Annotated in this window: 40 protein-coding genes and 7 pseudogenes; 37 read left to right on the top strand and 10 right to left on the bottom strand. The window is 38.7% G+C overall.

Annotated elements, in window-relative coordinates:
• Nucleotides 1-117: 117 nt before the first annotated feature.
• Nucleotides 118-309, top strand: coding sequence for a gamma-type small acid-soluble spore protein (locus SPD53_RS12300; RefSeq protein WP_156855036.1), 192 nt, complete (start codon nt 118-120; stop codon nt 307-309).
• Between the two features lie 51 nt (nt 310-360).
• On the opposite strand, the gene SPD53_RS12295 is transcribed toward SPD53_RS12300, so the two are convergent.
• The gene (locus SPD53_RS12295; RefSeq protein WP_268239576.1) at nt 361-603 is read right to left on the bottom strand and encodes an alpha/beta-type small acid-soluble spore protein; all 243 of its coding nucleotides are present in this window, start codon (nt 601-603) and stop codon (nt 361-363) included.
• A 470-nt stretch (nt 604-1,073) separates the two neighbouring features.
• On the opposite strand from SPD53_RS12295, the gene SPD53_RS12290 reads away from it, so the two are divergent.
• From SPD53_RS12290 to SPD53_RS12250, 9 genes and pseudogenes are all read left to right on the top strand, one after another.
• Nucleotides 1,074-2,000, top strand: a complete 927-nt coding sequence (locus tag SPD53_RS12290) for an alpha/beta fold hydrolase (RefSeq protein ID WP_156858074.1) — start codon at nt 1,074-1,076, stop codon at nt 1,998-2,000.
• Nucleotides 2,001-2,196: 196 nt separating this feature from the next.
• Nucleotides 2,197-3,300, top strand: a complete 1,104-nt coding sequence (locus SPD53_RS12285) for an NAD(P)/FAD-dependent oxidoreductase (protein ID WP_336252744.1) — start codon at nt 2,197-2,199, stop codon at nt 3,298-3,300.
• Between the two features lie 184 nt (nt 3,301-3,484).
• On the top strand, nt 3,485-4,426 hold the full coding sequence (locus SPD53_RS12280; RefSeq protein WP_336252743.1) for a nucleoside hydrolase: 942 nt from the start codon (nt 3,485-3,487) through the stop codon (nt 4,424-4,426).
• A 10-nt stretch (nt 4,427-4,436) separates the two neighbouring features.
• On the top strand, nt 4,437-5,384 hold the full coding sequence (locus tag SPD53_RS12275; RefSeq protein WP_336252742.1) for a nucleoside hydrolase: 948 nt from the start codon (nt 4,437-4,439) through the stop codon (nt 5,382-5,384).
• Nucleotides 5,385-5,717: 333 nt separating this feature from the next.
• Nucleotides 5,718-6,503, top strand: a complete 786-nt coding sequence (motA, locus tag SPD53_RS12270; RefSeq protein WP_156857918.1) for a flagellar motor stator protein MotA — start codon at nt 5,718-5,720, stop codon at nt 6,501-6,503.
• On the top strand, nt 6,496-7,278 hold the full coding sequence (locus SPD53_RS12265; protein WP_336252741.1) for a flagellar motor protein MotB: 783 nt from the start codon (nt 6,496-6,498) through the stop codon (nt 7,276-7,278). Before motA ends, SPD53_RS12265 begins: the two co-directional genes overlap by 8 nt.
• A gap of 224 nt (nt 7,279-7,502) precedes the next feature.
• Entirely contained in the window at nt 7,503-7,739 is a 237-nt protein-coding gene (locus SPD53_RS12260; RefSeq protein ID WP_156857920.1) for a hypothetical protein, read from the top strand.
• Nucleotides 7,740-8,351: 612 nt separating this feature from the next.
• Nucleotides 8,352-8,591 (top strand): annotated as a pseudogene (locus SPD53_RS12255) (PfkB family carbohydrate kinase); the annotation flags it as partial.
• Between the two features lie 284 nt (nt 8,592-8,875).
• A complete protein-coding gene (locus SPD53_RS12250; protein ID WP_336252740.1) occupies nt 8,876-9,385 on the top strand; it encodes a type 1 glutamine amidotransferase domain-containing protein in 510 nt (169 codons plus the stop codon).
• A gap of 65 nt (nt 9,386-9,450) precedes the next feature.
• Here the strand turns inward: SPD53_RS12250 and SPD53_RS12245 are convergent, their stop codons facing one another.
• Entirely contained in the window at nt 9,451-10,971 is a 1,521-nt protein-coding gene (locus SPD53_RS12245) for an ABC transporter permease/substrate-binding protein (protein ID WP_336252739.1), read from the bottom strand.
• On the bottom strand, nt 10,964-11,923 hold the full coding sequence (locus SPD53_RS12240) for an ABC transporter ATP-binding protein (RefSeq protein ID WP_336252738.1): 960 nt from the start codon (nt 11,921-11,923) through the stop codon (nt 10,964-10,966). The genes SPD53_RS12245 and SPD53_RS12240 overlap by 8 nt, the downstream gene beginning before the upstream one ends.
• A gap of 342 nt (nt 11,924-12,265) precedes the next feature.
• Between SPD53_RS12240 and SPD53_RS12235 the strand changes: the two genes are divergently transcribed.
• From SPD53_RS12235 to SPD53_RS12165, 15 genes and pseudogenes are all read left to right on the top strand, one after another.
• Nucleotides 12,266-12,940, top strand: coding sequence for a GntR family transcriptional regulator (locus SPD53_RS12235; RefSeq protein WP_336252737.1), 675 nt, complete (start codon nt 12,266-12,268; stop codon nt 12,938-12,940).
• A gap of 16 nt (nt 12,941-12,956) precedes the next feature.
• Nucleotides 12,957-13,742 carry a carbon-nitrogen family hydrolase gene (locus tag SPD53_RS12230; protein ID WP_336252736.1) on the top strand — a complete coding sequence of 262 codons (786 nt, stop codon included), beginning with the start codon at nt 12,957-12,959 and terminating at the stop codon, nt 13,740-13,742.
• A gap of 32 nt (nt 13,743-13,774) precedes the next feature.
• Nucleotides 13,775-14,464, top strand: coding sequence for a DUF2848 domain-containing protein (locus SPD53_RS12225; protein ID WP_336252735.1), 690 nt, complete (start codon nt 13,775-13,777; stop codon nt 14,462-14,464).
• Nucleotides 14,465-14,495: 31 nt separating this feature from the next.
• Nucleotides 14,496-15,332: a hypothetical protein gene (locus SPD53_RS12220; protein ID WP_336252734.1), complete on the top strand. Its 837-nt coding sequence runs from the start codon at nt 14,496-14,498 to the stop codon at nt 15,330-15,332.
• A 50-nt stretch (nt 15,333-15,382) separates the two neighbouring features.
• A pseudogene (locus tag SPD53_RS12215) lies at nt 15,383-16,599 on the top strand (NRAMP family divalent metal transporter).
• A gap of 285 nt (nt 16,600-16,884) precedes the next feature.
• Nucleotides 16,885-17,502, top strand: a complete 618-nt coding sequence (locus SPD53_RS12210) for a flavodoxin family protein (protein WP_336252733.1) — start codon at nt 16,885-16,887, stop codon at nt 17,500-17,502.
• 144 nt (nt 17,503-17,646) lie between these two features.
• Nucleotides 17,647-18,210: a Uma2 family endonuclease gene (locus SPD53_RS12205; protein ID WP_336252732.1), complete on the top strand. Its 564-nt coding sequence runs from the start codon at nt 17,647-17,649 to the stop codon at nt 18,208-18,210.
• A gap of 309 nt (nt 18,211-18,519) precedes the next feature.
• Nucleotides 18,520-18,651, top strand: a pseudogene (locus tag SPD53_RS12200) (hypothetical protein); the annotation flags it as partial.
• Between the two features lie 33 nt (nt 18,652-18,684).
• Nucleotides 18,685-20,196 carry a fatty acyl-CoA synthetase gene (locus SPD53_RS12195; RefSeq protein ID WP_336252731.1) on the top strand — a complete coding sequence of 504 codons (1,512 nt, stop codon included), beginning with the start codon at nt 18,685-18,687 and terminating at the stop codon, nt 20,194-20,196.
• A gap of 79 nt (nt 20,197-20,275) precedes the next feature.
• Nucleotides 20,276-21,010, top strand: a complete 735-nt coding sequence (locus tag SPD53_RS12190; RefSeq protein WP_336252730.1) for a plasmid pRiA4b ORF-3 family protein — start codon at nt 20,276-20,278, stop codon at nt 21,008-21,010.
• Between the two features lie 124 nt (nt 21,011-21,134).
• Nucleotides 21,135-21,809 carry a FadR/GntR family transcriptional regulator gene (locus tag SPD53_RS12185; RefSeq protein WP_156857964.1) on the top strand — a complete coding sequence of 225 codons (675 nt, stop codon included), beginning with the start codon at nt 21,135-21,137 and terminating at the stop codon, nt 21,807-21,809.
• A gap of 177 nt (nt 21,810-21,986) precedes the next feature.
• Entirely contained in the window at nt 21,987-23,657 is a 1,671-nt protein-coding gene (ilvD, locus tag SPD53_RS12180) for a dihydroxy-acid dehydratase (RefSeq protein WP_188856155.1), read from the top strand.
• 788 nt (nt 23,658-24,445) lie between these two features.
• Nucleotides 24,446-25,012 carry a diaminobutyrate acetyltransferase gene (ectA, locus tag SPD53_RS12175; RefSeq protein WP_336252746.1) on the top strand — a complete coding sequence of 189 codons (567 nt, stop codon included), beginning with the start codon at nt 24,446-24,448 and terminating at the stop codon, nt 25,010-25,012.
• 37 nt (nt 25,013-25,049) lie between these two features.
• A complete protein-coding gene (gene ectB / locus SPD53_RS12170) occupies nt 25,050-26,309 on the top strand; it encodes a diaminobutyrate--2-oxoglutarate transaminase (RefSeq protein ID WP_336252745.1) in 1,260 nt (419 codons plus the stop codon).
• Between the two features lie 32 nt (nt 26,310-26,341).
• Nucleotides 26,342-26,743: an ectoine synthase gene (locus SPD53_RS12165; RefSeq protein ID WP_188856154.1), complete on the top strand. Its 402-nt coding sequence runs from the start codon at nt 26,342-26,344 to the stop codon at nt 26,741-26,743.
• A gap of 51 nt (nt 26,744-26,794) precedes the next feature.
• Here SPD53_RS12165 and SPD53_RS12160 read toward each other — a convergent pair whose 3' ends face one another.
• Entirely contained in the window at nt 26,795-27,241 is a 447-nt protein-coding gene (locus SPD53_RS12160; RefSeq protein ID WP_188856153.1) for an Hsp20/alpha crystallin family protein, read from the bottom strand.
• Nucleotides 27,242-27,702: 461 nt separating this feature from the next.
• On the opposite strand from SPD53_RS12160, the pseudogene SPD53_RS12155 reads away from it, so the two are divergent.
• The 4 genes and pseudogenes from SPD53_RS12155 to SPD53_RS12145 all read left to right on the top strand — a co-directional run.
• Nucleotides 27,703-28,281: pseudogene (locus SPD53_RS12155) on the top strand (family 4 glycosyl hydrolase); the annotation flags it as partial.
• A gap of 1 nt (nt 28,282) precedes the next feature.
• Nucleotides 28,283-28,454, top strand: a pseudogene (locus tag SPD53_RS19855) (NAD(P)-binding domain-containing protein); the annotation flags it as partial.
• Between the two features lie 9 nt (nt 28,455-28,463).
• Nucleotides 28,464-29,717 carry a four-carbon acid sugar kinase family protein gene (locus tag SPD53_RS12150; RefSeq protein ID WP_442946208.1) on the top strand — a complete coding sequence of 418 codons (1,254 nt, stop codon included), beginning with the start codon at nt 28,464-28,466 and terminating at the stop codon, nt 29,715-29,717.
• Between the two features lie 23 nt (nt 29,718-29,740).
• Nucleotides 29,741-31,093, top strand: coding sequence for a GntP family permease (locus tag SPD53_RS12145; protein WP_336252728.1), 1,353 nt, complete (start codon nt 29,741-29,743; stop codon nt 31,091-31,093).
• 476 nt (nt 31,094-31,569) lie between these two features.
• Here SPD53_RS12145 and SPD53_RS12140 read toward each other — a convergent pair whose 3' ends face one another.
• Nucleotides 31,570-32,658, bottom strand: coding sequence for a YkvI family membrane protein (locus tag SPD53_RS12140; protein ID WP_336252727.1), 1,089 nt, complete (start codon nt 32,656-32,658; stop codon nt 31,570-31,572).
• Nucleotides 32,659-32,945: 287 nt separating this feature from the next.
• Here SPD53_RS12140 and SPD53_RS12135 point away from each other — a divergent pair.
• From SPD53_RS12135 to SPD53_RS12125, 3 genes and pseudogenes are all read left to right on the top strand, one after another.
• Nucleotides 32,946-33,071 (top strand): annotated as a pseudogene (locus SPD53_RS12135) (alanine dehydrogenase); the annotation flags it as partial.
• Between the two features lie 84 nt (nt 33,072-33,155).
• Nucleotides 33,156-33,278 (top strand): hypothetical protein, encoded by a 123-nt coding sequence (locus tag SPD53_RS12130; protein ID WP_255454366.1) that lies wholly within the window; start codon nt 33,156-33,158, stop codon nt 33,276-33,278.
• Nucleotides 33,279-33,559: 281 nt separating this feature from the next.
• The gene (locus SPD53_RS12125) at nt 33,560-34,777 is read left to right on the top strand and encodes a DUF819 family protein (RefSeq protein WP_336252725.1); all 1,218 of its coding nucleotides are present in this window, start codon (nt 33,560-33,562) and stop codon (nt 34,775-34,777) included.
• A 384-nt stretch (nt 34,778-35,161) separates the two neighbouring features.
• Here SPD53_RS12125 and SPD53_RS12120 read toward each other — a convergent pair whose 3' ends face one another.
• Nucleotides 35,162-35,617, bottom strand: a complete 456-nt coding sequence (locus SPD53_RS12120) for a CBS domain-containing protein (protein WP_336252724.1) — start codon at nt 35,615-35,617, stop codon at nt 35,162-35,164.
• Nucleotides 35,618-35,974: 357 nt separating this feature from the next.
• Here SPD53_RS12120 and SPD53_RS12115 point away from each other — a divergent pair, with 357 nt between their 5' ends.
• The 5 genes and pseudogenes from SPD53_RS12115 (at nt 35,975) to SPD53_RS12095 (ending at nt 41,401) form a co-directional block, all read left to right on the top strand.
• A complete protein-coding gene (locus SPD53_RS12115; RefSeq protein ID WP_336252723.1) occupies nt 35,975-37,567 on the top strand; it encodes a long-chain-fatty-acid--CoA ligase in 1,593 nt (530 codons plus the stop codon).
• 125 nt (nt 37,568-37,692) lie between these two features.
• Entirely contained in the window at nt 37,693-39,165 is a 1,473-nt protein-coding gene (locus tag SPD53_RS12110) for a GGDEF domain-containing protein (RefSeq protein WP_336252722.1), read from the top strand.
• 74 nt (nt 39,166-39,239) lie between these two features.
• Nucleotides 39,240-39,569: pseudogene (locus SPD53_RS12105) on the top strand (branched-chain amino acid transport system II carrier protein); the annotation flags it as partial.
• Between the two features lie 121 nt (nt 39,570-39,690).
• The gene (locus tag SPD53_RS12100) at nt 39,691-40,728 is read left to right on the top strand and encodes a lactonase family protein (RefSeq protein WP_188856150.1); all 1,038 of its coding nucleotides are present in this window, start codon (nt 39,691-39,693) and stop codon (nt 40,726-40,728) included.
• A gap of 226 nt (nt 40,729-40,954) precedes the next feature.
• Nucleotides 40,955-41,401 (top strand): OsmC family protein, encoded by a 447-nt coding sequence (locus SPD53_RS12095; protein ID WP_156856363.1) that lies wholly within the window; start codon nt 40,955-40,957, stop codon nt 41,399-41,401.
• A 568-nt stretch (nt 41,402-41,969) separates the two neighbouring features.
• Here SPD53_RS12095 and SPD53_RS12090 read toward each other — a convergent pair.
• Genes SPD53_RS12090 through SPD53_RS12075 form a run of 4 tightly spaced genes read right to left on the bottom strand, consistent with a single transcriptional unit; the run spans nt 41,970 to nt 50,026 of the window.
• Entirely contained in the window at nt 41,970-43,250 is a 1,281-nt protein-coding gene (locus tag SPD53_RS12090; RefSeq protein WP_336252721.1) for a TIGR02679 family protein, read from the bottom strand.
• Nucleotides 43,250-47,392 carry a TIGR02680 family protein gene (locus SPD53_RS12085; protein ID WP_336252720.1) on the bottom strand — a complete coding sequence of 1,381 codons (4,143 nt, stop codon included), beginning with the start codon at nt 47,390-47,392 and terminating at the stop codon, nt 43,250-43,252. The genes SPD53_RS12090 and SPD53_RS12085 overlap by 1 nt, the downstream gene beginning before the upstream one ends.
• Before the next feature lies 1 nt (nt 47,393).
• Nucleotides 47,394-48,545 carry a TIGR02678 family protein gene (locus SPD53_RS12080; RefSeq protein WP_336252719.1) on the bottom strand — a complete coding sequence of 384 codons (1,152 nt, stop codon included), beginning with the start codon at nt 48,543-48,545 and terminating at the stop codon, nt 47,394-47,396.
• On the bottom strand, nt 48,542-50,026 hold the full coding sequence (locus SPD53_RS12075) for a TIGR02677 family protein (RefSeq protein WP_336252718.1): 1,485 nt from the start codon (nt 50,024-50,026) through the stop codon (nt 48,542-48,544). Before SPD53_RS12075 ends, SPD53_RS12080 begins: the two co-directional genes overlap by 4 nt.
• Nucleotides 50,027-50,490 lie beyond the last annotated feature (464 nt).

Raw genomic sequence — 50,490 nt, 5'->3', positions numbered from 1 at the left:
GATAATACTAAAATCGATTTATACCCATTCTCAGTCAATGGTTATAGGTAAATGTTTCCTTTATAAATAAAACATCTCCGCAAAAACTAAGTTCACCGAAAAAAGCGAGGTGACTTTATGGAAAATAATACAAAATATACAGCATCCGGTACCAATATTGAAGAAGTAAAACGGGCAAATGAAAATTCTGGTATGTCATATAACGAAGCAAAAGAGTATATTGCAAGGACTACTGGTGGCCATGGAACTGAAATTTATAGCAATACAAACGCTGAACAAGTTCGGAAAAAGAATCAACAAGGACAATAAAAAAAGCTAATCCTGCTGGTTCATGTGTTAAAACCAGCAGGAGAGTCTTAATTATTTGTTTGCAATCTGCTCTTTTGCCATTTTAACCATTTCTTTAACCATATTGCCACCGATTGGTCCGCCAACTTTTCCTGCTTGCTCAGAGGTAAGATGTCCGTTATTTCCTTTTTGTAAAGGTACGCCTTGTTCTTCAGCAACTTCGTATTTTATCGATTCTGGATTATTAAGATCTACGTCATATCCAGCTTCCTTCATTACACGTCCTTTAAACTGACTGAGATTTTTCTTTGCCACGTAAAACACCTCCTTATGAATAGAATTTCCGAAAAATTTTGGTTTATCCTGTTAAAGGTTTTCAATTATTTGTTATCAAAATCTAAAGTGGCTAATATGGATAATATAGTGATGTTTCTTTAAGGGGATAATTGCTTGTCGGGGGCATTTATGCTGTTTTTTTAAATTTAAAAAGCACGAAATACGGTAGAGTGGAATTCACATGGAAAGGAGATTATGATGCAAAGTAATATAGGTAAACTTTACTTGAAGTTTTGTGAAGATTATATTAAAAATTAAATCATTCTGGTATAAGTGGTGAAAGACTGGCTAAACGATTGGATGAACTTTCACAGCTTCCTTCTTGAGTTTACTTTGACATCGATTCCAAATAAGTATATCATTTCGGTAAAATGATTGGTTCAGAGAGAACCGATACATCTAGAAAAGACCATTATCTATCAAACTCTGATCATAGGAGGGTATCTATCATGGCGATACAAGAAGTCCAGTTTAAATCATTTAATGAAAAGGACACTATAAAAGCATGGATTTACACGCCAATTCGTAAGCCGAGAGGAATTGTCCAGATTGTCCATGGTTTTGGTGAACATTCGCGCAGGTATTTACATATGATTCTTGTGCTTAATGAAGCGGGTTTTATAGTTGCAGCAGATGATCATGTTGGCCACGGGAAAACGGCGTATGATTCAGGCAATTGGAATGACTGGGGCGATAAGGGCTACATGACGATGGCAGAAGATGAGCACAAATTACGAGAAATTGTTCAGAAAGAGTATGACGGACTTCCATATTTCATGTTCGGACATAGTATGGGCTCCATGATTGTAAGAGGATATGCAACCAAATATGGGGAAGGAATCTCTGGACTTATTTTATGTGGAACATCTGGTGTTTTCCCGAATTTAAAAGAGATATCTGAAGAAATGAAAAAGCGTATCGATGAGGGGGATGGTGAAGTTGTCGAAGATAGTTATCTTGAAAGCTTATTTGGCTGGATGACAGAGCGGATAGAGAACCCAAATAGTCCAAATGACTGGATAAGTGGCGACCCTGACGTTGTGACAGACCATGCGAATGATCCGTTTAACAATTTTACTTCAACACCAAATATTCGCTCCCTCTATTTCTTTGTTCAAATGATGGAAACAATTATTGGTACGGAATGGGCAGAGAAGGTCCCTTCCTCTATTCCTGTTTATAATATTGCAGGTGACTTTGATCCGGTAGGTTTATATGGGGAGGGCGTGTATCAAGTCTCCAATTGGCTTGCAGAGACGGGTAACTTTGTAAAAACTAAGTTGTATTCCGGTTACCGACACGAAATTCATAATTACAGAGATATTCGTGATGAAGTAGTGGAGGGGATTATTGATTTTATAAATGGTACGATATAAAAGGAGTACCTAACAGAGGCGGTTGCAGGGAGAAGTGTTAGCGCGCTTCTCCCTATCTATATCCAGTGAAAACTTTTTTCCAGTTAAAATACATCCTATTGACAAAGAGAAGCGAACCATATATAGAAGAAAGTATGAAAGATTCATTTTAACTAGGATCTTTTGACAATACGGAAATCATACAAGGGGGAAAAACATGAAAGTCATTGTTATTGGCGCGGGAGTCGTCGGTGCTTGTGCTGCTTACTATTTATCGCAGAATGAAAATGTTGATGTCACGTTGATTGATGAGGAATTCGAAGGGAAGGCGACTTTAGCTGGCGCAGGGATTATTTGTCCATGGATTTCACGGTATAATGATTCTGATTGGTTCAGGATAGCAAGCAGGGGAGCCCAGTATTATCCAGAGCTGATCGAATCTCTTAAAGAACTGGGGGAGACGAACACTGGTTATCGGCAGACAGGTGCAATTGCAACGAGTGAAGACATAGAGGTCATTCGTAAATTGAAGGAGCAATTAGAAAAGAAAAAAGAGGCATTTCCTATAATTGGAAATATTGACGTATTACAAGCTGGACATGCCAATAAATTTTTCCCGCAAATAAATGAAAAATTGCATGCGCTCTATTTATCAGGTGCCGCTCGCTTGGATGGAAGATTGCTCGCTAGCGCTTTAGTAGAAGGCGTAAAGAAAAGTAATGGAAAAGTTATACAGGAAAAAGCTGCACTGAAAAAAGAAGGCAAGCTGGTTTCGGTTTCAACGAGCAGCGGAAATTTATCAGCTGATCAAGTTATTATTGCAGCTGGTGCTTGGACAAATGACTTGTTGCAATCTGTCGGTACTTCTATCAAATTGGAACCCCAGCGCGGGCAAATTGTCCATTTGGCTGTGAATGAAGATACTTCAAATTGGCCGGTTATTCTTCCACAAGATAGCAGTCATTATATTGTTCCTTTTGATGATAATCGAATTGCTTTTGGTGCGACACGTGAAGCTGGAAGTGGTTATGATTATCGGATAACGGCAGGTGGGATTCAGGAAGTACTGAATGAAGGATTGAAAGTCGCGCCAGGTCTCCAAAGTCAAACATTGCAGGACATCCGGATAGGGTTTCGGCCAATGAGTCCGGATAATAAACCTTTATTAGGCGAAGTTCCCAATTTGGAAAATGTCATTGTTGCAACAGGGTTGGGGGCTTCTGGGTTGACGATGGGGCCCTATGTGGGAGCATTGGCTGGAAAGATGGCGCTGAGAGAAGAGATTGATATTGATTTAGGACCGTATGATCTGATGAGGTAATTAATGTTGAAGCTTACCGCATCCTATATTATTTTGTAAGGACGATGTAAGTAGCGGAGTAGGTATTATTCTGCTAAGTGAGAATAATGATAACTGTATTAATGTAGATTTAGGTGCGAAAAATAAACTTACTCCAGGAAATCAATTAAATGAATTATTATGAACTGATAAGGAGTTAATCATAATGACAAAAAGAGTATACCTCAATCACGATGGAGGTGTGGATGACCTCGTATCCTTATTTCTATTACTCCAGATGGAAGAGGTAGATTTATTAGGCGTTGGTGTTATCCCGGCAGACTGTTATTTGGAGCCGGCATTATATGCTAGCCGAAAAATTATTGATCGGTTTGGGAATAATAAAGGGATAGATGTAGCAGCCTCTAGTTCTCGTGGGAAACATTCTTTTCCTAAAGATTGGCGTATGCACGCATTTTTTATCGATGCGTTACCAATCTTGAATGAATCGGGAAGAATCAACACTAGTGTTTCAGAACTTAAGGCGCATGTACATTTGATTAAACACATTCGTGAAAGCGATGAACCTGTAACATTGGTGTTTATTGGACCACTGACAGATCTTGCTCGAGCATTATATGTTGCGCCAGATATTGAATCCAATATTGAAAAATTAGTTTGGATGGGTGGTACATTTTTAGAAAAAGGAAATGTCGAAGAGCCGGAACATGATGGTTCAGCTGAGTGGAATGCTTTTTGGGATCCGGATGCTGTCAAAGTTGTTTGGGATAGTAAAATTGAAATTGATCTAGTCGCGTTAGAAAGTACCAATATGGTTCCTTTAACAGTAGATATTCGAAATTATTGGGCGGCGCAGCGAACGAATATCGGAATCGATTTTCTTGGACAATGTTATGCGATGGTACCTCCTCTTGTACATTTTCAGACGAACTCGACTTATTTTCTCTGGGATGTGCTAACCGCAGCAAGCATTGGGAAACCGGATCTAGTCAAGCAAAAGGTAGTGAAGAGTATTGTTCATACTGAAGGGGCGAGTCAAGGTAAAACAGTTATTTCAGAGAATGGAAGACCGGTCAATTTAGTTTATGAAGTAGACCGCGATGCGTTTTTTGAATACATTACAGAGCTAGCAAGACAACAAGATTGAGGTGTAAAGAATGCGAAAAATTATTATAGATACAGATACAGCTGGTGATGATGCAATTGCTCTATTAACAGCATTACATTATTTTAAAGTCGAAGGTGTAACAATTACAGGTGGAAATGTTGCGTTTGATCAACAAGTAGAGAATGCTTTATATTCTATTCAGGTTTCCAATCAAGATTATTATGTTCCTGTCTATAAGGGATACGAGGGCCCTATCCTCGCAACAGGAGAAGAAGAACATCGTACGGTAGAAGATGTCCATGGCAGGGATGGAATGGGCGATGCCTTTTTTGAAAAAGCAAAGCAACGACCAGAGGAAAAACATGCGGTTGATTTTATCATTGAAAAAGTAAAAGAAATGCCTGGTGAAGTCTCTCTATTAGCTATTGCACCACTAACCAATATTGCGATGGCAATTAAAAAGGATCCTACAATTATAAAGGACATCCCACATATTTACATCATGGGTGGAACAAATAACACATTAGGCAATATTACGGCTGCTGCTGAATATAACTTCTGGGTAGATCCTGAAGCTGCAAATATTGTTTTACATTCAGGTATACCGATTACAATGGTTGGTTGGGATATTTGCACAAAATATTCTCTAATGGACAATGATGACCATAAAGAGATTGAACAGTTGAATACAACCGGGTCCGATTTCTTTATTAAAATTAATAAAGTAGTGAAAGATTTCAATGCAAAGGTTCATCGTCTGAATGGTACAACACATCCGGATACGATATTAGTAGCGATTGCAGCAAATGAAGAAATCATGACGTCATCTAATGCGTATTATGTAGCTGTTGAAACGAAAGGTGAACTGACAAGAGGTTACAGCTTGGTTGATATTAATAATAGGAGTGGGAAACAACCTAATGTTCGTGTTTGTGAAGCTGTTGATCGAGCCAGGTATAAAGAGATCCTATTACAGGTTTTAAAAACGATTCAATAAAATTCTTCCTTTCAAGAAGGCGTATGGCAAGTTTCTATGCATACGCCTTTTAATACACGTTCTTAATGTTTCAATTAACTTCCATAACCTCGATGCCTCCAAAAACTTCCGCGTCATAGCTCCAATATTAATTCCTAGACATTGCGTTTTTAATCTTCTCCATAGCCACCTCGGTTTCAATCAAATCATAAAGATAAGATAATAAAACTAACTAGTAAAAATGTTTACCTAATAAATTAATTATTTCTTCTTTTCCATATTACCTTCAAAAACAGTACAAAAGACCGATATAGGTTATGTAGTATTATAGAGTTATTTGATGGAGGTACAGAGATGGATAAAACATCAATTATTGGTATTATTTTAGGAATTATTGCGGTTACTGTTGGGATGGTTTTAAAAGGTGTTGGTGCGGGAGCCTTAATTAATCCGGCAGCACTTCTCATTATATTTGTAGGAACGGCTGCATCTGTATTGATAGCATTTCCTGTAAGCACGATTAAAAAGATTCCTTCCTATTTTAAAATATTGCTTAAAGAAGAGGAACAAGATGATATACCAGTGCTTATTGAAAAGTTTTCAAAGATGTCCGATCAAGCTCGTAGGGAAGGTTTGTTATCTTTAGAAACTGAAATAGAAGCATGGGATGATGACTTTATTTCTTCCGGACTACAATTGACCGTTGATGGTCATTCACCGGAGTTCATCCGTGAAGTCATGCTCGAGAAAATTTATGCAATGGAAACGAGACATGAAGAAGGTGCAGCAGTTTTTACGCAAGCTGGTACGTATGCGCCCACGCTGGGAGTGTTAGGTGCTGTTATTGGATTAATTGCCGCACTTGGTAATATGGATGATATGGAAATCTTGGGGGAAGCGATAGCAGCGGCTTTTGTTGCAACTTTATTAGGGATTTTTTCAGGTTATGTATTATGGCACCCGTTTGCAAATAAATTAAGACAGAAATCGAAAAAAGAGATTCAACGAAAGGAAATTATTGTGGAAGGGATTCTTTCCGTCGTGAATGGGGATTCTCCGGCGGCGATGAGAGATAAGTTGAGTTCGTACCTCACTTCAAAAGAAATTGCCAAGATAAAGCAGGTGACAGAAGATGAGTAGCCGGGGACGCAGAAGAAAGAGTGAAGCTCAATCAGATGATTCATGGCTGCTTCCCTATTCTGATATGCTGACATTGCTTGTGGCATTATTTATTGTATTATTTGCCATGGGCGAAATAGACGCCCAAAAGTATGAACAGCTTTCCAAAGTTTTTAAAAGTGAATTCTCTGGCGGTGGATCCATTATACTGGAACAAAGCCCAGCGGAGGATCCTTCAGAAACTGCCATAGATGAAGACCGAAGTAAAGAAGATAATGAGGCAAATGAAGAAGACTTAAGTGAAGGTATGAGAGAAGTAGAAAATCTTAAAAAACTTCAAGCGAGTATCAATGGTTATATCGAAACAAATGAACTAACTGATGCACTATCAACAGAATTAAGCAATGAAGGATTAATGGTCACGATTTTAAATGATGTCACGTTTGATATGGGGAGCGCTGAAGTTAATGAGGGCGGCAGGGAAATCATAACCGAAATCTCAAGGTTGTTAAACACCGATCCGCCTCATCATATTGAGATAAGCGGACATGCAGACGACCGGCCGATTCACAACGAAGAATTCCCTTCGAATTGGGAATTAAGTGTAATAAGAGCCGTTAACTTCATGGGATTAATTTTGGAAAATGGAGGACATGATCCAGCTCGCTTTAGTGCGAAGGGATTTGGTGAGTACCATCCAATTATGCCGAACACGAGTGAAGAGAACCGGGAGAAAAATAGACGAGTAGAGGTTCTTATTTTGCCTAACTACGAAATAGATGTTGAAGAAAATTAAGCAAATTCACGGAAATGGAGTTTAAAATCGATTGGAGAAAGCAAGTGAGATTTATTTGTTGGTGGACTGTCTCCCTATAGTTGAATCGGCACTTTGACTAAAAGGACGAAAAATAGTAGCATGCAAGATAACTTCTTCTAATCTCTTTTGTCGTATATTATCAGGCATTACGTTCTGTAATACCCCACTAAATGCGGTTTCATTTTTTGGTAGGAGGAATTAAGATGTATGAAGACAAAACCGAGTTAAATGCTACGATGGGCAGGATTTTTGGGCAAATTGTTAAAGAGCGTGTGGCAACAGAAGCACTTGCAAATCTATTAATCGAAAAAGGCGTTATTACTGCAGAAGAGCTGGATGAATCTTTTAGAAAAGTATATGAGGAAAAAGGGACAAAGTATTCTGCAGAAGCTTTGAATATGTCGGAAGAAGAGTATAGGAAGATTATTAATGGAGAGTGAGCCCACTCTTAAAATCCCACTCAACATGTAAATGTGATGAGTGGGATTTTGCATTACTGAACAGCCTTGAATTAAGAAAACTGGAACTTAAGGATTTTTCACTTTAATAAAAAGTTAAATTGGGAGAAAAATGCTCGATACATCTGTACCTACTGATAAAGGAGTTCATCATCATCTGTATAGGAATGTGCTGTTTCTCCACTATTATTTGGCCAAATTGGGGCGGAAAAATATATTTCCTCCCTAGCAAAATTGCAAAATAACTTGTGACTTTAATATAACTTTGCCTTTTTATTTAAAAAATGATTTGACATTTTTTATAACAGTATTATTCTATATGTAACGGATTACACAAATATGCGAACCCAAGTTTTTTCATCTATATGTAACCCGTTACACATATGGTTAAAGTATCCTTGATGTCGCCGAAATAGCAGCTGTTTCCAGGGGGTATGTTGAAAGGCTTGAAGGCTATTTAGATGAAGTACAGTAAGATAATTAATTTTAAACGGCTTTTTACAACGTGGGTATATCCAAAACATAGGAAAACCGAATAAAAAGATCCCGTCGGAAGAATATAAAATCAACTAATTACGAGAGAGAGGTGATCATATGGAAAAGCAACCGGCAGTTTGTGTCGTGGGAAGTATTAATATTGATATGGTCACGACTGCTAAAGAATTTCCTGAACAAGGTGAAACCGTTTTAGGTGGAGAATTTAAAACTTATCACGGTGGTAAAGGCGCCAATCAAGCAATAGCCGCTGCAAGATTAGGAGCTGAAGTTACCATGATTGGTGCGGTTGGGGACGATCAGTTTGGAAAGGATATCCTACAGAACTTCCAGAATGATAAAGATCGATAATCATTTTTTTAAAATCATCGTTATATCGTTTACCATTATTTTTTGTAATCATTGGACACATCCTCCTTGAAATTCATTGTATAAAATTTAACTTAGATGTGTCCATGAAACTATACTAGCATCAACATATATAATGATTCGCCTGCATACGCAATCACTTTTTATAATAAAGTTTACTATAATCCGGTTTTACCTGAAGCAGTTGTTTTGCTAATTTCTTGCTCGTAAATTAAAATAACCTTGTAAATAAATTTAAACTGGAGGTAGTTAATTTGGCTAAGGTAGCATTTCTTTTAGCAAGTGGCTTTGAGGATTCTGAAATGAAAAATCCATATAAAGCTGTTAAAGAAGCAGGGCACGAAACAGTCATTATTGGTTTGGAAAAAGGTGCACGCTGTGATGGGAAAAAAGGAACAATCTCCTATACTGCTGATCTTGGGGCCTCTGAGGCAAAAGCTGACGAGTTTGATGCGGTTATTATACCAGGTGGAGGTGCTCCGGAAGCATTGCGTGTAAATGATGACGTTGTTCGCTTTGTGAAGGAAATCAATCAAAACGACAAATTAATTGCTGGTATTTGTCATGGACCACAGGTCATGATTAGTGCTGACGTTCTAAAAGGAAAGGAAGCAACATGCTTCATCGGAATTCGTGATGATGTAAAACTAGCAGGTGCGGCCTACCACGATAAAGAAGTTGTAGTTAGTGAAAATTTGATTACCTCACGTACACCTAAGGATGAACCTGCTTTTATTCGTGAAATTTTAGCGAAATTATCCTAAACTTTAATTAATCAAGGAATACATAGAAAATCGGTTTCTAACAGTGAAGAAACCGATTTTCTGCTTTAGTTTGTATGGAGCACTTCATTCTCTAAAAACTCCCGCGCCACTTCCGCAGCACTTCTTCCTTCGACAGTCACCTGATAATTCATCTCCCGCATCTCGTCATCCGTTATTTTCCCGGCTAACTGATTTAAGATACCTTCCAGTTCAGGATATTCCTCGAGCGTTTCACTTCTCAGCAAGGCGGCACCTTGATAAGGAGGGAATAATTCTAGATCGTCTTCCAATACGGTAAGATTATAGCGTCTCAACTCACTATCCGTAGAATAAGCATCTAATACATTAATATCTCCCTGCTCAATCGCTGTATAACGCAGCTTCGGTTCCATTGTTACGAGATTAGGAAATTCGAGATTATAAAGTTCTTGAATACCAATATATCCATCTTCGCGATCCGTAAATTCCAAAGTAAATCCGGCTTTTACCTCGTTTTCTAATCCCTGTAAATCAGAGATTGATTTTACGTTATGCTCCTCGGCAAAGACTTTAGATACAGCTAATGTATACGTATTATTATAATCCATCGGTTCTAGCAAGACTAAATCGTTATTCTTGAGTAATCCGGATCTGGCCTGTTCGTATACTTCTTCCTTATCATTACTTACTGGGGTCTCATCCAGAAATTGCGTTATTGCCGTTCCTGTAAATTCTGGATAAATGTCGATATTTCCCGATTCCAAAGCATTAAATAAAAAGGTTGTCTTCCCAAGACTAGGTTCTAATTCCACGTTCAAATCGGTTTCGTCTTCGATTAGGATTTTATACATATTAATTAAAATCTCTGGCTCGGAACCTAATTTACCCCCAATTACGATCGTATCTTCGTCTCCACCGAGCCAATTGGGGATCACGGATACACCGAAAGTGAAGACAACGATGATTCCAATTGTGACGAGTGTCTTTTTATACGAAAGTTTTTGGATGCCGCGTAACACGAGGTCAAATAATATAGCAAGTATTGCTGCTGGAATCGCTCCAAGTAAAATAAGGGCAGAATTATTTCGATCGATTCCAAGCAGGATCAGATCTCCTAAACCTCCTGCACCGATTAATGCAGCAAGGGTTGCAGTTCCAATAATTAATACCATCGCCGTCCGAATTCCTGCCATAATCACTGGCATCGCAAGCGGTAATTCCACTTTCAACAATCTTTTCCTTGTGTTCATTCCCATTGCCCTCGCCGCTTCAATTAAAGAGGAATCCACTTCTTTAATTCCAGTGTACGTGTTGCGGAGAATAGGAAGTAAGGCATAGATGACTAAGGCAATAATAGCGGGAGTTTTACCAATCCCTAGCAATGGAATGAAGAGTCCGAGTAATGCTAAGGAAGGAATCGTCTGCAGCATCGCAGCAATCCCAATAATACTCTCCGCAAAACGAATCTTTTTCGTTAAATAAATACCGAGTGGTACAGCTATTAAGACAGCAAAAAAGAGCGCAATAAATGAAATCTGAATATGTTCGATGAGCGCTTGAAATAGTTCATGCTGGCGGTTTTGGAATACTTCGATCATGTTATTCATCGCTATTTCCCCCTTTCGTTACCTGTTGGGAGAAATAATCGATCATGATTTGCCGATTCACAATCCCAATCGGAACTCCGTTTTTTTCTACGGAAAGAGAATCATGGTCGGATAAACGCTCTAACACTTCGACCAATGTTGCTTGGATGGAAATAGTAGGAGCTTCCTGTCCTGTCAGATTCGGCAGGGGATGAATAAATTTTTCCAAATCAAAATCTGTCCCTGGATGGCCGGCATTCCCAACGAAATCTCGGACAAAGTCGTTCGCTGGCTCGTTTATTAGTTCATCTGGTGTTCCTAACTGAATGATTTTCCCTTCCTTCATTAAACAAATCCGATCCGCTAGTTTCAGTGCTTCTTGAATATCATGTGTAACAAATACAATTGTTTTCTTAATGGTACGCTGCAAATGAATGATATCCTCCTGCAATTTTTCCCGACTGATCGGGTCTAATGCACTGAAAGGTTCGTCCATTAAAATGATTTCCGGATCGGCTGCTAAAGCACGGACAACGCCAACTCGTTGCTGCTCGCCGCCAGAAAGTTCGTCAGGTCTCCGGTTCCGGTACATAATAGGATCAAGACCAACCATATCCAATAATTCAGTTACACGATTGCGGATTTTTTCTTTGTTCCATTGTTTGAGCTCGGGCACAATTGCAATATTTTCCTCTATCGTCATATGGGGAAATAACGCAATTTGCTGTAAAACATAACCGATATTCCAGCGAAGTTCATCTATTTTATAGTCGCTAATCCTTTTTCCATTCATATAAATGGTTCCAGTTGTCAGGGGAATGAGGCGATTGATCATTTTTAATGTCGTCGTCTTTCCGCTGCCACTCGGACCAATTAATACTAAAAATTCCCCTTTATTAACTGTAATGTTGATGGAATCTACTGCAGGCGTATCGCCATTATATTTTTTTGAAACATTTTCAAAAGAAATCATTGGGAAAATTATCCTTTCTGTATAGGAGTTCTTTGACTTTCATTTAAGTGTAATGGGAGTTTGGTGAAAGCTCAATGAAAAAGGGGGCAGATTTTTGTTTGTTCAGGTTAAGGGTGGGATGTCTGCTTAATCTCAAATAAAAATACGATTGCTTGTGTATGTTTTTACCTTTTTTAAGAAAGGTATTATTATTTTCTTGAGCCTGGCTCGATTATTAATTAATCGCTCATAATCATAAGAGGCAAGGGAGAGAAAAAATAAAGTATTCATATTATTATATCTTTACTTATCTTTATGTATACTGTATTATGTATACATTAAGATTCGCAGAGGGGTAACGAAATGAGTAAGCTTAATTTTGGTAAATCTATTAAAAGAGAAACAGTTTTCGAAATTGCATACAAAGAATTGAAATCTGCTATACTTTCAAACCAGCTGGATTTTGAGGAATATTATACAGAGGAAGACTTTGCGAAAGTACTAGGTATATCAAGAACTCCTGTCAGAGAGGCGGTTCAGGGTTTGGTTTACGACGGTTTACTGCAAACGGTGCCAAGAAAAGGAGTAAAGGTAAGAGGGTTTTCAAAAACAGAAATTAATCAGATCTTTATCCTTCGAAGAGCTATCGAAAAAGAAGTATTGATGGATTTTTTGAAAGTGGTTACAGAAGAACAGGTTCAGGAATTGAAGCACATTTTGTTGGAACAAAGAGAGACAGTTAGCAAGGAGAATAAGCAACTTTTTATGAAGTTGGATCAAAAATTCCACAATCAAATTATTCGGGGAACTAACTATTTTTTAATAGAAGAATTCTTCATGAGATTACATGATCTAACTGTTCTGATTGGCCATCGGGCCATCAGGAAAAAAGGAAGAATGCACGAAGTAATTGAAGAGCATGAAGCGATTCTCATGGCTATAGAAGCTAAAAATATTGAAGATGCAAAAACAGCTTTACTTCTACATTTGGATAATACAATGAAATCCTATAATAGTATGGATAGAAGTAGTAATTAAAACAGGGGGTTAAAGAATGAAATATGCAGTTTATCAAATGGATCTTATTGTTGGTAACCCGCAAGAAAATAGGGAGAAAGTGAGTAGTTGGATTAATGAAACGATGGAAAAAGAAAAACCCGATGTTCTTGTACTTCCGGAAATGTGGAACACCGGTTTTACACTAGCAGAACTGGACAAGCTTGCCGATGAAGATAACGAGCCAACTCAGTCCTTGCTGCAGAAACTAGCAAAACAGCATCATGTAAATATTGTCGGGGGTTCAATTGCAAACAAAAAACAAGGGAAAATATATAACACAAGTCTAGTAATAAACCGAGAAGGATCTGTTGTGCATAGATATGACAAAATACATTTAGTACCAATGCTTAATGAACATAAATATTTAACTGGTGGTACAAACCAGATAGAAACATTTGAACTGGAAGGAATCAAGATGGGGGTTATTATTTGCTATGATTTGAGGTTTCCTGAACTTGCGAGGAAACTTGCCTTGGAGGGTGCCCAAATCTTGCATGTTGTTGCCGAATGGCCATTAGTTAGAAAAAACCATTGGAAATATCTGCAATTAGCTAGGGCGATTGAGAATCAAATGTTCATTGTATCTTCTAATATTACTGGCTCTAATGATACCGAGACCTTTGCGGGGACATCGATGATTATTGATCCTTGGGGGGATGTAATAAAAGTTGGAAGTGAGGTAAAGGAAGAGACGCTCATTGCGACGCTAGATTTAGATGCTGTCCCTAAGATTAGAGAAAGTGTTCCGGTTTTCTCTAGCAGAGTACCGAAACTATATTAATAAATAAAAATATGAATAATGGAGGAATTATTATGAAAAACAAACTGAGCTTACATGTGCAAGGAGAAAATAAATCAATTGAATTTGACGTTAATCATGTATTTAATGCTGGATATGCGGGAAGTGACCAGGAAAAAGTCCAAGAACATATTGATGAATTGGTGAAATTAGGTGTGGAGGCTCCTACCACAACTCCGATTCTTTTCCCTGTTTCTGATTATATTGTTTCAACGACATCAGAAGTACAAGTCCAGCATAAAGAAACAAGTGGAGAAATTGAATACGTACTTATTTGGCATGATGACGAGTTATTTGTCACTGTTGGTAGCGATCATACTGATCGGAAATTAGAAACATTCAGTGTACCAATGTCTAAACAGGCATATCCGAATGTGATTGCTGGAGATGTATGGAAATATGAGGATGTAAAAGACCATTGGAATCAATTAGAACTGATCTGTTGGGTAACTTCTGAGGGAGAAAAAAAGGTTTATCAACAAGGAACCTGTGCAGATTTGTTAAATCCAGAGCAATGGGAGGAGCATTTTTCCAAGCTCAATGTAAAAGATGATGGAAATATGTTCTTCTCAGCTACAATAAATACGGAGGAAAATACGCTAGATTTTGCTGACAAATATGAGTTTGAATTACGTGATCCTGTTTTAAATCGTTCTATTAAACATCATTATTATGTAAATGTACTAACTGAGCCAATCGTATAATTCTTATGAAAGAATTTGAGGTGATTCCTTTATGCATGTATTCCGACTTGGTCCGAAGCGGTATCAAGTAAATAAAGGGTGGGGGAAGCTTCCGACTTCCCTTTCTTACACGAATATTTCGGCAGTAACAATTGACCATGAGGGAAAAATCTTTGTATTGCAGAGAAGCCAACCTTTTATGTTGATCTTTAATCGTACTGGTGAACTGATTGATTCTTGGACAGATATGGATATCGTTGATGGGCACTATTTGTATACAACTCCTGATAATAAAGTATTTGTAGTAGACCGTGATTCTCATCGAATCGTATTTTTTAACCATACTGGTGAAAAGCTAGATAGTATTGGGGACAAACGATTTCCTGGAGCGTGGAGAAGACCTTTTAACCATCCAACGGACATTGCGATGACATCAAATGGACACTATTATGTGACGGATGGTTATGGGAATTGTTGCGTGCACCACTTCGATTCTAATTGGCAATTAGTGAATACATGGGGAGAAAAAGGGGCAGAAGCAGGAGCATTTTCAACCCCTCATGCAATTGTAGCGGATAGCCAAGATCATTTATATATTACAGACCGTGAGAATAATCGAATTCAAATCTTTAACCAGCAGGGAGCCTTTCTTCAAGAGATGAGGAATCTGTATCACCCGATGGATATATGGTTTGATAAAGAAGGCTATATCTATGTAACGGATCAAACTCCAAGTCTTAACTTATTTGATTCGAAACAGAATTTGATAGGAAGGTGCCGAACCTTTGGGATATACGGTCATGGAATAGCAGTTGATGAAAGCGGGTCCATTTATATTGCGGAAATGTTTCCGGACAGTATTACAAAGTTAGAGATAATAAGTTCATAAGAGTTTTATTTAATACTTTTTATCACAGTGGAAGTGGAGGGAGAAAGAAAATGAGTAATTTACAACCCGTGAATCAAATTGTAGGGCGTAGGAGAATCATACTGGGCGCTGTCTTCCTAATGGCAACATCATCAATTGGACCAGCGTTTTTAACACAAACTACGGTATTTACCGAACAGTTTCTTGCGAGCTTTGGTTTTGCCATTTTAGCTTCTATCATCATTGATATAGGGGCGCAGTTAAATATATGGCGTGTCCTTGTTGTAACGGGAAAACGCGGACAAGATGTAACAAATATGGTCTTTCCGGGACTGGGATCTCTATTGCGGTATTGATCGTGATTGGAGGACTGGCTTTTAATATTGGAAACGTAGCCGGTGGGGGACTTGGAATGAACGTCATGTTCGGCGTTTCAGCTGAAACAGGTGCAGTCATAACTGCAATTTTGGCAATTATCATATTTTTATTGAAAGATGCAGGGAAAGTTATGGATATTGTCGTGGTTATTCTTGGAGTAGTCATGATTTCGATGGTTGGGTATGTCATGTTTACAACTAGCCCACCGGTAGGAGAAGCCGTAGTAAAGAGTTTCATTCCGGATGAATTTAGGTCCCTAATCCTTCCAATTGTTACATTAGTAGGTGGAACCGTCGGGGGTTATATTACATTTGCAGGGGGACACCGTTTAATTGATGCTGGCGTAACTGGAAAAGAACATGTGTCTCTCGTATCAAAAGCAGCTAGCTATGGAATACTCACGACAAGTGTCATGCGAGTCTTTCTTTTTCTCGCGGTATTAGGTGTTGTAACAGCTGGGTATAAACTTGATGCCAGTAACCCTGCAGCCTCTGTATTTCAAATTGCTCTAGGGGACGTCGGATATAAAATATTCGGTATCGTAATTTGGGCAGCAGCATTGACCTCTGTAATTGGTTCTGCCTATACAAGTGTTTCTTTCTTGCGTTCTTTCCATAAAAAGTTTGCAGAATATAGTAAATATATTATTATTGGATTCATTGCCTTTTCAACTTTAGTATTTGTATTTGTTGGAAGACCAGTCGTCATTTTAGTTATTGTAGGGTCTTTAAATGGCTTGATCTTACCACTTACATTGGGCGCTGTACTGATTGCATCGCGGAAGAAAAGTATTGTTGGTGATTACCATCATCCAACATGGCTACTTGCTTTTGGTATTCTTGCCGTCATTATTACGTTAATTGCGGGTTGGTTCTCTTTAGAAGGTATCGCAGCACTTTGGAATGATTAACTTTAGAGTCCAATAGTAAATGAAGCCTGCTATAGAGAGTAGGACTGCCAAACTACTTTTTAGTAGAAGTAAGAATAGATTTTAAGATTCTAAGTTGATTCAACGAGTTAATCGGGAAATATCCCTGATTGACTCGTTTTTTATATCTGTCAACTCTTGAGTTGTATCAATAATTGTTAGGTAACGTACCTAGCGCAGCGAAAATGATCTAGTTATCTGAACAACGATTATACATTAAGGAAATCGGGAAGAAACAATATATATTAAAGAAAGGAAGTGTCTTTTATGAAAGCATTAATCTTAAACTGTTCCTTAAAACCCTCTAATGAAGTGTCCAATACTGATGCTTTGTTAGAAGAGTTCATCAATGTCTTTAGAGAAAAACAAATAGAAACAGAAACGATTCGAGTAGTAGATTATCATATAGCATTTGGCGTTGAGGCTGATATGGGCGACGGGGACGAGTGGCCAGTAATTGCAGAGAAAATAGAAAATGCTGATATTCTACTCTTTGGAACACCTTTGTGGATTGGTGAAAAGAGTAGTGTTGCCAAAATGGTTCTGGAACGAATTAGTGGGTCCGGTTCTGAAACGAATGATAAAGGACAACCCGTCTATTATAATAAAGTTGCCGGGGCTGTAGTGACTGGTAATGAAGATGGTGCCAAACATGCGGCAAGAGATATTCTCTTTAGCTTAGGACATTTTGGATTCTCCTTGCCACCTAATCCACTGTCCTACTGGGTGGGGGATGCCGGTCCAGGCCCATCTTACATTGAGGCCAAAGGTAAAAATAATGAATTCACACAAAAAAATGCACAGATTGCAAGTCATAATCTTGTTCACTTAGCGAAGATATTGAAGGATAATCCGATCCCTGCGGAGGGAAATGTGAGTGAGTAAGTGAAATTATGGAGATTGACCCTCAAAGGTAAGAATGAATATCTTTGGGGGTTTTTTGTAATGAAGGAGGGCAGAAGATTACCTTAATTTGTGTAGAATAAAATGAAAATAAAGTGTAGTATACTATACAAGGGGAGGTAGAAAATGATGCCTTTAAGAAAAGAAGATAATATGTTAACTTATGATCAATATTTAAGTATGGGTGAAAATGTAAAATACGAAATAATTGATGGCGAACTTTATAATATGTCCCCCTCTCCAAGTGTGAAGCACCATACAATTGCAAAGGAACTCGTAACAGAATTTAACATTTATCTACGGGGGAAGAAGTGCGAAGTGATACCTGAAATTGATGTTTCATTAGAAGGTCTAGAGGACGTTACGAAAATAAGAGAGTGGGTTCGTCCAGATATCTCTGTTATTTGCGATAAAAGTAAGAAGAAAGAAAATCATATTGCGGGAGCTCCGGATTTAGTTATTGAGATATTATCTAAGTCAACTGCTCAAAAAGATAAGGTGACAAAATTTAATCTCTATAAAAATAGTGGTGTTAAAGAGTATTGGATAGTGGATCCAGCTTATGATTTAGTTGAAGTTTATTTTTTGGAGAACAAGGAATTTGTCAAAAAGGGAACATTTTCAAAGCAAGATAAAGTAAAGGTTAATATATTCGATGATTTGTTCATCGATTTAGATTTGATTTTTTAAATGTAGAATGGAAAGGATATCTCGTGTCTAATGTGTTAAGGGGAGGGATGCTATTCTTGACGGTGAACACCTGAGTGACATATATACTTACTTTGTTTTTAACTTAAATATTCGCAATAATCATTCAATTAGTGTTCGAGAGTTGAATTACTAATATAATAAATAATAGCGAAATTCGTCAACCCAGCAGCGATTGGAAAAAAATCTGCGAACGATCCGATAATGGCAAAAAAGTTTCTATTTTTAATGCTAAAAGAGGAAACTAACTAATATGTTTAGGTTAACAGACAGAATCCCTATGGTGAACTAGAGGATATTGGAGTGGCAGTTTGTTTCTTAGCATCCGAAGAAGTTAAGTATATTAAGGGGCAATCTCTCGTAGTTGATAGAGGAAAAGTCTTACCTGTAGTTCCGGGTGAGGTTTTATTATTAAGCTATTAAAGCTACCACCAAATTAGAGAGGATGAATGAACCGTGAGAACAAGCACTATAGCCGAAACGATCCGACGTACAGCCGCGCGTGTCCCAAATAGCACTGCTATTATTTTTGATGAAAGGGAATGGAGTTACTTAGAACTGGATAAAGCAGTTACACGTGTTGCGCAGGGCTTGCGTGGACAAGGTGTTACAAAAGGAGACCGTGTCGCCGCTTATGGAAGAAATTCCGATATGTATGTACTTTTATTCTTGGCAACTGCCCGTTTAGGCGCTATCCATGTCCCAGTGAATTTTCAATTACATGGAGATGAGCTTGACTATATTCTTAGCGATTCGGACCCGGTTCTTATCTTTGCTGACCGTGAATTAGCAGAGACAATCACTAAAACGAAGTCAAATCGTGTGCGGAGTGTTTTGCTTTTTGAAGAGGAAATCCTTACGTGGGCTCTGAGTGACGATGATAAAACCTTGCAGGATGATGAATTTGCTGTGGAAGATACAGATGTTGCGCAGCTTCTCTATACGTCGGGAACAATGTCTGATCCAAAGGGTGCGATTATGACACATCGTGCCTTGATTTACCATTATATGAGTTGTATTCAAGGGTTGGACATTGAGGAGTCGGACAGGGCGCTCCATAGTTTGCCGCTCTATCATTCGGCACAGATGCATGTGTTCTTGCTGCCTGCTCTAATGGTCGGAGGTTGGAATAAGATTCTACCTGCACCAGTTCCTGAAGAGGTGCTAGCAACGATGGAACAAGAAGCGATTACTTCCTTCTTTGCCGCACCAACCGTTTGGGTTTCCTTAGCGAATCACCCGGATCTCGAGGTTCGTAAGCTTGATACGCTGCGGAAAGCGTATTACGGTGCTTCGATTATGCCTGGACCAATTCTTGAAAGGTTACAAAGTCATTTGCCGAAACTCGGTTTTTACAATGTGTTCGGCCAATCTGAAATGGGGCCAGCTTGTACGGTCCTGCGTCCAGAAGAGCATGCAGACCATCCAGGTTCAGCAGGTAGACCTCTACTGTTCGTTGAGGCACAAGTCGTGGACTCAGAGGGTAATCGTGTCGCAACCGGTGAACTTGGTGAAATTGCTTACCGCTCTCCTCAACTTTGCCTTGGTTATTGGAACAAGCCCGCAGCTACAGAAGATGCCTTTGTCGATGGATGGTTCCGCTCTGGTGACCTCGTTAAGCAGGATGAGAATGGCTTTATCGAAGTGGTTGATCGTGTGAGGGATGTTATTAACACTGGTGGGGTGCTTGTTGCTTCAAGGGAGATTGAGGATTGTATTTATCAGCTGCCTGAGATTGCTGAAGTTGCTGTTGTCGGTGTGCCGGATGAAAAGTGGATTGAAGCAGTGTCTGCCTTTATCGTTGTAAAAGCTCCGATTACAAAAGAAAAAATCCTCGAGCATGTAAGGGCTCATTTAGCGAACTTCAAAGTTCCGAAACAAGTGGAAATAGTAGAGGAATTGCCGCGGAATGCTAGTGGTAAGATACTGAAGCGGCAATTGCGTGTTGTTGCAGATTCTCGGAACTAATTAAATTCTATTAATAGGCGAGGGAGAGGTGATGATACAATCACTAATAATAGAATCAAGCAAGGAGCGTATCAACAAAATGAAAGCATATATTATAACGATAGAACTAAAAGAATCCAATCCATTAATTTGGAGAAGCGTCATTATGCCAGCGGACGCAACTTATAAAAGATTGCATGATTTGATCCAAACTGTGACCAATTTTCAGGGAGGCTATCCTTCAGATGGCTATCACCTCTATGAATTTAACTTGATAGAAGAAAATATAAAAGTAACGAATAATGAAGAAGCATATCTGGAGTATCAGAATTATAAAAAGAACAAGGCTGTTTTCAAAAAACGATTAGAGACAATGCCAGATAATATGCGGGTATTCGAGCAAAAATATCAAGGGAGGGAGCAGGCAGAAGTTCGGAAACCTAGTGGTTTAAAAATTGATGGATACTTGGAAAAATACAAAGAAATTAACTATGTCTATGATTACGGCGATAATTGGAATTTCACAATTAAACTTGAAAAAATAGTCGATGATTACTATTTTGGTTATCCTACCCTTCTGGATGGAGCGGGAACTGCGCCACCTGAAGATGTGGGCGGGATGGACAATTTTTATGAATTTCTTGAAATTTACAGGAATCCAAATCATCCTGATCATGAAGATACCAAAGCTTGGGCGGACTCTTTCAATTTTAGAGAATATGACTTTGAATGGATTAATCACATGCTTAAGATGCTCAATTACAAGAAGACAGAGTGGGATAAGATTAACCATGTTGGGTATGTGGTGGTTAATGATAAGTATAGAAAGAAATAAGAAATCGATTCCGCATGTTTCTTACTTATCATAAAACTTTTATTGCTTCCTGTCACTTATCGAAATCTGCTTTTATAACCTATATGCTATACTAGTAAGAAAACAAAACAGGGTGATAAAGTATATGGTTCAAAAAAGATTATCTGACCATATTGCAGACGATATTATTGCGATGATTTCTATAGAAAAACGTTTTAAACCAGGAGATAAACTACCAAACGAAATCGAGCTATCCGAAGAACTTGATATCAGCCGGACAACGTTACGGGAAGCAATCCGCATTCTTGTGACAAACAGCATTTTAGAAATCCGCCGTGGAAAAGGTACATATGTCAAAGATGACGTTGACATCAACAATATCGAATCCTTAAGCTTCCTTGCCGATGCTAAAATCGACACGAAAGATTTATATGAAATCCGTCTCATCTTTGAACCAGAGGTTGCCTACCTTGCAACGATTCGAGCGAGTGAAGCCGAGTTAAAACGAATTATTGATTATGGTTTATTAATAGAAGAAAAAGTAAAAAACAACGAAGATCGCACAGAAGTGGAGCATAAATTCCATAAATGCATTGTGAAAGCGACACACAATGCATTTATGGAAAGACTAATGCCTGTCATTCAACGAGCGATTGCAAAAGGCGTTATTTTAACGAATGAAAAAGAAATGGCGATTAAAGATACAATCAGTGATCATCGTATGATTATGGACTTTATGCGAAACCGCAACCCAGAAGGGGCAAGAAGTGCAATGAAGATTCATATTTTACATGCGATGAAAGCACTGGGATTGGATTGAACCTCTTATGATTGAAGTCATAGGGGTTCTTATTTTTTATTACCCATTAACGGTCTGTAATCCTTCACTTTATAAACGCTTTAAAGTTCATAACGAAGTCATACAACGTTGTTGACAGCAGACAACTCAACATTTAAAATAACAATAATATTTAAATTTTTTTAAAGGGTGAATAAAATGAGAAGTGATAAAATCAAAATCGGACTTGATCGTGGTCCACACCGCAGTCTCTTATATGCGACTGGAAAAGTAAAACCCGGGGATTTACAAAAGCCATTTATCGGGGTATGTAACTCTTATATTGATATTATTCCAGGACATGTGCACTTGCGTGAATTTGCTGACGTCGTAAAAGATGCGATTTATGAAGCCGGTGGTATTCCATTTGAATTTAATACAATCGGTGTCGATGATGGGATTGCTATGGGACATATTGGAATGCGTTATTCTCTCCCAAGTCGGGAACTAATTGCTGACAGTGCAGAAACGGTCATTAATGCTCACTGGTTTGACGGTGTCTTCTACATTCCAAACTGTGATAAAATCACACCCGGAATGCTAATGGCAGCGGCTCGTACCAACGTTCCTTCTGTTTTTGTTTCCGGCGGACCGATGGAAGCGGGGGTTAGCCAAGATGGGAAGAATTTATCATTAACATCCGTTTTTGAGGGTGTTGGTTCGGTGAAAGCTGGTAAAATGTCAGAAGAAGAATTCGAATTCATCGAACAAAATGCTTGTCCGACATGCGGCTCTTGTTCAGGAATGTTTACAGCCAATTCGATGAACTGTTTAATGGAAATGTTAGGGCTTGCACTTCCTGGGAACGGATCGATTGTCGCCACAAGTGAAAAGCGGAAAGAATTAATCTATGAAGCTGCTAAACATCTCGTGCGCATGGTGAAAGAAGACGTTAAACCTCGTGACCTGATTACAAAAGAAGCGATTGATGATGCATTTGCATTGGATATGGCAATGGGTGGTTCCACCAATACAGTTTTACATACATTAGCAATTGCGAATGAAGCCGGTATTGAGTATTCGTTGGAAGAGATTAATAAAGTCGCAGAACGCGTGCCATATCTTGCAAAAATCATGCCTGCATCCGACATCTCGATGGATGATATAAACAAAGCAGGTGGCGTCAGTGCGATTATTAATGAACTAACGAAGACTCCAGGCGCCATGCACCCTGAACGCTTGACGATTACAGGCCAAACGATGGGGGAGCTTGTTAGCGATTATGAAATCACTAATGATCAAGTTATTCGTACGAAAGACAATCCATACAGCCCAGTTGGTGGACTGTCGATCCTTTTCGGTAACCTAGCGCCAGAGGGTGCCGTCATTAAAGTTGGTGCGGTAGACCCGAGCATTAAAGTGTTTGTTGGTGAAGCCATTGTTTTTAACTCACAAGATGAAGCGCAAGAAGCGATTGATAACGGTACAGTAAAAGAAGGGCATGTTGTCGTTATTCGTTATGAAGGACCCAAAGGCGGGCCGGGTATGCCGGAGATGCTCGCTCCAACTTCTGCTATAATGGGACGCGGACTTGGTAAATCTGTTGCACTTCTCACAGACGGCCGATTTTCCGGTGCATCGCGCGGAATTTCAGTCGGACATATTTCACCTGAAGCTGCAGAAGGTGGCCCAATTGCATTAATTGAAAACGGAGATATGATTACGATTGACCTACCAAATCGTACAATCAACGTTGACCTAACAGATGAAGTTTTAGCAGAAAGAAAGAAAAACCTGCCACCATTCGAACCGAAGATTAAACAAGGATGGTTAGGAAGGTATTCGAAGTTGGTAACTAATGCATCTAAAGGTGGCGTAATGAGTATATAGTTTGATGCAATAAATTACCTTAATGGATTAATCGTAAAGCATCAAAGCCTAAGGAAATAGACGTTTGGTCTCTTGGAAACCAAATGTTTATTTCCTCTTTTTTAACCAAATTTTTTAAACAACTAAAGGAATTCACACACTCCCCCGATAAAAAACTTACTCCATCCCGGGAGACAATTGTTCCGACCCCAATGTCACGTAATAGATGGATGAACTTTTCTAATTTCCACTGATAAAGCTCTTATTTAAACGAGGTGAAGTGGTTAATACACTTCCTAAATGCTGTCATCAATCGTAAAATGCCGAACTTTATCGAATTTGGATGGTTATTTATAAACGAGGGTGTGCAAATACTTAAATATCAAATGAATTATAACGTAAAGAGGTACCTATGATAGATGGGGGGGGAGCTCTTCCTTTTGGACCAAGAGCAGTCAAGTGAAATTTTTAAGGCTGTACTACAGTATGGACTGCCGGAGCACCGTTATAATATACAATCGTCCCGCACCAATTAATGATAAGAAAACATTACAAAAAATATCAAACAAAATTAAATGCCCCGATAAAAGGCTCTAGATCAAGCTCCAATGTTGTTTTTTTAATGAAGACGAAAAACAGAATCCGCAGTTATGCAGACAATCAGCAACTATTTACCAGTTATTTATAGACATCTATAGGCCACAGTAAGCTAATCCAGCTTAACCATGTTTAATCCCACTATATCCTGTTTTATCCGTTTTGACGTAACTTTTTATTAACGTTAAGCTTTAAAAGAATGAAAATTAAAAATTAACTTAGGTGGTGGGAGCATTAAAACGTTAGAAACGGCTGAGAAGCCAATTGTTAAAAAGGAACTTCATTTTAGGAAACCGAACAAGGAAGATGGGGCGGCTGTTTGGGAACTGATTAAGCAGACTAGCAACCTCGATTTGAATTCTTCTTACAGCTATATTATGTGGTGTGAGATATTTTCCGAGACATCCATTGTAGCGATTGAAGAGAGAGGTTATATTCGAAAACCTGTTGCATTTGTATCTGGATTTATTCATCCGGAAAATCCCGACACATTATTTATTTGGCAGGTCGCTGTTCACGCATCACAGCGGGGGCAAGGGTTGGCAACTCGAATGCTGAATCAGCTTTTAGAGCGTAAGTCTTGCGAAGAAATTCAGTATATTGAAACTACTGTAACAACGTCGAATACAGCTTCGAATAATTTATTCATTGGTCTTGCGAGGAAACATCAAGCCAATTATAAGATCAGTAAATACTTTGAATCGGAAATCTTTCCAGAGGCTGAAAATGAAACTCATGAAGAAGAATGGCTTTACAGAATAGGGCCTGTGAATAAATAAAAAATGATAAGGGATGAGTACTTTGACAACAGCAGTAATGGATAACGAGAAAATGAAAACTTTTGAAGAATTGGAATCAGCAGTAAGGAGTTACAGCCGCGGATGGCCGACGGTTTTTGAAAAAGCGAAGGGCTATCGTTTATGGGATACAGATGGCAAGGAGTATATTGATTTCTTCGCTGGGGCAGGCGCATTGAATTATGGGCATAACAACGACACGATGCAAGATAAATTAATCGAGTACATACAGGATGATGGAATTCTGCATAGCCTCGATATGGGAACGACTCCACGAAAGAAGTTTCTTGAAAAGTTTCAGGAAACCATCCTTAAACCTCGAAACCTTGATTATAAAATTATGTTTCCAGGTCCAACCGGGACAAACACGGTAGAAAGCGCACTTAAAATTGCAAGAAAAGTAACCGGAAGAGAAACAGTCATCAGTTTTACAAACGCTTTCCACGGCATGACAATCGGGTCTCTATCCGTAACAGGTAATTCAACGAAGCGAAAGGGTGCGGGAATTCCGTTAAACCACACAGTGTCAATGCCATTTGATCAATTCGTTGATGATCAAGACACGACTCTCTATTTGGAAAGTTATTTAGAAGGAAGCAGTACTGGTGTTGATTTGCCGGCTGCAATTATTCTAGAGACGGTACAAGGGGAAGGCGGCATTAATGCTGCTCGGATGGAGTGGCTGAAAAGAATCGAGGAAATCTGTAAACGTTTTGATATTCTATTGATTATTGATGACGTGCAAGCGGGTTGCGGAAGAACTGGAACATTCTTTAGCTTCGAACCAGCTGGAATTAACCCTGATATTGTCTGCCTGTCTAAGTCAATTGGCGGAATCGGCCTACCGATGGCAATCACATTGATTAAGCCGGAATATGACCAATGGACACCAGGTGAGCATAATGGAACATTCCGTGGAAACAACCTGGCATTCCTCGCTGCAACAGAAGCGTTAACTTACTGGGAAACAGATGATTTTTCCGAAAATATTATGGAGCGTGCAGACTTCTTGAAAGATACTGCCGAATCCATTGTTGAAAAATATCCAGAATTAAAGGCTGAAGCGCGGGGGAGAGGACTGATGCAAGGGATCGCAGTGCATGTCGATGGACTTGCGGAAGAAATTTGTGCTGAAGCATTCAAGCGCGGTTTAATCATCGAAACATCTGGACCGAAAGATGAAGTCGTGAAATTCCTTCCTCCATTAATAATAGATGAAGAAGGGTTAAGCAAAGGATTAGAAATTCTAGAAGCTAGTATCAAGCATGTACTTGCTTAAATTTAAAATGAACACAAAAGGAGAAGTAAAACATGATTGTAAGATCACTTGAAGATATTGTGGGGACGAAAGACGATGTAGCAGATGGGAATTGGAGAAGCCGCAGATTTGTTTCCGCACATGATAGATTAGGATTCAGTGTAAATGATACGGTAATTAAGGGCGGTACGAAAAACTATTTCTGGTATAAAAATCATATCGAAGCTGTCTATGTCATAGAAGGGGAAGGGGAGATTGAGCAGATCGAAACCGGTAAAGTTTGGCAGCTGAAGCCAGGAACGATTTACGTACTGAATGAAAATGACAAACATGAAGTACGTACGAAAACAGACATGCGCATGGTTTGCGTATTTAATCCACCGCTTGTCGGGACAGAAACGCATGATGAGGATGGGATTTATCCGGCGTTGACATTGGAGGATATTCAAAAATAAACGTCAAAAAAGGAAGGGGAATTTTTTCGAATCTCCCTTCCTTTTTTAGGGTTAATTAATTTCAATTTGTTTCGCTGAGCCGCTATCATCCGGATTTGCTTTTGGCAGCTTAACTTTCAGGACACCATCTTCCAAACTAGCTTCCACTTTATCCTGATCGATATTTTCTACGTAGAAGGAGCGCACAAACTCTCCAAAATGGCGTTCTTGGCGGATCACTCGGTCGTTTTCATCCCGTTCTTCCATCTGATCATCACGCTTTGCCCGGATGGTAAGCTGATTGTTTTCTAAATTGATTTGAATGTCATTTTTGGAGAATCCTGGAAGATCAGCTTGCACGACGTAAGCATCCTTGCTTTCCGTGATGTCTGTTCTGAGTGACTGAAAATCATTCTTGCCAGACGGAAGGAAGTCTCGATTGAACATATCCTCGAATGCTTTCGAAAATTGCTCCATCATATTCTGACTTCTGTTGCTGTACGGTCTTAGATCAAACATATTCCATTCCTCCTTAAATCATTTATTCCAATATATGTATACCCTCTTGTCCAATGTTTAAACATCCGAGAAAAACAAAATGTGCCTTGCCGGCTCTCTCAATCTCTATTTATTGATGCTGAATCAATAAATAGAGTGGGGAGTTAATAGTAGAGTGCCGGCAAGACACAGGCCTTAGTATAACAGATTAAGTAAAAAAATGGAAATTGGGCTGTGGAGTAATTTTTTAATGTAAACGTTGACACTAAACATAAAGTATGGTAAATTATAATTGTAATTAAATAAGTTAACTTAATTTTAAGGGATGTAACCTTAATTGGGCATAACCTGAATTGATATGGAAGCGCTGTACGTGCGTTTTCATACAGTTCGGGTTTTTTTATTGCCGAAACCGTTATGTATGCATAAGGAATCAATTGTCAAAGGAAGAATGAGAGGTTTTAGTATTAGGAGGTCATTTTATGAGTAAAGGCGTTAAAATTGTCACGATAGGGGGAGGATCAAGCTATACTCCGGAGTTAGTAGAAGGGTTTATTAAGCGGTATGTTAGTTTGCCAGTTCGTGAGCTTTGGTTAGTCGATATCCCGGAAGGAAAAGAGAAACTGGAAATCGTTGGTGGCTTAGCTAAGCGAATGATTAAAGAAGCTGGATTGCCAATCGATGTACATCTTACTTTAGACCGCCGGGAGGCATTGAAAAATGCAGACTTTGTAACAACCCAGTTACGTGTCGGTTTACTGGAAGCGCGTGCGAAAGATGAACGTATTCCTTTAAAATATGGTGTAATTGGACAAGAAACGAATGGGCCAGGTGGACTATTCAAAGGTTTAAGGACGATTCCAGTTATTTTAGATATCGTTAAAGATATGGAAGAACTCTGTCCGAACGCATGGCTAATTAACTTCACCAACCCAGCAGGAATGGTGACGGAAGCAGTTCTCCGCCATAGTAATTGGAAGAAAATCGTCGGTCTATGTAATGTCCCAGTCGGAATGAAAATGGGGATTGCCGACCAATTAGGTGTTGAGCCAGAACGAATTCATGGCTGGAGGTGCGGAGGAACATTTTAATAAGGTTCGGCCGCTTTTTGAAGCAATGGGGGAAAACATTGTTTATGTAGGTGACAATGGTGCTGAAATTGGCAAATCAAATTATTGTTAACGTAAATATAGCTGCACTATCCGAAGCGGTTGTTTTGGCAAGTAAGTCAGGCGGTATTCATGTGTATACAAATTGGGATGAAGCGTCGATATTAGATGGTTTCCAATCGGATGAGAAAATGTTTTTTATTTTAACGAATTCACGGGCATTTTCAAAAGAGAAGACGGAGCAGGTCCATAAAGATATTATGAATCGGGTTCTAAGAGTATCGAAGCAATTTAATAAGCCTTTTCTTATTATTAGTAGAAGTGATTCTACGCTTCGGGGACATTTCCCGCTTGAAACAGAAACGATTAATGCAACACTTGGAAACAGCGCTGATGGTGAAATTATCATTCCGTTCTTCAAAGAAGGTGGACGATATACGATTGAGAATATTCACTACGTGGAGAAAGACGGTGCATTAGTTCCGGCTGCTGAAACTGAATTTGCAAAGGATCGGACATTTGGCTTTACGAAAAGTCATCTTGGCGAATATGTGGAAGAAAAATCTCAAGGCCGATTTAAACAGAAAGATGTAACCTATATCGCACTTGACGATTTACGCGCAGTAGATATTGAAAAAATCACAGAACAATTAATGGGAATTGAAGGTTTTAATAAAGTTATTGTTAATGCTATTTCTGATGATGATTTAAAGGTATTTTCAATTGCACTTACAAAAGCAATTAAAAACGGTAAGCAATTTTTATATCGGACGGCAGCATCCTTTACAAAAATAATTGGGCATATTTCAGATAAAGATTTATTGTCCAGTGAGCAGATGATCCTTGGAAGCAAGAAATCAGGTGGATTAATTATCGTCGGTTCCCATGTAAATAAAACAACTCAGCAACTGAATGAATTATTAAAATTAGATGCTGTTAGGCCGATTGAATTTAATAGTGATCTTGTTTTAGATGAAGAGAAATTTGAAGCAGAAATTCAAGCTAGAATTCAAGAGTTGGACAAGAACATAAGAAATGGGCAAACTTGTGCGATTTATACGAAGAGGGAGCGTTTAGATCTTGGGGAAGGTATGGCAGAGAAGGAATTAGAGCTTTCTGTAAAGATTTCTGACGGTCTAACAAGGATTATCAAGTCCTTAACTTCAGTACCAAAGTATATTATTGCCAAGGGTGGCATCACCTCTTCTGAAATCGGCACAACAGCACTTGGGGTTAGAAAGGCTGTTGTGCTAGGGCAAGCTTTACCAGGGATTCCAGTGTGGAGAACGGATCGTGGCAGCAAGTATTCAAACATGCCGTATATCATTTTTCCTGGGAATGTCGGAGCAGTTAGAGACCTTTATACAATTGCAAAAAGTCTTGAGTAGATAGAAATACAGGGGGAATATTCATGATTACTGGGAATTTATTAATCGTAGTTTTTGTCGCAGCATTGCTGTTATTGTTTTTCTTAATATTAAAATTAAAATTGGAACCATTTGTTTCATTAATAGGGGTTGCACTTTTAACCGCACTAGTAGTGGGATTCCCTATTATAGAAATATCGGATATAGTGGCTAATGGATTCGGAAGCACATTAACCAGTGTAGGTATTTTGATTGGACTAGGGATTATTTTTGGTCAATTTCTGTCCGCATCTGGTGCCGTGGAAAAAATAGCACAGGCCATTTTAAACGTTTTCGGTATAAAAAAATCACCGCTTGGAATCGGTTTGACCGGGACAGCTGTGTCGATACCTGTGTTCTTTGATGCAGCATTTGTTATTCTTAGTGGTTTAATAAAAAGTTTATCAAAGAAAACAAAAATTGTTTCCGTTTCATTTGTTACTGCCTTATCTGTTGGATTAATCGTATCCCATAGTATGGTTATTCCTACGCCGGGACCTATGATTGTTGCGGAAAATACGGGTTCGGATGTAGGATTGTTCATTGTTTATGGAATTATCATCGCAATTGTTGCAACGATTGTAGGCGGTTACTACTATGGTATGTTTATTGGAAAGAGAATGGAAGCCAAGGGTGAAGTTTCATTGGCGGACGAAATAGAAGAAGTCGAGCAACAAACGTACAAGAAAGAAATTTCAACCGGCCTTTCCTTCTTTATGTTAGGGCTTCCAATTATCTTGATTGTTGGAAACACCGTAACACAAATGATTGCACCTGGTTCGTTCTTTGGAACAATGTTCTCCTTTGTTGGTGATAAGAACGTAGCATTATTCATTAGTGTAATTGTTGCTATTATCGTGCTCAAACCTTATATTTCTAAAGGTTATGATCAGATGTTTAATGAGGCAGTTGATTCAGCCGGAGCTATTCTATTAATCACTGGTGCGGGAGGGGCATTCGGTGCTGTCATCAATGAGAGTGGAATCGGTGATCACTTGATTGGTGTTATGCAAGGCTGGAGTATTCATATCTTCTTACTTGCATTTATATTTACTCAAATATTGCGTGCTTCCCTAGGTTCGGCAACCGTTGCCTTAGTTACAACCTCAAGTATTTTAGGCCCACAAGTGGCTGCGTTAGGCGTATCACCTGTTTTACTTGGTCTAGCAATTTGTGCTGGGGCAATCGGATTATCTCTACCTAATGATTCTGGATTCTGGGTAGTTAATAAATTTGGGAAACTAACAATACCACAAACATTGAAAGCTTGGTCACTAGGAGGCTTTGTTGCCGGATTGACAGCGTTAGGTATGGTTTATGTTCTTTATCTATTAGCTCCGATTTTACCAGGATTATAGTCTCTCCGTTATAACTCGAGCATGAATATTAAAGATGCAAAAGAAAATAATTATGCTGTTGGACATTTTTATATGAAAATGAAGCGATAAGTGAAGTAGTGAGTGGGACGGGGTATAGATCTAGTGAGTAACTTTATTATGTTAAAGTAAATCAGATAGGAAGGATGTTAAAGATAAAGCATCCTTCCTATTTTTTATAGTCTCTACTGTAAATGAGTATAAGGTCTTTTCGATTTGATTGCAGGTAGGCATTGGTTATAAACCCTCAATGCTAGTAATAAAATGAATGCATTTTTATTAACTCTTCGTTCCAGTCATTGATCCTCCTGAGTTGTCTATTTGCTCATCTATCAGTGTTTTATCTTTATTCGATTTATCGGTCAAAGATAATTCCTATGGGAATGCTAAAGAAGCATTGAAACTACTAAAAGTAAAACCCAACCATGATGAAACTTTTATTTTTTCTAATCCTTAAATTAAGAAATTTTTGTTTGTGCCTGATTCTCCAGTTCTTTCCTCTCTTGTTTCTTGATAACAAAGGGAGAGGCAAATAATACCGCCATTAATACAAGACCAAGATATCCAATAAGTGGATAGAAGTATGCTACAAGATCAGTAAATCCAATAAAGCTAGCTATATACCCCGCAGCCAATATAATCGTGAGCGCGATTTTGAATTTCTTTGTTTCCATGTCCACAAAACGAGCCGTAAATGAGAAGAACATACCAATCGCTGTGTTGAAAATCATACCAAAAATTACGATAGACATAAGCAAACCTAAAAGTGGTGAAAGTTCACTAACTATTCCAAGTAGCGGCATGTCCAATCCACCAACAGTTTCAACTTGTGAGAAGATGGCAAGATGGCTTAATATGATTAGAATACCTAGAGCTAGTCCGCCGAAGAGTCCACCTAAAGCTGCTTGTTTCTCGTTCCTTTCTACTCCACCCATTACAATGGCCATTGCCGCACCAACAGCAACATTAAAGGATACATAGTTAATAGCGGAAACAAACCAGTTAGGCAATGTAGTTGGGACCGCTTTTGCTGTTTCGTTAAGGGAAGCGAACGTTCCATCCATTGTGATAAAACTATAAATAGAGATAATAATTACGAATAAAACTAGAAACGGTGTAATACTACCAATAACTGTAACAACACGATCTACTTTTAACATACCTACTGCAAGCACTAGAAGTGTCATTAATGTCGTGCCAGCAATAACCGGTAATCCGAATTGTTGATTAAGATTTGAGCCTGCTCCAGCAATCATGACAACACCTACACCAAACAATGTAAAAATGATAATATAATCAATTATAGTCCCTAAGACACGGCCGCCAATTCGATAGATGACATCGCGATGTGATTTTGTTTTTGTATGACTTCCTAGCCAAACAAGGATCATCCCTATGGAGGCGAAGAGAGCAGTCGCCACGACCGCACCGATTATTCCTAGAAGACCAAAACTTGTAAAATATTGAAGAACCTCTTGTCCAGAAGCAAATCCTGCCCCTACAATTACGCCAACAAAGGCGCTTGCAATTTTGATTATACTTTTCATCCATACTCCTCCTTGTCCGCATACAACATGCAAAAAATTCCGAAAGTTAAACCTGTAAACGAAATCTACTACCTAGAAACGCAATACAACAATATTCTTATTCTATCCCAACCATTACTAGATTTGATTGCGCTACTTAATAGAGGCTTCTATTTTCTCGTTTGGTTGCGCTTTCAAAATTAATCTCACAAGATTCTTACAACTTTCTCTACCATTATAGCAAAGGTCTAATAAATATCAATTGTAAAAAATAACAAAAGGTGACAAAAATGTTGGTTAAAGACAAAGACAATGCGGCATTGAAAGCTGGTTTAAATGTAGTAGATGGTAAAGTTACATTTGAAGTAGCCGCACATGACCTTGGCTATGAATATGTTTCCGCAGACGAAGCATTGGCAGCACAAAACCACTAATATTAATTTTCTTGTAAAAATGCCCCTTTCATAATATTTATGGAAGAGCATTTTTTAAACAAATGGTAAATTGGGAGAAGTATTATGAATCATGCAAGTTTTCGAGGGGCATGGGTTGAAATATCATTAGATGCGATAAAGGATAATGTGAAGAAAACGCCAATTAGACATTGTTGCAATAGTGCGGCAACCATTGCATTCCCTTAAAAACATTTAGATATGTCGGTGCTCTATTTTTTTGATTTTGTGCTTCATAAGCTGAATGAAATACATTCGTATATACTTTCATTTCATCTTCATGTACGGTCCATTAGCGGTCATTGACACTAAATAAACTTCCGCCTATAATATAAAATATTCTAAATATAATAACCGTCTGTCTATTCAATTTAACGGTTGCATACAATGGTTTCTAGACACAGTCTTGAATAGAATTTGTAGGCGGTTTCTGCACGTCATACTTTGATTCTGTAAAAGGGGATGAGGACTTGTTATATTCAATTATTCAACCAGATGATACATGGGTTCTATGGGGATTTCTAGCAGGTTGGGCTGCAATTAGTATTTATTTAGAACAAAGATATAAATGGACCTCCAAACTATCAGGAGCAATCATTGCTCTTGTTGGTGCGCTTATTTTAGCTAACTTAAATATTATTCCTACTGACTCACCTGTCTACGATACGGTATGGGCATATGTTGTTCCACTAGCTATCCCGCTATTACTGTTTCGTTCTAATATTCTAAAGATCTGGAATGAAAGTGGAAGATTACTCATTATCTTCTTAATAAGTTCAATTGGTACGATTTCTGGAGCAATTATTGGGTTTTACCTGTTAAAAGATCATATTCCGTTACTCGATAAAATTAGTGCTATGATGACGGGTTCTTATATTGGAGGGGGCATCAACTTTGCTGCGATGTCGGCACGATTCGATGTCCCTGGAGAAACGGTTTCAGCTACGGTTGTAGCAGATAATTTACTAATGGCCATTTACTTTCTTGTCCTAATTTTAATACCAACACTGAACTTTTTCCGAAATAAATTTAAGACACCATACATGGACGAGCTGGAAAAGAAAGTGGGTGCCAATGAAAATGAGGCTGCATCTTACTGGAAAAGAGAGGAAATGTCATTAAAGGACATTGCACTCGCAGTAGGTACAGCATTTGCAATTGTTGCCATATCTTTTAAACTAGCTGAAATCTTTAATGGTATGATACCTTCAGGGGAGAATGTTAATGTCTTCCTAAATATTCTAAACGGAATTTTCGGTGATGAATACTTGATGTTAACAACGCTTACGATGTTATCTGTTACTCTCTTCCCGCGTTATTTCGAAAGTATAAATGGGGCGCAGGAAATCGGTACATATCTCATTTATATATTCTTTGTTGTAATTGGGGTTCCTGCTTCGATTCCACTTATTTTACAGCATGCTCCATTAATATTAGTATTTGTAACGATTATGGTGTTTATTAATATGGTAATATCCTTTACTGCTGGAAAAGTCTTTAAGTTCTCTTTAGAAGAAATTATTCTTGCAAGTAATGCAAACATTGGCGGTCCAACAACTGCCGCAGCAATGGCAATCTCAAGAGGATGGACAAAATTAGTTGGTCCCATTCTACTAGTTGGAACTCTAGGGTATATTATTGGCAACTATGCTGGTACATTTATCGGAGTCTGGTTTAGTAATTTATAAAGTTGTTAGGAGGCTTTGTTGCCGGATTTACGGCATTAGCTTGGTTTATGTTCTTTACCTATTAGCTCCGATCTTACCAGGTTTATAGTCTCTGTATTTTATAAAGTGAAACTCATTCAGTGGTGGTATCCTTACCTCCCTCACCGAATGTTAGTTGAACAGAATCAGGGATTTACGGACTGTTTATCCCAGCCTTCAAATATTGGGTTTCCCTTATGTTTAGAGGAGGGGGTATTACAGACCGTTAATACGTGATAAATCAAACATGAAAACTATTCTTAAATCGGCATATGAAGCGATAAGTAAAGTAATGAGTAAACCGTGAAAAAAGCAATAGAATAACAAAAAACGAATCCTAACAATTGTTAAGATTCGTTTTTTCATCTATTCTCCAATCATCTTAGCCGCAATATTATTAATAATATCACCACGGCTAAGCACGCCAACTACTCTGCCAGCATCATCTACGACTGGAAGCTTTTTAAAATGGTGTTTTGATAATATGCGTATGGCTGTTTCAAAATTCTCGTCTGGCGGGACCTTTACAATATTGCGCTTCCTCATAATTGCTTTGACCTTTGTTTGTAATTTTTCCCGAAGAACATCTTCCATTTTTCCGTCTTCTATAATATAGACAAGATCAGCAAGGCCGGCTACGGGGTTAGGGGATAGGTAACGCAATACATCTCCATCAGAAATGATGCCGATTAAATGATTGTCATCATCTACAACAGGCACACCGCCAATTTGATTTTTTTGCAATATAACGAGTAGATCTTTGATGGAATTAGTTGGATTTACGGTATATACTTTTCTGATCATAAAATCCTTTACTTGCATAGATTGCACCTCTCTTTAAAGATACATGCATATAAGTCTATTTTACCACATCTTTGTTTTTCATATGTGTAAAAAAGTTCATCGTGCTATTGCTGCAAACCCAAAAAGAGGGGCCACTCCACCGAATGTATTCAGATCAGGCACTCTACCAGATGAAAAGGCTCTTTATAAGAATATTTTTCCAAATATACGGTTTACAGACATTTGGTTTCCTAAAATCATCGGCAAAACTTGAATTAGTTTGGGTAGCAGTAAGGTTCTGTTTGGAAAATATTCGATAAAAAACATAATAGCGCTTACAATTCAGTTGTGTTATGATGATAATAAAATTTTCTGTTAATAATGAGGGGGATAAATATGGAAGTACCATTAATTCTGACTCAATTTCTAGATCGAGCTGTCAAACTTTACGGGGATAAGAAAGCAATCATTAATGATGATCGTGTATATACCTATCGCGAACTAAACGAACGTGTCAATCAATTATCACGTGGTCTTAGCGAGCTTGGAGTGACAAAGGGTGACAAAGTGGCATATCTTGCACCAAATACGGTTGAGATGTTGGAAGGATTTTATGGGGTTTTCCAGCTTGGAGCAGTTATGGTACCTCTAAATATCCGTTTAACATCAGAAGATTACCTATATATACTAAATCATAGTGAATCTAAGATATTATTCATTGATCAGGAATTATATCATTTAATCGCACCAATCAAAGATCAACTGGATACCGTAGTAGATATTATTGTTCATTATCATGACGGAAGCTGTGACGAACGGGACTATGACGAGTTTTTACGTTCTTATTCAAATAGGGAATTTGAGCGGGAATACGTAGAGGAAACGGATATCTGCAGCTTGCTTTATACGAGCGGGACTACTGGTAATCCAAAGGGAGTGATGTTAACCCATCGCAATAATTATCTTCACGCTTTAACGAGTATGCATCATTTAAGGGTTGACGATGAGGACGTGCTGGCTCATGTGTTACCAATGTTTCATGTAAATGGTTGGGGCTCTCCTTTTTATTATACAGCAAACGGTGCAACCCAAGTTTGTTTGAGAAAGGCGTCTTCTGAAAGTATTGTTGAAGCGATTGAAAGGCATGGGGTTACCGTGATGCATATGGCACCGACAGTCTTAAATTCTTTGTTACAGTATTATGAGAACAATACTCCTATATTTAACCAGAATATACGGGTGGTTATTGCTGGCTCTGCGCCTCCACCATCGTTTGTTACAAGGGTAGAAGAGGAATTGGGCTGGGAGTTTATTCAAGTCTACGGTATGACGGAATCCACTCCTTTAACTACTATCTCAACGATTCGTTCTCATTTTCAAGATCTTCCACAAGAAGAACAATACCGGATAAAAGCGAAGTCTGGTGTTCAAATGATTGGAACAGAGATAAGGGTTGTTAATGAATTAGGTGAAGAAGTTGCTTGGAATGCTAAGGAAGTCGGTGAACTTATTGTTCGAGGCAACGGGGTGATGAAAGGTTACTGGAAAAATGAAGAAGCGACAAGAAAAACGATACGTGACGGATGGTTATATACTGGGGATATGGCCAATGTAGATGAAGAAGGAAATATCGAAATCATTGATCGGAAAAAAGATGTCATTATTTCTGGTGGGGAGAATATTTCTTCAATAGAAGTAGAAGGAGCCTTATATGAACATCCGATGGTTTTAGAAGCGGCTGTCATTGCTGTCCCACATGAAAAATGGGGCGAAACACCCTACGCATTTGTGGTATCGCGAGAGGGAGCAGAAGTTACGGAAGAAGAATTGATTCAATTTTCTAGAGCTAAACTTGCTCATTTTAAAGCAATTACAGGTGTTACCTTTGTAGATGAGCTTCCTAAAACTGCATCAGGAAAAATACAAAAAGTCCGGCTGCGGCATGATTATTGGGAGTCAGTAGGTAAGAGTGGAAGGTTTGTGAATTAGAAAGTCTTTGTTATTTTAAAGGTAGTAACTGGCATCTCTACTTGAATTCCCTAGTTAAAAAGTATATCATACAAATGAACTATATATTTGCAGCTTCTATAAAGGGAATGGAGGAACGAATCTTCATGTGGCGCAGCTTTCGTATTAAATTAGTCGTTACGATGGTTATTTTTGCTGCAGTAATAGCTTTTGTTATTGCAACAATCAATCATAAAAGAATATCAGACCAGGCTATTCAAAATAATGCATTTCAATTGGAAAGCATTGAGGCTACGGTAGAGTATTCCTTAAATACAATAGATAAAGCCTATTATTATTTTGATAACGATGTAGCGGAGAAGATGAAAGCGAATACAAGGGAAATGTTAGAGCTTTATGAAAATAATCCAGCCGTCGATACGTGGGATATACAAAATTTAAAAAAGAAATACGAGATGGACGTGTATTTCATTAATCCGGACAATGTCATTTCACATAGTTCGATTGAGAATGATATCGGGATGGATTTTAATGAATGTTGTGGCAAGCTTGCTAAGATACTTGACACTCGGAGGGAAGCTGGTGCATTCTACCACGATGGAATGGACATTGCTCAAGCAACCGGCGAGATAACTAAATACAGCTACATGGCGACTCCTGATAAAGAATATATCATTGAGCTTAGTTATTCCTTGCAGGAAGGGGATATTTTCAAGGATTTTAATTTCCTAACAGTGACCCATGATTTGGAAAAAAGTTACCCATCGATTAATGAAATAAATATACTGAATCTAGGTGGTCTTGCATTGGGGGATCCTGCAGAAGAGTCGAAATTATCGCCGGAGCGGAGAGCCGCTTTTGAAGAAACATTAGCTGAAGGAGAAACTACTGAAGTTCGCACCTTAAACGATAAGGGCGAAGCAGTCATTTATCATTACGTGCCCTACGATTCTGGCTATGATTTTGGTTCGACACAGAATAAAGTGGTTGAAATAGCTTATAACGAACAGGAACTTGAATCTATTCTTAAAAGGCACAAGGAATCATTTATTCTGCAACTGGCATTTATTTTAGTTATAACAATTATAATCGCTCTTATTATTTCAAAATGGGTGTCCCGTCCGATGTACATGGCGTTCCATGATAGCTTGACGGGCTTAAGGAATCGGGCGGCATTTGAAGAGGATTTAGATGGAGTTTTGTGTGAGAGTGAAGGTGAAACAGGATTATTAATGATTGATCTGGATCATTTCAAGTCTGTTAATGATTTGTTCGGACATGCAGATGGGGATGAATTATTGAAAAACATGGCAACTTCTATTCAGTCGACTATCCATTCAGAGGGGAAGGCTTATCGATTAGGCGGGGATGAATTTGCGATTGTACTTCAAAATACGAACCGAGATAAAGCAGAATTAGTCGCAAAACAAGTTATCACTGCAGTGAATGAAGCTGTAACAGAGTATTACAAAACAAGAGGTCTTGATTTAACAGCAAGCATTGGAATTGCGCTAGTTGATGATGAAGTAAAGGACGTGAGTGAGATTTACAAGCGGGCAGACCGAGCATTGTATGAGTCAAAGGGAAGAGGGAAGAATCAGTATCGGGTGTATGGGTAGAAATATAAAAGGAAACAACTATCCTACTCTTCCGGCAAATCCCAATATACCGTATGTAATTAGGTTTTCAACCCTATTTTACCAATGAAGGTAGTGGACCGCTTATACTGTTTGCCCTATTATTTTTTGCTATTGCTTATTATATTTCTTTAAATCCTAAGAAGATAGTTGACCGTGTGGGACAATTGCTCACACCAATTTTACTTGTTGCTCTAGCTATTTTATTTGTGCGTGCTTTTTTCCTTTTAGAAAATGTAGGACAAATCATCGGGTTTGTTCCGTTCTTTGATCTAGGTTTAGGCTGGATTGTTCCAGCGTTTGCCGGTGCAATTGTTGGATATGTTATGGACCGGTTTGTGACAGGTCACAAGGAGACAGTGGCTCTTGATAAAAAAGTAAGCTAGGTTGAACGAGACAGCTTTGGGAGTAGAGATATATAATACTAGTTAGAGGACAAAGCCGTCATGCTTATGGTAGTGTATGATGTAACTTGAATTATTGGCAATATTGAAGGAGGAATTTTAAGTGGGCAAAAAATATACAGGTTATCTCGGTAGTTACACAAAGAAAACGAGTGAAGGAATTTATCGTTTCACCTTGGATACCGAACAGAAAAAGATAACAGACGTAGAAGTGGCGGTTAAATTGAATAATCCGACGTACTTAGCTGTAAGTCATAATAATGATTATGTTTATGCTGTTTCTCAGGAAGGTGAGGAGGGAGGTATTGCGGCCTTTTCTGTTTCAAATGGCAACTTAGAAAAATTAAACAGTGAAGTAACAGCTGGTGCCCCGCCTTGCCACGTGAGTGTCGATAGTAGGAACCGTTTAGTTGTCGCGGCGAATTACCATACAAAACAAGTGGAAACATTCCTCACGAACGAAGATGGCTCCATCCAGGCTCCAAAGTCTGTAACTCATGAAGGAAGCGGCCCCCATGAGCGTCAGGAAAAACCGCATCTCCACTTTGCAGGATATACGCCAGATGAGAAATATGTTGTAGTTGTGGATCTCGGCAGTGATACGATTACAACTTACTCCCCGAATGGAGATGAATTACAAGAAGTTAATGTGTTAACTGTAAAAGCCGGCAGTGGTCCGCGCCATATTGCATTCCACCCGACAGCTCCCTATGCTTATGTAATGACAGAGATAAGCAATGAGGTTATTGTGCTTAAATATGATGAGAATACGGGATCATTTGAAGAAGTCCAGTATGTAGCAACAATTCCAGAAGATTTTACGGAAAATAACCAAGGAAGCGCAATCCATTTATCTTCCGACGGGAAATTTGTGTACGTAGGTAATAGAGGCCATGATTCCATCGCCGTTTACCGAATTGCAGCGGATTATTCGGTCGAGCTGGTTAAGTATACACATACAGAAGGAAACTGGCCGCGTGATTTTGTACTCGATCCTAGTGAGCAATTTATTGTAGCTGCAAACCAGGAAAGTGGCACATTAACATTGTTTGAAAGAGATAGTGAAACAGGAAAACTAACCCTACTGCAGAAAGATGTAGAAGCACCAGAAGCGGTCTGCGTTAAATTCTTGCATGCTTAATTGATTGCGTAACTAAAAAGCTTGGCACGTTTCCTAATTATGACAAGAAAAAGTGGAAACATGCCAGCCGATGATAATCGAGGTAAAAAATCAAGTATTATATTTGATTTTTTACCTTTTCCATTATTTTTGTTCAATATTTCACAATTTGTCTACAGACTATCAATGTGAAAAGGTGTACAATATAATTGAAAGGAAAAATATTAAAGAAAAGGTGGTTATCATCATGCCCCAGAGTATATTTAAAGCAACTGCACATCTGGAAAAAGGTGTTCAAGTGAAGGTGAAATCTAGGGATTTTGAAATTACGGTTGATGAGCCTAAAAGTTTGGGCGGGACAGATACGGGAATGAATCCGGTGGAAATGATTCTAGGAGCACTTGGTGCTTGTCAAGCTATTACCGCCGCAACGTTTGCTGGAAAACATGATATGACGTTCCATAATCTTTGGGTAGAGCTGGAAGGTGACCTTGATACAGACGGATTTATGGGGATATCTGATGTTCGTAAAGGTTATTCAGAAATTCGTTATAATATTCATATCGACACAGACGAACCACGAGAAAAAGTTGAAAAATTCATTGAGTTTATCGAAGCAACCTGTCCCGTTGGTGACACCATTGCGAACCCAGTAACAATGAAATTGAATAAAGTTATTATTGAAAATAAATAATTCACCTTTTACAGTAAGAAACCCTCTGGTATAGTGAGTGAAACTAGTAATTCATTATAATTGTGAATGCGATTCCAAGATTTTTTTCGAGTAGAATAGAGCGTTTCATCTTTAATCGCCCGTTTGTCCTAGATTCGACTTCATTTCGGTTGATTAGAGGGGTTCTAATCACCTGAATAAGTCAGCATAGAAATCGTTCGGTCGATTAGAGGTGCTTTAATTCCTCGAAGAAACTAGATTAGAGTTCATTCATGCAATTAAAGGTAGTTTAATCCCTCGAAGAAACTAAGATTAGAGTTCGTTCACGCAGAGGGGTCTTATCAATTTGTGAAAAACTTTCCTTGTTCGATTCCGCCGTCCAGTAAAGCTGCACATTTATTATAGTAAGCTCATCAAGCATTATTTAAAGTCTTCTTGTACAGTGATGTAGAGTAATTTTTAAGAAGAAAAAACAATAGTAAAAAAGCTTTCTTCCAAGTTCGTAATAGATCTATTGGAAAGAAAGCTTTTTTACCTGAAAAAATCATTTATCCTCTAAAAATATCCTTGCTGCCATAAAAATTAATCTCTATCCTAAATACATCATTAATTCCTGCATCATATCAGGAACCAATGCTTCCTGATAACCTGCTTTTTTCTTTCTTCTTAATTCATTCGCGACTGGTATTAATGCAGAGGATGTGATCGAAGCTAACTTTTGGATACGCTCGGTGGATAGTTCTACCTCTGTGATCGATTTTTTGTACGATTCCAGATCCATTTTCCAAATCCGCACATTACTTGGGTGCCGGAGCAATAATCGTTCCGCTATATTTAAACCTTCTGGATCAATGTCACCTGCATAATGGATTGTACATCCTTCTTGCACGAGTAAGTCGATTAGAACAAGACCTGCTAATTTAAATTGTCCATGCGTGCACAGCAATGGAACACTTGGAAGTTCGTCAATCAAGCTTGAATAGACACCCGAGTTCTCAACAATCCAAACATCGCATCCATGGTTAGCTGGGTAAGCATGTGATAAATCGACTAATTCCCGAAGTGGAACATTCATGACGCTATGTGTTTCTGCGGCTGCCTGCCACATTGGATGAATACCACTTTCTGTTTCACCAATGATGTTCGCGCATGTAACATAATTCGTTATATCATCCCTTAAAATTCGATGAGATAATAGCAAATCATTTATCCCTTCGCTGGTCGATGGAATAAATACGTTCCCGTCGTTCATGGAGTAAATGGACAGCATATGAATAAACAGTCGTCCTAAGTTTGTATTTTGGTCAAATGCATGTGGATCACGAGTGATACGTTGACTGAACAACGGTAGTCGTTCATATTGCTCAGGTAAATGTGTAATTGCTTTTTCCAAGCGTTCCATCCATTTTATAAAGCGAGGTTTAGACTCTTCTATTAACCGATAAATCCAGTATGTATCAGCCGGCTTTTTTCTGACATGGTTTAGCCAATCACGTAGTGCAGGGAAATTATCATTCAGTTGAATGAAAAATTGCCGGGTCTCTTCATCTTGTTTCTCTTTCATTTCCTTTTTTGAAAGAAGGGTTTCCCCGAAATACGCTTCGAGTAACGCTTTTAAATGGACTCCTTCAAATCTCGTTGATTGTAGCTGTTGCTCAAATTTCTCAAGGGAAACATTGCCCTTCCTTCTTAATTCTTTATCTGTTACACCTAAAAATCGTGCGAGTGCATCTAATTCTTCATCTGAAAAATATTCTAATCTAACTGTACCGCCAATTCTGCCAAGAGATTCATATTTTTTCTTAAAAAGAGAAAACAAGCGACGAAAATGATCTCCGTCGCTAAAATAAGCTAAAGCTTCTTTCATCATCATTGTGTCACCTTCATGTCGCTTTCTTCATCTGTTTCTATTTTATCAAGTTCGATGCGTTTATTTCCATCCCAGTAATAGCCCATGACGCCGACGAAATCAGCATTCTTCGGTCTTAGAAGTTCATAAATGGAAAGCTCACTGATCGTATCATAATCTCCCCAAAGCACTTGCGAGTTCATCATATAATCAAAACCTAATTGCTCCACAATCTCAAACATTTCCCTAATATTATTTTCGTCCACTCCAGCAAAAGCTTCGTCTAACGATATTATATAGGGTGCCTCCGGATCAGCCTCCAAGTAGCGCGAATAGCAAGCAGTGAACAGAGGAATATACATTGCCATCGCTTTTTCACCACCACTGAATTTATAAAACTGATTATTTGTCAGTTCACGTTTATTCTCTCCTTCACGGCGAAAATAGAGAACAAAGGAGAACCATTTACGATAATCAAGCACTTCTTTCAACACTTGAAGGAATGTCTGTAATTCATTTTCATTTTCGGCTACTTCTTTTGCTTTTTCTATTTTGGAGCGAAAGTGCATAATAATTTTATCTCTATCTGTTTCTTTTAAAAGCTTGGCATCCTGTCTTAGTAGATGGACAAGATCAACCGTATCCATCTCAGTCTCCGAATCGGCTGTTCGGGGCTTCCACTGGATAGAGAAGGATAAGCCGGATGAGGTGTCGCGAGATTCCATTAATTTTTTCATTTGCTTCACCCATTGCTCTGCTCGACGGATTCGTGCACGCAGCTTTTGCCCAACGGTATGGAAAAGGATTTCTTCATATAGTGCTCTGTCCTGATCGTCAAGGAAACTTTCTTGACGAGCTTGTTCCATTTCTATTTGCTGTTTAAGCATCGAAGGACTCATCTGTTTTCCAAGATGATTCAATTCAATAAGCTGCCGGGACATTTTTTGTTTCCAATTATCAATATGAAGTTTCTGCTCATCGCTTGTCTCGATATTCATCCATTCAGGTGTCTGGTAGGGTGCACTGAAGCTGTTCAGACGATATTCCATTAAGTCGCCATGCTGTTTATAATATTCTTTTGTCAGCTGTTCTAAAATTTTAGGACGTTCTTTCTCTTTTAAAAGATGTCCAAATTCGTTTGTAACTTTCCTAGCAGCCTCATGTGCAGGTTGATCATTTCCAGAAAGTACGAATTCCCGATGCAATTCGCTTAAGAAAGACTTCTCCCAAGTTTCCTTCAGGTGCAACCAAAATTGAACGGTTTGTCGGACATGTGTGAGCTGTTCATCGATCTGTTTTCGTTCTGTTCGTTTAACCGGCAGCTTTTCCTTCGTTTTATCGAGGGCATGATCGATTTCTTTTAACATGTCTTGTACTTCATTGATCTGTTTACGAATATCCGTTTCTCCGTGTTTTTCAAGTTCGAGTTTGATTTGTTTTAAGTTTCCTTCGAGCCCTTTAATCAAGTCTTCTGCTATGTTGATGTCTCCTTGAATTTCCAATATTTCTTCTGTCAATTCGCGAAGTTGATCTTGTTTATCCTGATATTGAAGAGAAAAGTTAATGTACTGGATATGTGATTTCTCTGTTTCGGATAAATCTTTTTCATAACGCTTCATTACAACGATTGCTTCTTGAAATGAAGAGAGACTCACTTCTAAATTATAACTCCTCGTTTTTTCATCAATGGTACGTTTTACAGTTGTATATTCCGCATATATTGTCTGGATTGCAGTAGTTAATATTGCGATCTGTCCATTATGGTGATTGATCGTTAATCGAACATCTTTAATCTGGTTGAAACTTTCAGCTAAGTCTTTGTCGGGTGGAAAAGCAGCAAGTCGCGTGCTCGCTTGTTTAATTGCTGTTTCTATTTGTTCGATTCTGCTGTCCAGGGATTGTTTTTCGTTTTGTAAAGCATAGATTTCTTCCTGGATGCGTTCGATTTGTTCTGCTTGGTATCTTTTTCTTGCATTTTTACCGATATACCGAACATTTTCCACCGGGAGAGCATGCCCTTTGAGAAGTCCTATTTTATAGTTACCTTGTTCATCTACGGAGAAATGAGTTTCACCGCTTTCATCGATTAAAATACTTCTTAATATATCATCAACTAAGCTCGTTGCTAGTTTGCTGTTTGAATCAAGGTCAGGTTTTAAATAATTAGCGAGCGTGTAAGCCATCATCTGCGGATCCGCAGTCAGTACTTTATCATGTTTTATTTCGATATCTTTTTCTACAATCAATGCGTTCAGCATACCGCTATCAATTAATGCAGCTTCAATCCGTTTCTGAAGTGACGGTTCGACATCATCATGAAATTCAACTGCTGCGTATAAAGGGGAGTAGGCAATCCCCATTTCTGTTAGTTGCTGCCTAGCTTCTTTTGTTAACGGGTCAGTGGCTGGCTCGGGATCTTTTTTCGACTTCCATTCAGCCAGTTCTGCTTCCTTTGCTTCGAGCTCTTCTATTAATTGATTTTGCATGAAACGAAGCTCAGACAGTTTTTCTCGTTGGCTCTGTTCATATTGATATGTTGCTTGGCGGAATGGTTCCTTTATCGTTTCATAGGAGGTATCCTCATATAAACTTTGCAACGCACGAGCAGTTTCCTGCATAACTTCATCTGGAATATCAAGCCAAGATGTTTCATTTACCCAAGTGTGGATTTCATTCAATTTTATCTCTTTATCCTCTTCGAAAAGTCGTACCCATTCCTGTTCTTGATACAGGGCGTCATCCAATTTTTTATTTTCATCTGCCAATTGTTTGTTTTTTTCTTGGTATTTCTCTTTTAATGCTTCAAATTCTCTTAGTTTCTCTTCTAACCATTCAAGATTCGACAAATGGTTGCCTGCTTCTTTTTTCCATAAGCTGAAATCAAAGGTTGCTTGCCCGTGACGTTTAAAATCTTGTTCATTTATATGATGAGATTCCGTAAACGCAGCTTCTTCCGCGTCATTTACAAGATCGGTCAGCTTGTCTTTGATGTCTTTTTCTTGACTTGCAATAGTTGTTTCTAGTTTCTGTAAATCTATTCTTAGATTATGCTCTCGATTTCGCCTTGTTTGCAGTTGATCCGTTTTTCTGCGGTGTATCGCAGTTTCTTGTGTAAGTTTATTTTCTATTTCCGCACGTTCCTCTTCTAAGTTCCAAATTTTATGGGAGCGTAATCGCTTTTCTTGCGCCATATAGGTGGATTTTTTTAATTCTAGTTCTTTCCTGTCTACTTCCAGCTGCTCGATTTCATTTATTAGCTGTTCTTGTTTCAATTTGGTTTCCTGTTCATTTTCTTGCTCTTTTGCCAAACGTTTTTCGGCTTGTAAATATTCATGTGCCTGTTCGGCGAGTATATATTCATTATACGTTTGATAGAATTTATTTAAGCTGGTGATGGCAGCTGCTTCCCGGTCTAGTTGTTCGATCTGCTGTTTGGTCTGATCCATCTGTTCAATCGTATCCGACAGATGACGCAGGTCTTCGTCGGACAATGGGGGAAGAGCGGCTTCTAAAATTTCATAGATGACGGTCGGTTTAAAGTCTTTGGAAAGCTTTGGACTTCTGAGCTGGATAAGCAGTTTAATCAAGTCTTCATAAGCTTCGATTGTTTCAAAGTTGAATAGATATTTATTTACGAGCTTCGTATATTCTGATTTTGTCTGTACAACATGACCTCCATCTTGAAGAAGGTTTTCGAGTTCAACGCGGGAGAGAGGGAGTTTATGTTCTTCACCTGCACTCCGCTCCAATTTATACAGATGAAAGTCGATGGCAATCCTACGGTTATCATTTATGACAAACCCCCAGAATTTCATCTGTTTATTGCGTTTTGCTTGTAAGCCAATCCCAATTGTTAAATATTGCTCGGTGTGCTCCCGTTTAAATTCGATAAATAGGTAGCCGGTCCGTTCATCCCGATTGACGATCTCTTTTTCACCTAAAAGATAATCTTCCATCTTTCTTGCTTTGGAACCGAATGGATCTAAACGGTCAGGCGATGTTCTTCCGTCAAGAAGTACAGGGAGGAAGCTTTGCATGGTCACGGATTTTCCGGAACCATTACTACCTCGGAGCAATAGTTTTCCATTAGAAAAATTAAAAATTTCTTCATCGTAATACCAGAAATTCAGTAACCCTGCACGGTTCATTTTCCATTTATTCATTTTAATTGTTCACCTCGAAGTCTTTAGGATAATGCCCGACCATTCTTGCAATGGCAGGTTTTAATATGATCATGTCTGAATCGGCTTCGACTGTCGCTAATTCCCAATCTTTATAGAGCTGTAAAAGTTCTTCAGCGATCAAGTTATAGGACATATCTCGATATTTTTTACTCCAGCCCTGTCCGTAAATCCCTTTTACCGTTCCTGTTATTTGGCTGAATTCTGCCATCGTCAATTTGAGTTCACCAAGTGCATTAATGGAATAAGTCTCGCTATTCTCGCGCAGATACGCTTGAAAATGGAGTGCGACATTCATAATTGCTTTCTGGTCGGGAAATAGGGTATAGCGCTGTTTTCGTTCCGGCATGACGAGCATGGCTGCATTTTTAAATACCTCTAGTTGAAACGGTGTATGTGCTTCTAAATCTTCACGCAGTCTGTTTCTGAAGCTCCGGATATAACCGAAATCAGGATCTTCCTCGCTCTCGCGATAGACAGCGGGGGAGAAAAGCAGTTTCCGGTATACCCGTTTACGACGCACATCATCTTGATGTCTCAGCCATTCGCTCTCGAGTATTTCCTCTGTTGTTTGGTAGCAGAACAAATCATCTGGATAGGAGCGCATGAAATAGCGGGCGTAAACTGTCACTTCATAAAGAACTTCATGCTCCTCATTACCTGCAAACAATTCAATATCGCCATCGACAACTTTAATAATATCGAGTTCAACCATTTTCTTCAGTGCACGTACAAGTGATTTACGCTGCTGATAATTCGTCCAATCCAGCGGAAAATCTCCTGGATAGAGATCCTCGATTTCTTCCGTAATATCGGATAATAAAAATTGCTCCTCAACGGATCGCTGTTCGGTGAAAGACAATCCACAGCAAAAAATTGCATAATCAAGTGGCTCAGTAAAATCTTGAATTCCCATCCATCCTTTTGGAGTAACTGGTATTTTTTCCAATTTGATAAAATGTTGGTGAACGATTAAGTCAAATCCCAATTTATCGGAAATATATCGTTTCAATGTTTTTTCCCGTTCACGGATGAATTGGTATGTAGCAGGTTCTTTCGTGCGTAACACCCAAAACTGTTCAAATAATATGCTTAAAGCTTCAATTGTTTCTTCATCAAATCCGGTCTGATTCATGATGCTGATCCCTCCAGATCTATAAATTGAAAGGTTACATTAGGCATTTTGAGGACGCCGTCTTTTGCTCGTAGTAAAACTCGACCATCACGGATAACTACACGTACCTTTACACCAAGCTCTGTTTTTATCGTCCGATCTTTGCGAACCATCGCTTTACCGATCCAGGAGAGTAACAGTTTTCTAACATGGGATTCAACAAGCGGAAGATTTTCAATGTGGATTTCGTTTCCTTCAATATATTGTTCGATTAGTTTCTTCTCCTGTTGCTTCTGTTCTAAATATTGTTTTTTTAATTCTTCTTTCTTTTTGGTATTACTGGTAACTGCACCAGGTCTTGTTTTTTCCCGGTAGTTCCGTGTGATCGGTTTTGTTTCGTGTTTCATTGGTTCCTCGTCCCAGACGTCGGTATAAATGTTTTCCGTTGGGATGTGATCGATGTGGAAATGACGAGTATGTAAGACACCAAAGGCTACAGAGGAAAGCTGATGTGCTTCCTCCAAGTCTTCCAATGAGCTAAACCATTTTGCGAGATGAAGGTAATCCTTTTTCCTGCTCCGGAAATATTGATGTCTCTCCCCAAGTCGCTGAACTACTCGAGTAATCCGACGAATGGATTCGGTTGTACGTTGTTGTAACATTTCGTATTGACTTTCCCCGTGTTCGTTCCCGAGAAACCAATCTTTAATGCTTGCCCATTTTTCCTCCTGTTCTTTATATGGATCTGTTTCTTCTTGTTCTTGCTCAAAGCGGAAAACTTGATCTTTATGCTGGATGACCTTTTGAAGAAAGGCGCGCAGTTCACTTTTTGTGATTGCAAGTAAAATATCCTGAATTTGCAGGGATGTTCCTTGCAGCGCTATAATAAAGTCTCTTAAATAGGTAGTAAACTGATCCTTGTAAACGAGAAAAGCTTCCGTTTGCATTTGCTCTTCAACTTCTTCACTATTTAGGTAGGCAATATAGTCGGATGTGTTCTGGGTAATTTGCCGGAAATAGGAAAGAGTATCATCCCAAAGTTGAGCGCATTCTTCATTTTTTTCCATTAAGTTTCCTTTGATAATACGTTCAATTTTTGCAAGGGATTGATAAAGGCGTTCAAATTGGGATTTTTCAAGAGAGCCGCCAAATACTTCTCCCATGCCTTCAAGCTGGATGAGCATTCTCTCAAATTCGATGGTATAAGGTGTGGATTGGTAACGAAATCGCTTCTTTTTAAATTCTTCAACGGTTCGCGATTTACCCAATTCTTGTCTAGCTATGAGGTTTCCCCATTTCACCAGCGTGTCGAGGTCAATGTGAAGGGCTTCAATTGGATAGTCTTTGAATTCGTCATATTGAATAAGGTATTCATAGATTTCTTCTGGGAAAAGAAATTCTCTCATTCTTTCATGCTGAATAAAAAAATAACGGAGAATTGCCCGGTAGCTCCACGCCTTTTCAGCCGTCAAATAAGTTGCTTCTTTTACACGTTTAAACATATTATCACCACTCGGTTCATAGTTAGTTCTATTCTAACATGGTTCAGGTATATGTCACTACTCGAATTGTGTCGAATGGTTGTGGGAATCAGTGGAGAAGAGGTTGCCCCTAATAAGTAAATAACTCAACTTTCGCACTCTGAAAATATTAAAGCAAATCATTCTAATTAAGCGCTCCTAACCTTCGATGTTGTACCTGGCCGTTATTAATTAAAAAAGTCTTCTCAAAATGAATGAATGCTTTCATTCAACGTAAGTATCTTGCTCGGCTATTATAGTGCCCTGATTACCGTTCAGTTGCCCGGCGGAAGGATACTTTCCCGATTAAGTGAGATGAGCATGCTGAAGGGAGAATAAACCCTAGTTGTTTTCCCGTTAAAGTAAGAAGAATATGCTGAAGGGAGAATAAACCCTAGTTGTTTTCCCGTTAAAGTAAGAAGAATATGCTGAAGGGAGAATAAACC

Origin of the sequence: Oceanobacillus sp. MO10714A (assembly GCF_037072045.1) — a bacterium.
In the GTDB taxonomy this organism is placed as follows: domain Bacteria; phylum Bacillota; class Bacilli; order Bacillales; family Amphibacillaceae; genus Oceanobacillus; species Oceanobacillus indicireducens.
Note: the sequence above shows the minus strand (reverse complement) of the source record. Positions and strands in the feature narration are given on the sequence as shown.

What these genes read in the sequence shown, in the direction of transcription:
- SPD53_RS12300 (WP_156855036.1), top strand. Translation starts at nt 118, where the DNA reads ATGGAAAATAATACAAAATATACAGCATCCGGTACCAATATTGAAGAA.
- SPD53_RS12290 (WP_156858074.1), top strand. Translation starts at nt 1,074, where the DNA reads ATGGCGATACAAGAAGTCCAGTTTAAATCATTTAATGAAAAGGACACT.
- SPD53_RS12285 (WP_336252744.1), top strand. Translation starts at nt 2,197, where the DNA reads ATGAAAGTCATTGTTATTGGCGCGGGAGTCGTCGGTGCTTGTGCTGCT.
- SPD53_RS12280 (WP_336252743.1), top strand. Translation starts at nt 3,485, where the DNA reads ATGACAAAAAGAGTATACCTCAATCACGATGGAGGTGTGGATGACCTC.
- SPD53_RS12275 (WP_336252742.1), top strand. Translation starts at nt 4,437, where the DNA reads ATGCGAAAAATTATTATAGATACAGATACAGCTGGTGATGATGCAATT.
- motA (WP_156857918.1), top strand. Translation starts at nt 5,718, where the DNA reads ATGGATAAAACATCAATTATTGGTATTATTTTAGGAATTATTGCGGTT.
- SPD53_RS12265 (WP_336252741.1), top strand. Translation starts at nt 6,496, where the DNA reads ATGAGTAGCCGGGGACGCAGAAGAAAGAGTGAAGCTCAATCAGATGAT.
- SPD53_RS12260 (WP_156857920.1), top strand. Translation starts at nt 7,503, where the DNA reads ATGTATGAAGACAAAACCGAGTTAAATGCTACGATGGGCAGGATTTTT.
- SPD53_RS12245 (WP_336252739.1), bottom strand. Translation starts at nt 10,971, where the DNA reads ATGAATAACATGATCGAAGTATTCCAAAACCGCCAGCATGAACTATTT.
- SPD53_RS12240 (WP_336252738.1), bottom strand. Translation starts at nt 11,923, where the DNA reads ATGATTTCTTTTGAAAATGTTTCAAAAAAATATAATGGCGATACGCCT.
- SPD53_RS12235 (WP_336252737.1), top strand. Translation starts at nt 12,266, where the DNA reads ATGAGTAAGCTTAATTTTGGTAAATCTATTAAAAGAGAAACAGTTTTC.
- SPD53_RS12230 (WP_336252736.1), top strand. Translation starts at nt 12,957, where the DNA reads ATGAAATATGCAGTTTATCAAATGGATCTTATTGTTGGTAACCCGCAA.
- SPD53_RS12225 (WP_336252735.1), top strand. Translation starts at nt 13,775, where the DNA reads ATGAAAAACAAACTGAGCTTACATGTGCAAGGAGAAAATAAATCAATT.
- SPD53_RS12220 (WP_336252734.1), top strand. Translation starts at nt 14,496, where the DNA reads ATGCATGTATTCCGACTTGGTCCGAAGCGGTATCAAGTAAATAAAGGG.
- SPD53_RS12210 (WP_336252733.1), top strand. Translation starts at nt 16,885, where the DNA reads ATGAAAGCATTAATCTTAAACTGTTCCTTAAAACCCTCTAATGAAGTG.
- SPD53_RS12205 (WP_336252732.1), top strand. Translation starts at nt 17,647, where the DNA reads ATGATGCCTTTAAGAAAAGAAGATAATATGTTAACTTATGATCAATAT.
- SPD53_RS12190 (WP_336252730.1), top strand. Translation starts at nt 20,276, where the DNA reads ATGAAAGCATATATTATAACGATAGAACTAAAAGAATCCAATCCATTA.
- SPD53_RS12185 (WP_156857964.1), top strand. Translation starts at nt 21,135, where the DNA reads ATGGTTCAAAAAAGATTATCTGACCATATTGCAGACGATATTATTGCG.
- ilvD (WP_188856155.1), top strand. Translation starts at nt 21,987, where the DNA reads ATGAGAAGTGATAAAATCAAAATCGGACTTGATCGTGGTCCACACCGC.
- ectB (WP_336252745.1), top strand. Translation starts at nt 25,050, where the DNA reads ATGGATAACGAGAAAATGAAAACTTTTGAAGAATTGGAATCAGCAGTA.
- SPD53_RS12165 (WP_188856154.1), top strand. Translation starts at nt 26,342, where the DNA reads ATGATTGTAAGATCACTTGAAGATATTGTGGGGACGAAAGACGATGTA.
- SPD53_RS12160 (WP_188856153.1), bottom strand. Translation starts at nt 27,241, where the DNA reads ATGTTTGATCTAAGACCGTACAGCAACAGAAGTCAGAATATGATGGAG.
- SPD53_RS12145 (WP_336252728.1), top strand. Translation starts at nt 29,741, where the DNA reads ATGATTACTGGGAATTTATTAATCGTAGTTTTTGTCGCAGCATTGCTG.
- SPD53_RS12140 (WP_336252727.1), bottom strand. Translation starts at nt 32,658, where the DNA reads ATGAAAAGTATAATCAAAATTGCAAGCGCCTTTGTTGGCGTAATTGTA.
- SPD53_RS12130 (WP_255454366.1), top strand. Translation starts at nt 33,156, where the DNA reads ATGAATCATGCAAGTTTTCGAGGGGCATGGGTTGAAATATCATTAGAT.
- SPD53_RS12120 (WP_336252724.1), bottom strand. Translation starts at nt 35,617, where the DNA reads ATGCAAGTAAAGGATTTTATGATCAGAAAAGTATATACCGTAAATCCA.
- SPD53_RS12115 (WP_336252723.1), top strand. Translation starts at nt 35,975, where the DNA reads ATGGAAGTACCATTAATTCTGACTCAATTTCTAGATCGAGCTGTCAAA.
- SPD53_RS12110 (WP_336252722.1), top strand. Translation starts at nt 37,693, where the DNA reads ATGTGGCGCAGCTTTCGTATTAAATTAGTCGTTACGATGGTTATTTTT.
- SPD53_RS12095 (WP_156856363.1), top strand. Translation starts at nt 40,955, where the DNA reads ATGCCCCAGAGTATATTTAAAGCAACTGCACATCTGGAAAAAGGTGTT.
- SPD53_RS12090 (WP_336252721.1), bottom strand. Translation starts at nt 43,250, where the DNA reads ATGATGAAAGAAGCTTTAGCTTATTTTAGCGACGGAGATCATTTTCGT.
- SPD53_RS12085 (WP_336252720.1), bottom strand. Translation starts at nt 47,392, where the DNA reads ATGAATAAATGGAAAATGAACCGTGCAGGGTTACTGAATTTCTGGTAT.
- SPD53_RS12080 (WP_336252719.1), bottom strand. Translation starts at nt 48,545, where the DNA reads ATGAATCAGACCGGATTTGATGAAGAAACAATTGAAGCTTTAAGCATA.
- SPD53_RS12075 (WP_336252718.1), bottom strand. Translation starts at nt 50,026, where the DNA reads ATGTTTAAACGTGTAAAAGAAGCAACTTATTTGACGGCTGAAAAGGCG.